The organism is Paenibacillus sp. FSL K6-2862 (genome assembly GCF_038005125.1).
Taxonomy (GTDB): Bacteria; Bacillota; Bacilli; order Paenibacillales; family Paenibacillaceae; genus Paenibacillus; species Paenibacillus illinoisensis_A.
Genome location: NZ_JBBOSN010000001.1, coordinates 6,515,652 through 6,573,322 on the forward strand (window position 1 = coordinate 6,515,652; position 57,671 = coordinate 6,573,322).

47 protein-coding genes (2 of these 47 cut by a window edge) are annotated in these 57,671 nt (G+C 47.0%); 5 read left to right on the forward strand and 42 right to left on the reverse strand.

Going from position 1 to position 57,671, the window contains the following annotated elements; genetic code table 11:
- The 11 genes from MHB82_RS29465 to MHB82_RS29515 form a co-directional block, all read right to left on the reverse strand.
- On the reverse strand, positions 1-674 hold the 5' portion of the coding sequence (locus MHB82_RS29465; RefSeq protein ID WP_341176530.1) for an ABC transporter ATP-binding protein. 127 nt of this gene lie to the left of the window's left edge; 674 of the gene's 801 nt are visible here — the first part of the coding sequence; it begins with the start codon at positions 672-674; its stop codon lies beyond the left edge, outside the window.
- Positions 671-1,528, reverse strand: a complete 858-nt coding sequence (gene nikC, locus MHB82_RS29470) for a nickel transporter permease (protein ID WP_341176531.1) — start codon at positions 1,526-1,528, stop codon at positions 671-673. The genes MHB82_RS29465 and nikC overlap by 4 nt, the downstream gene beginning before the upstream one ends.
- On the reverse strand, positions 1,525-2,472 hold the full coding sequence (gene nikB, locus MHB82_RS29475) for a nickel ABC transporter permease (protein WP_095290629.1): 948 nt from the start codon (positions 2,470-2,472) through the stop codon (positions 1,525-1,527). The genes nikC and nikB overlap by 4 nt, the downstream gene beginning before the upstream one ends.
- Positions 2,472-4,019: a nickel ABC transporter substrate-binding protein gene (gene nikA, locus MHB82_RS29480; protein WP_341176532.1), complete on the reverse strand. Its 1,548-nt coding sequence runs from the start codon at positions 4,017-4,019 to the stop codon at positions 2,472-2,474. The genes nikB and nikA overlap by 1 nt, the downstream gene beginning before the upstream one ends.
- Before the next feature lie 330 nt (positions 4,020-4,349).
- Entirely contained in the window at positions 4,350-4,859 is a 510-nt protein-coding gene (locus tag MHB82_RS29485) for a hypothetical protein (protein WP_341176533.1), read from the reverse strand.
- A gap of 12 nt (positions 4,860-4,871) precedes the next feature.
- Complete coding sequence (locus MHB82_RS29490) at positions 4,872-6,155, reverse strand: WXG100 family type VII secretion target (RefSeq protein ID WP_341176534.1); 1,284 nt, start codon at positions 6,153-6,155, stop codon at positions 4,872-4,874.
- A gap of 232 nt (positions 6,156-6,387) precedes the next feature.
- On the reverse strand, positions 6,388-8,085 hold the full coding sequence (locus MHB82_RS29495) for a histidine kinase N-terminal 7TM domain-containing diguanylate cyclase (RefSeq protein ID WP_341176535.1): 1,698 nt from the start codon (positions 8,083-8,085) through the stop codon (positions 6,388-6,390).
- 299 nt (positions 8,086-8,384) lie between these two features.
- On the reverse strand, positions 8,385-9,149 hold the full coding sequence (locus MHB82_RS29500; RefSeq protein WP_341176536.1) for an AAC(3) family N-acetyltransferase: 765 nt from the start codon (positions 9,147-9,149) through the stop codon (positions 8,385-8,387).
- A 208-nt stretch (positions 9,150-9,357) separates the two neighbouring features.
- Positions 9,358-10,782 (reverse strand): L-arabinose isomerase, encoded by a 1,425-nt coding sequence (gene araA, locus MHB82_RS29505; RefSeq protein WP_095360362.1) that lies wholly within the window; start codon positions 10,780-10,782, stop codon positions 9,358-9,360.
- Positions 10,783-11,090: 308 nt separating this feature from the next.
- Positions 11,091-11,786: an L-ribulose-5-phosphate 4-epimerase gene (locus MHB82_RS29510; protein WP_110758158.1), complete on the reverse strand. Its 696-nt coding sequence runs from the start codon at positions 11,784-11,786 to the stop codon at positions 11,091-11,093.
- Position 11,787: 1 nt separating this feature from the next.
- Complete coding sequence (locus MHB82_RS29515; RefSeq protein ID WP_341176537.1) at positions 11,788-13,404, reverse strand: xylulokinase; 1,617 nt, start codon at positions 13,402-13,404, stop codon at positions 11,788-11,790.
- Between the two features lie 463 nt (positions 13,405-13,867).
- On the opposite strand from MHB82_RS29515, the gene MHB82_RS29520 reads away from it, so the two are divergent.
- Entirely contained in the window at positions 13,868-14,959 is a 1,092-nt protein-coding gene (locus tag MHB82_RS29520; RefSeq protein WP_341176538.1) for a GntR family transcriptional regulator, read from the forward strand.
- Positions 14,960-15,131: 172 nt separating this feature from the next.
- Here MHB82_RS29520 and MHB82_RS29525 read toward each other — a convergent pair whose 3' ends face one another.
- The 3 genes from MHB82_RS29525 to MHB82_RS29535 form a co-directional block, all read right to left on the reverse strand.
- Complete coding sequence (locus tag MHB82_RS29525; protein ID WP_341176539.1) at positions 15,132-18,464, reverse strand: S-layer homology domain-containing protein; 3,333 nt, start codon at positions 18,462-18,464, stop codon at positions 15,132-15,134.
- Between the two features lie 489 nt (positions 18,465-18,953).
- Positions 18,954-20,171, reverse strand: a complete 1,218-nt coding sequence (locus tag MHB82_RS29530; RefSeq protein ID WP_341176540.1) for a HAMP domain-containing sensor histidine kinase — start codon at positions 20,169-20,171, stop codon at positions 18,954-18,956.
- 246 nt (positions 20,172-20,417) lie between these two features.
- Positions 20,418-20,951, reverse strand: a complete 534-nt coding sequence (locus MHB82_RS29535; protein ID WP_341176720.1) for a GNAT family N-acetyltransferase — start codon at positions 20,949-20,951, stop codon at positions 20,418-20,420.
- Positions 20,952-21,253: 302 nt separating this feature from the next.
- Here MHB82_RS29535 and MHB82_RS29540 point away from each other — a divergent pair, with 302 nt between their 5' ends.
- On the forward strand, positions 21,254-21,970 hold the full coding sequence (locus MHB82_RS29540; protein ID WP_141236998.1) for a YheC/YheD family protein: 717 nt from the start codon (positions 21,254-21,256) through the stop codon (positions 21,968-21,970).
- Positions 21,971-22,057: 87 nt separating this feature from the next.
- On the opposite strand, the gene MHB82_RS29545 is transcribed toward MHB82_RS29540, so the two are convergent.
- The 8 genes from MHB82_RS29545 to MHB82_RS29580 form a co-directional block, all read right to left on the reverse strand.
- Positions 22,058-22,390 carry a hypothetical protein gene (locus MHB82_RS29545; protein WP_341176541.1) on the reverse strand — a complete coding sequence of 111 codons (333 nt, stop codon included), beginning with the start codon at positions 22,388-22,390 and terminating at the stop codon, positions 22,058-22,060.
- Positions 22,391-22,662: 272 nt separating this feature from the next.
- Entirely contained in the window at positions 22,663-23,439 is a 777-nt protein-coding gene (locus MHB82_RS29550) for a class B sortase (RefSeq protein ID WP_341176542.1), read from the reverse strand.
- Between the two features lie 26 nt (positions 23,440-23,465).
- The gene (locus MHB82_RS29555; protein ID WP_341176543.1) at positions 23,466-25,166 is read right to left on the reverse strand and encodes a DUF7601 domain-containing protein; all 1,701 of its coding nucleotides are present in this window, start codon (positions 25,164-25,166) and stop codon (positions 23,466-23,468) included.
- On the reverse strand, positions 25,114-29,553 hold the full coding sequence (locus tag MHB82_RS29560; RefSeq protein WP_341176544.1) for a DUF7601 domain-containing protein: 4,440 nt from the start codon (positions 29,551-29,553) through the stop codon (positions 25,114-25,116). Before MHB82_RS29560 ends, MHB82_RS29555 begins: the two co-directional genes overlap by 53 nt.
- A gap of 542 nt (positions 29,554-30,095) precedes the next feature.
- A complete protein-coding gene (locus MHB82_RS29565) occupies positions 30,096-32,219 on the reverse strand; it encodes a bifunctional metallophosphatase/5'-nucleotidase (protein WP_341176545.1) in 2,124 nt (707 codons plus the stop codon).
- 130 nt (positions 32,220-32,349) lie between these two features.
- Positions 32,350-33,627 carry a polysaccharide deacetylase family protein gene (locus MHB82_RS29570; protein ID WP_341176546.1) on the reverse strand — a complete coding sequence of 426 codons (1,278 nt, stop codon included), beginning with the start codon at positions 33,625-33,627 and terminating at the stop codon, positions 32,350-32,352.
- Between the two features lie 32 nt (positions 33,628-33,659).
- On the reverse strand, positions 33,660-34,307 hold the full coding sequence (locus MHB82_RS29575; RefSeq protein WP_341176547.1) for a hypothetical protein: 648 nt from the start codon (positions 34,305-34,307) through the stop codon (positions 33,660-33,662).
- Positions 34,308-34,560: 253 nt separating this feature from the next.
- Positions 34,561-34,683, reverse strand: a complete 123-nt coding sequence (locus tag MHB82_RS29580) for a hypothetical protein (protein WP_258377557.1) — start codon at positions 34,681-34,683, stop codon at positions 34,561-34,563.
- Between the two features lie 232 nt (positions 34,684-34,915).
- On the opposite strand from MHB82_RS29580, the gene MHB82_RS29585 reads away from it, so the two are divergent.
- Positions 34,916-35,890: a YndJ family transporter gene (locus tag MHB82_RS29585; RefSeq protein ID WP_341176548.1), complete on the forward strand. Its 975-nt coding sequence runs from the start codon at positions 34,916-34,918 to the stop codon at positions 35,888-35,890.
- A gap of 91 nt (positions 35,891-35,981) precedes the next feature.
- Positions 35,982-36,434 carry a HEAT repeat domain-containing protein gene (locus tag MHB82_RS29590; protein ID WP_110756553.1) on the forward strand — a complete coding sequence of 151 codons (453 nt, stop codon included), beginning with the start codon at positions 35,982-35,984 and terminating at the stop codon, positions 36,432-36,434.
- A gap of 208 nt (positions 36,435-36,642) precedes the next feature.
- Here the strand turns inward: MHB82_RS29590 and MHB82_RS29595 are convergent, their stop codons facing one another.
- The 5 genes from MHB82_RS29595 to MHB82_RS29615 all read right to left on the reverse strand — a co-directional run bounded on the left by MHB82_RS29595 (position 36,643) and on the right by MHB82_RS29615 (position 40,341).
- Complete coding sequence (locus tag MHB82_RS29595; RefSeq protein WP_341176549.1) at positions 36,643-36,786, reverse strand: hypothetical protein; 144 nt, start codon at positions 36,784-36,786, stop codon at positions 36,643-36,645.
- 68 nt (positions 36,787-36,854) lie between these two features.
- Positions 36,855-37,334, reverse strand: a complete 480-nt coding sequence (gene rlmH, locus MHB82_RS29600; protein ID WP_095362209.1) for a 23S rRNA (pseudouridine(1915)-N(3))-methyltransferase RlmH — start codon at positions 37,332-37,334, stop codon at positions 36,855-36,857.
- Between the two features lie 488 nt (positions 37,335-37,822).
- Positions 37,823-37,990: a CxxH/CxxC protein gene (locus MHB82_RS29605; protein WP_068964251.1), complete on the reverse strand. Its 168-nt coding sequence runs from the start codon at positions 37,988-37,990 to the stop codon at positions 37,823-37,825.
- Positions 37,991-38,271: 281 nt separating this feature from the next.
- Complete coding sequence (locus MHB82_RS29610; protein WP_255248113.1) at positions 38,272-38,793, reverse strand: hypothetical protein; 522 nt, start codon at positions 38,791-38,793, stop codon at positions 38,272-38,274.
- Between the two features lie 276 nt (positions 38,794-39,069).
- The gene (locus tag MHB82_RS29615) at positions 39,070-40,341 is read right to left on the reverse strand and encodes a S1C family serine protease (protein WP_095362208.1); all 1,272 of its coding nucleotides are present in this window, start codon (positions 40,339-40,341) and stop codon (positions 39,070-39,072) included.
- Positions 40,342-41,010: 669 nt separating this feature from the next.
- On the opposite strand from MHB82_RS29615, the gene MHB82_RS29620 reads away from it, so the two are divergent.
- Positions 41,011-41,223 carry a hypothetical protein gene (locus tag MHB82_RS29620; protein WP_095290595.1) on the forward strand — a complete coding sequence of 71 codons (213 nt, stop codon included), beginning with the start codon at positions 41,011-41,013 and terminating at the stop codon, positions 41,221-41,223.
- Here MHB82_RS29620 and MHB82_RS29625 read toward each other — a convergent pair.
- The 15 genes from MHB82_RS29625 to MHB82_RS29695 all read right to left on the reverse strand — a co-directional run.
- Positions 41,192-41,998, reverse strand: coding sequence for an MBL fold metallo-hydrolase (locus tag MHB82_RS29625; protein ID WP_341176550.1), 807 nt, complete (start codon positions 41,996-41,998; stop codon positions 41,192-41,194). The genes MHB82_RS29620 and MHB82_RS29625 overlap by 32 nt on opposite strands.
- Before the next feature lie 6 nt (positions 41,999-42,004).
- Positions 42,005-42,748 carry a two-component system regulatory protein YycI gene (gene yycI, locus MHB82_RS29630; protein ID WP_183523782.1) on the reverse strand — a complete coding sequence of 248 codons (744 nt, stop codon included), beginning with the start codon at positions 42,746-42,748 and terminating at the stop codon, positions 42,005-42,007.
- A 273-nt stretch (positions 42,749-43,021) separates the two neighbouring features.
- Entirely contained in the window at positions 43,022-44,302 is a 1,281-nt protein-coding gene (locus MHB82_RS29635; protein WP_341176551.1) for a YycH family regulatory protein, read from the reverse strand.
- The gene (gene walK / locus MHB82_RS29640; protein ID WP_341176552.1) at positions 44,286-46,136 is read right to left on the reverse strand and encodes a cell wall metabolism sensor histidine kinase WalK; all 1,851 of its coding nucleotides are present in this window, start codon (positions 46,134-46,136) and stop codon (positions 44,286-44,288) included. The genes MHB82_RS29635 and walK overlap by 17 nt, the downstream gene beginning before the upstream one ends.
- Positions 46,136-46,858, reverse strand: coding sequence for a response regulator YycF (yycF, locus tag MHB82_RS29645; protein ID WP_095362204.1), 723 nt, complete (start codon positions 46,856-46,858; stop codon positions 46,136-46,138). Before yycF ends, walK begins: the two co-directional genes overlap by 1 nt.
- 248 nt (positions 46,859-47,106) lie before the next feature.
- Positions 47,107-48,639 carry a peptidoglycan DD-metalloendopeptidase family protein gene (locus MHB82_RS29650; RefSeq protein ID WP_095362203.1) on the reverse strand — a complete coding sequence of 511 codons (1,533 nt, stop codon included), beginning with the start codon at positions 48,637-48,639 and terminating at the stop codon, positions 47,107-47,109.
- 465 nt (positions 48,640-49,104) lie between these two features.
- The gene (locus MHB82_RS29655) at positions 49,105-49,869 is read right to left on the reverse strand and encodes a hypothetical protein (protein WP_341176553.1); all 765 of its coding nucleotides are present in this window, start codon (positions 49,867-49,869) and stop codon (positions 49,105-49,107) included.
- A 174-nt stretch (positions 49,870-50,043) separates the two neighbouring features.
- Entirely contained in the window at positions 50,044-51,330 is a 1,287-nt protein-coding gene (locus MHB82_RS29660) for an adenylosuccinate synthase (RefSeq protein ID WP_095362201.1), read from the reverse strand.
- 441 nt (positions 51,331-51,771) lie between these two features.
- Positions 51,772-53,133: a replicative DNA helicase gene (gene dnaB / locus MHB82_RS29665; RefSeq protein ID WP_095362200.1), complete on the reverse strand. Its 1,362-nt coding sequence runs from the start codon at positions 53,131-53,133 to the stop codon at positions 51,772-51,774.
- A gap of 1 nt (position 53,134) precedes the next feature.
- Positions 53,135-53,578: a 50S ribosomal protein L9 gene (gene rplI, locus MHB82_RS29670; RefSeq protein ID WP_095290578.1), complete on the reverse strand. Its 444-nt coding sequence runs from the start codon at positions 53,576-53,578 to the stop codon at positions 53,135-53,137.
- Positions 53,575-55,563, reverse strand: a complete 1,989-nt coding sequence (locus MHB82_RS29675) for a DHH family phosphoesterase (RefSeq protein ID WP_341176554.1) — start codon at positions 55,561-55,563, stop codon at positions 53,575-53,577. Before MHB82_RS29675 ends, rplI begins: the two co-directional genes overlap by 4 nt.
- Positions 55,564-55,574: 11 nt before the next feature.
- Positions 55,575-56,486 (reverse strand): DUF2232 domain-containing protein, encoded by a 912-nt coding sequence (locus MHB82_RS29680; RefSeq protein ID WP_095362225.1) that lies wholly within the window; start codon positions 56,484-56,486, stop codon positions 55,575-55,577.
- Between the two features lie 5 nt (positions 56,487-56,491).
- Positions 56,492-56,794: a MazG-like family protein gene (locus tag MHB82_RS29685; RefSeq protein ID WP_095290575.1), complete on the reverse strand. Its 303-nt coding sequence runs from the start codon at positions 56,792-56,794 to the stop codon at positions 56,492-56,494.
- A 183-nt stretch (positions 56,795-56,977) separates the two neighbouring features.
- On the reverse strand, positions 56,978-57,403 hold the full coding sequence (locus MHB82_RS29690) for a CBS domain-containing protein (protein ID WP_095362198.1): 426 nt from the start codon (positions 57,401-57,403) through the stop codon (positions 56,978-56,980).
- A 175-nt stretch (positions 57,404-57,578) separates the two neighbouring features.
- Positions 57,579-57,671 carry the end of an LCP family protein gene (locus MHB82_RS29695; protein WP_095362197.1) on the reverse strand. Its footprint extends 942 nt past the window's final position, so 93 of the gene's 1,035 nt are visible here — the last part of the coding sequence; its start codon lies beyond the right edge, outside the window; its stop codon occupies positions 57,579-57,581.

Genomic DNA, 57,671 nt, shown 5'->3' on the forward strand with positions numbered 1-57,671 from the left:
ACGATCCGTCCTTCCTTCATAACAGCTAGCCGATTGGCGTAGCGGCGCACATGACGCCAGTCATGTGTAATGAAAAGAATGGCGCAACCAGTCTCAGCCTGCTTACGCGCCAGCAGCTCCAGTACGCGGTGTCCCGAGACGCTGTCGAGTGCCGTAGTTGCCTCGTCGGCAATCAGCAGCCTTGGCGATAGCATGAGCGATGTCGCGATGGAAGCACGCTGAAGCTGACCACCGCTCAACTGGAACGGATAGCGCCGAAGCAGCTCTGCGCCAAGTCCAACGGACTCCAACGCCTCGATGGATCGTTTGTGCCGGACAGCAGAAGACTTTTCTCCATGGATTTTCTGGTATTCATCGAAATGTCCGCCAATACTTCGAAACGGCGTAAACGCCCCTTGATAATCCTGAAAAATATATGAGATGCGGCTTCCCCGCAGGGCGCGCATCTCCTTCGGTTTACGTTCGAGCAGGTTGCTGCCTTCAAACATGATTTGCCCCGCTGCGTGCAGATTGGACGGAAGCAGTTGACCAACCGACTGTGAGAGAAGACTTTTGCCACTGCCGCTCTGCCCGACCAGCGCCATGAATTCGCCTTCCCGAACGGCGAGAGAGACGCTGTCGACAATGGTACGCTCACGGCTGAAGATGCTCAGTTCCTCAATGGAAAGAATCACGGCTGCACCTCCTTTTTCACGTCAAAGCGGTCTCTCAGATAGTCGCCGAGCATATTCGCAAGCAGTACCACCACTACGATCGCTAGACCCGGATAGATCATAAGCTCTGGCCGTGACTGGAAGTATGGTCTGGAGTCATTCAGCATCGCACCCCATTCAGGAGTTGGTGGCTGAGCCCCAAGTCCGATGTAGGATAGCGAGGAAATGAGCAGGATGATCTTCCCCAGATCGAGACTTGCCAGTACGAGCACATGCCCGGCAATATGCGGAAGCAGGTGCTTGGTCATAATGCGTGCATCTGAGAGTCCGTTGGTCCGTGCGATACGAATGTAGTCCTTTTGCGACTCGGACAGGACGGTACTGCGGACAAGGCGTGCATAGCTGACCCACTTGACGATCACAATCGCCAGCACCAAATTACCGATACCCGCCCCAAGCAGCCCACTCAGCACGATAGCAACAATCGTGTCAGGAAAGGCAAGGAAGCCATCAGCGATCCGCATAAAGAGCTTATCAATCCAACCACGCTTGTACCCCGCAATCAGGCCAAACGGAATTCCAATAAGCAGTGCAGCTCCAAGCGCCAGCAGGCTATAACCGAGCGTCTGGCCGCCTCCAAGCAGCAATCTTGTCAGTACGTCTCGACCCAGATGGTCGGTACCAAATGGATGGAGAGCACTTGCACCCTGCAGCCTTCCGCGAAGGTCGGTTAGTGTAGGGTCATGCTTAAGATAAACAAAGGCATATATGGAAGCCCCGATGATCAGCAGCACAAATAGCAAGGCGATAATCGCCTGTATACTGTGTTTTTTCGATTTTTTAGCGGCCAGTGGGCGCAGAAGCATCGTTTTCATCGGTGGGCCTCCCTTTCCTTGAGTTTCATTTCCGGATTCAAATATCGATAGGATAGATCAACTGCTGTATTCACGAAAAATACAACGACCGCCATGATCAGAATATAACCCTGAATCAATGGATAATCGCGCTGGCGGATGGCATCAACGACGAGCTTGCCAATGCCGGGATACGCAAATAACACCTCAATGACGACAACCCCACCAATGAGGCTGCCTAGGCTGACACCAAACACAGTGATGACTGGTGGCAGACTGTGACGGAAGGCATGCAAGAAGAAGATGCGCCCTTCAGATAACCCCCTCGCCCGAGCAGACCGAACGAACTCCTGACTCAGTGAATCCAGCAGGCTGGAACGCAGAAGACGCACATAAACGCTGGAGATGGCAAGTCCCAGCGTCAGAGATGGCAAAATAAGTGATGCGAATCCGTCCCGCCCCATGGTCGGCAGACTGCCGAAGCGCACGCCGAACAGGTCGATCAAAATCAGTCCGAGCCAGAAGCTTGGCACCGCCGCGCCGACAATGGACAACAATCGGCTGCCCCGGTCGATCCAGCTGCCACGATGCAATGCTGACAGTGATCCTAGTGGGATGGCCACAGCTAGCATGACCAGCAGAGCGCCGATCGTAAGTTCCGCTGTAGCCGGAAGCGCCCGCATGAGCGTCTGCATAACCGGCTGTCCTGTCGAGTACGATACGCCGAAATCCAGGCGGATGAAGTCAAGCAGCCAATTGCCAAATTGAACAGGCAGGGAATCATTGAAGCCCATTTCTTCACGCATAGCCTCAACCTGTTCCTGACTGACAGATAGTTCGTCCACGTTTAGAATCGTGAGCACTGGATCCCCCGGAGCCAGACGGATGAAGAGGAAGCTCACGAACATAATGAATAGTAGAAAAATAAAAACTTCAAGAAACTTGCGAAGCAAAATGCGAAACATTACATCACATCCAGCTTATTGGTGATCATGTAATACTCACTGCGTGTGGTAACCCAGTTCTTGATCTTCTTACCGTTATAGGCAACGATCGTACCCGGATGCAGGACAAATGAATTCAGCACGTTGTCGTGCACATAATTGGCGGCCTTTTCCGCAAGCTCTGCGCGCTTCTCTGGATCGACTGTTAGATTCAGCTCATCAATGATCGCCGTCAGCTCCAGATCCTCTGATCCACTGAAGTTGAGTGCACCCTTTGGATGATACGTTGCATTCAGATAGTAACCCGCGTCACCTCGCGGTGCGGTCAGATTACTATAGGTTGCGATATCCCAATCACGATTGGACGCCATATAATCCTCCGGCGTGTCGATCTGACGAATTTGCACATCGATGCCAATCTTCTTGGCGTCAGACTGGAAAACTTGGGCAATGAGCGGCAGGTCTGCGCGAGCCGAGTATGTAAGCAGCGTCAGTTGCAGTGGTTTGCCATCTTTGGTCATAACGCCGTTTTGCAGCGTGTAGCCGGCTTCCTTCAGGTAATTAACCGCAGCTTCTTCACCTGATTGTGATCCTGCCTCGTCATAGGTAGGTGCGAACGGCAGAGACGGCAGGAACGGCCCGATAGCCGACTCACCGTAGCCAAGAAGGATAGTATCAACGATCCCCTGGCGGTCAATTAATGCATCCAGTGCACGGCGCACGTTCAGGTCCTTGATGCTATCACGCTGCATGTTCATCGTCATCTGGTGAACGCGGAACGTGGAGGTGGACTCCACAGTCATGCCATCGATTGCTTTAAGGGATTCCAAACTTTCTACTTCCGGACGGTATACGACATCGACTTGTCCAGATTGAAGTGCGAGTGTACGAGCATTGGCATCCTCGTTAAAAGAGAACGTTACTGAGTCGAGAGGTGAAGCTCCATCCCAATATTCATCGTAGCGATCCAGTTCAAGCTTGCTGCCCGGGGTAAATGAAGTCAGCTTGAACGGCCCGGTGCCGATCGGCTTGTTTACGATGTCCGGCTCGCTCACGTCAATAATGGCCGTATTCGGGTTAACCAGTTCGGATGCAAATTCCGGGAAAGGCTGTGTTGTTGTAATCTCAAGTTTGTCTCCCTCGGCTTCAATTGTATCGATCTTAAGTGCATTCTGAATGGCGGCACTTTCGGTCAATGCACGCTCAAGCGATGCCTTAACGGATTCACCGGTCATCGGCTTGCCGTTCTGGAATGTTACATCATTTCGCAGATCAATCGTCCAATGCTGTCCGTCTTTGCTTTCCCAGCTCTCAGCAAGCCATGGTGCAACGGTCAGATTCTCTTCATCGAGACGAACCAGCGTTTCCGTGATGCCCGCACGTAGCGGAACATAGCTGGAGTCGACATGTGGGTCAAGCGAGTTTGTGGAAAAGTTATATAGGAAGTGAACGTTTTTGTCAGTGGAAGGCTGCGCAGCGGGACTCGTTTCGGACGATCCACAGGCGCTCAGCAGTCCGGCGCTCAGAACCAGGGAGGTCAGCACCAGCAGCGGCGTCTTTTTATTCAAGGTAATGCCCCTCTCTATCAATTGTTGTCTTAATCGTAATTATTATTATTTAAACAATGAGTATTATCTTATCGTAATGATTACGTTTTGACAAGAGATATATTATGTTGAAACGCAAAAGAAACCCGACTCTCGGATGAGAGCGGGTTTCTAGTAGATTGCTTATAGTGTTTCATCTTAAATTCGTTTAAGTATAATATCTGTCTAAAGCAGACAGAATACCCTATGCTCTATCGTTGTAAATCTAGGCACTTAAATTAACCCAGTAATTGGGATCTAAAGAAAAAGACTGATATGATCCATGATGATCAGAGCAGTCCATGCGAGTAATTATCCATTATCCCTCGTATCTACACGCTCTAAAGCAATATTGCTGATATCCTGTATAGGAATGTCTAAATCTCTCCAATACGTTAGTGGATAGGCAGAACTACCTACTAGCAACTCACCTTGTCTTATTGTGAAGCTACCGCCCCTTTCCAAGAACTTTATTATCGGCTCGTAGAGATCAACATACTTTATTGCGCTACTTACTCCCCGATCTGCTAATTCGGAAATTTCTAAATAGCAGTAACAAATTGCCTTCATGTACGGATTTTGAATAAAATCAACTTTAGGACAAGCTTTATACACTTCTTCGTTTACTGATTCCCCGAGAGCTTTAGCGAAACTGAATATGGGATATCGATCTATAGAAACACCCATCTCGTTTAAAAATTGATTGGTTCGTCTAAAATACTCTCTTAGTAAAACATGAGATGACTCTCGTGATTCACTCCCCATATCCTCGAATGGAATGGACGATAAACGTTCAACAGCTTTATTCAATAATGGTCCCATATAATCCCCCGTTTATTTAAACATTTTATTAAAGAAGTATTCTTCGTAGCCCGGAAACGCAGTATTAGGTTGTTTCGGAGCATTCTCATGAGCACCCGGTGGAAAGCCATCATATGTGCCCTTTTCGTGATTCCAAGATTCTAATGTCCTATACTTTTGTCCCTGAGACATAAATTTCCGTTCAGCCAGTTCATGTTCAGCCAATTGTTTGAACCATGCTTTTTGCTCGATGGTTAACTCACCCTTTTGTGCAGTTTTCCATGCATAAGCGATTTCGTCATCAGCAATGAAACGTTCCATTTTATATTCTGTACCTCCAGGCTGAGGTACTTGATGTTTACCAAAAAATAGATGCTTTTTCATTGTTCTAATCTCATCAGTACTCAATCCTGTGTTGGCTGCAACATCTTCTACATCTTTCATTTTCAATTGTCTTATTGATTCGTACTCTGCTTCTGCTGCCTTGTCGTAATCCCTCATTCCTGATCCTGTGAAACCCTGACTGTTCTTTGTTCCTTCTATGCTATCTCCATGGTTGTTTCCAGAATTATCTCTAACAGCCCCAATATTATTCTTAACCTTCGCCACAGCTGGGTTCGATGATGGCAACCGGAATGGACTTTTGCTACCCGGCATACTCCCTTTAACCATCGAAACGGCCATAAAAATCTGACTAAGCTTAAGCGACGTAACCATTGTTTGAGCATATTTATCTGAAACAGGCTCGCCTGTAAACGGATGTATCCCATTCTCAAATGCCTTGATCTGGAGCGCGAAGATATCCTCCCCTGGCGGGTCCATGTTCATAGGGCCTTGCATGCCTTTTACATCCAAATTCCCTTTATCCTTCTCATAAGCCTGGAGAGCCGCCTGATCCGTAACGCCTTTCTCATTCACAGGAAGCCATACTCCAAATGCTGAGTTATACGCCATCCGATAACCCTTATCTTCCGGGTTTCCATTACCGGTCAATCTTGTCGTCATCGCCATCGCACCAACAGCTCCAGTTGCACCTGCCAAACTTACCCGCTCCGCATCTGCTTCTTGAAAACGGGTAGCGATATCCTTCAGATCCTTGGACGTGTTGACCATACTCTCTAGTGCTTTCTCCAGTATAGGCTTGGATCGCTCAAACTCATAGTAAAAACGTTCCTGCGTTGCACCCATCCACATCGCTTGGATGAACATAATCTGCCTGGTCAGATCACTCCGGATGCCCTCCAATTGTTGTCTGGCCTGATCTACCTGATTGGATACGTGATGTAGTTGCTCAGGGGTAACTTTTATTGTACTCATATGTATCTCCGCTCATTGAAATAGGATTAACCTATGTTAGCAGAAGTTCCAAACGCAATACATCCGGCTAAAATCCTGATTTTACCTAATTAATAGCATTAAAGCCTGTTCTCATCAGTCCTATGGTCCTATATGCATATACCCAAGTTAAAGGTAAAAAAAACAAATGACACCAATTTGGCTTGGTGCCATTTGTAAGACATATTATATAAGTTTTGTTATTCTCACCTCATCAAGAAACGCCCCGCTCTAGCTCCGCAAACTCAACCCGATTCCGCCCATTCTGCTTCGCCTGATATAGTGCCTTGTCTACAGCGGCAAACAGTTGAGTCAGATATCCTTCCGGATTATCCGGTGCATCATCACATTCAAAATCCTCAATCGATAGAATCCCAATGCTGATCGTAATGGACACCTGCCCAACCTCATGATCTACCGCCATAAGGTTGGACTCCACGGACAGCCTCACGCGTTCCGCAATTTTTTGAGCTAACTGGCGTTCCGTGTGCGGAAGGTAGATCATGAACTCTTCCCCGCCATAGCGCGTTAGAATATCGGTCTCCCGGATGGACTGTTTCACAGCCTGAGCTGTACGGTACAGCACTTCATCCCCGATGACATGTCCATAGCGATCATTGATTGCCTTGAAGAAGTCAATATCCAGGAGAAGAAGTGAAAACGGTGTCTTATAGTGAACATTCGTAATGACCTCATGCGTCAGCTGCTGGGTCAGATAACGACGATTGTAGCAGTGAGTCAGACTATCCGTAAGCGCCAGCTCCTCCAGTTTGAGATTAGCCTCGGATAACTCCTGCCGAATGCGATCCAGGGCATAATTGCGTTCCTGAAGCATCTCATTCTGCCGATTCATTTCTTTTACATAGTAGCGCTCTTGCGACACATCCTGAAACGTTAGGAGATGACCAAGAGGCATCTGATAATGATCAATGATTGGAGAGGTTTGGAGGATAAAGTGACGCTCCATGTCGCGCTCCTCCACAATAACCTCAATCTGAGACAGCGTATTTTCCCTTTGCCGATACTGATCCAGAAACAGCCCGCTGTCGCCCTCTACACGAACCGATCCCAGAAATGCCTCCATATCAAAACAATCCCCAACATGCAGATCCATGAAGGACCTGGATGCCTTGTTTGCTTCAATAATGGTCTCATTCTCATCCAAAACCAGGATACCATAGGGAATCGTATTAATCACATCCTCATGGGCGATGGAAACCAGATCGAAGACGTTGTACCGCTTGATGACATAGACAAAAAATAAATCCGACAGAAAAATCCCCAGCGACGTCAGTCCGGGAATGATGAACGGTATCCATGCTCGCAAAACCACATTCAGAAGGGCATCAATTGCTGCAAAAACAGCTAAGACGAATATGCCCCACAGCGTAATTTTCACCTGTTTTTTAATCGTTGGTGATTTATCGGAGGCGCGAAGTGCCCCGAACAAAATAAAGAGGGAAGCTACAAAGTAGCTCACCAATACAATCATGACAACCCAGAACCATGGGCCATAGGCCCGTTCGACATAACCACCCTCCAGCGGGGTTACAAACCAATGAGCCGGGTTGATAACCACACCTATGGCTGCAATAACAGCTGGTACGAACAGCAGTATAACTTTTTTTGTCCCTAATCGATCCGAATAACCGGTAATGAAGATGGTCAACAGCAGCCAACCACTTCCAAGCAGTGAAACGGCGACGAAAGACAGGGTCACATAAAATAATTGCCAGCCCGGGTTATCCGACAACACGATCGCAAACTGACAGAAGGGCCAGAGCATCATCAACCCATGAAATAGAAAGTAAACCTTATGTAAGTTCGTGATTCTAGCGGTAGCAAAAATATAAACGTATACACCAAACAACAGGACGAATAAAAAGAGATCATACCATACCAATGGGCTCACAAATCTTCTCCTTCTTGGTTGCGACTACTACGATATCATTGAGCTAGGCTGTTTTCGTAAACCTAAGTGATACTACATTAGAACTATACTTTCTAGTGCTATACAAAAAATTATGGTTAAATTAACCATATCTTATCACACACCCCTATGGGAGAGTAGCCTATACACTGGAAATACAGCCAAGCACTGTTTTATTTATGCATCTATTTTGCTGATTTGTAAGTGTTTTGAACGTTTAACTATTGAAAAAAAGAACCCTCTCCCGCCCGTTGCCGAGCGGTCCTCTGGTATGTCTACTCCTACTCCTTCGCCAGCGGCAGGTTATCCGAGAATAGATCCGGATTCGCCCTCAGCATCTCTGTGATAACTGCCTCCACCATGGCCGCATCACATACTCGTACAATAGCACCCCCAAGCCTTCCTATGCGCATCGCGCCTTTGCGCTGTAACACCTCATCCACTTTCCAGAAATGCTCCGACCACGACAACCCGCAATGCCTGCGGGAGGGTACTGAAATCTCTGTTCCATCTGGCAATACAGTGTAGAGCTGCTCATGCTCATCTGTTAAACGCCCCGGAATGTCCACCCATTCCTCTACGCCATGGATGAACGTGTTTCGTTTCAGGTCCACGCCAACAAGGAGAATGGTCGCTTTCCGATCCAGCAGCTTGCCCCAAGCCGAGCCCCTTGCGCAAGGTGTGTCATATAGGTGATCGTCCTTCGTGAATGCCACTGCATCCTTACCGATTGCTGCAACCGAGTGAGTCGGGTGCCAAGAACGTACTACGCCTGGCCGTTTTCGAAATAGCTCAGGTAGAATCCCGACGCAGCATGGTGATGATTCCACGTGGAACATTGGATTACTTGCATTAATGGTGGACCAGGTATGGGTTGGCAGCACCAGCAGTCCATCCTTCATATAGTCTGTAAAGACATCCAGTACGGTATCCGCCCCACCTTCGACCTCACCCATACTTTTCATGGAAGAGTGAACAAGCAGCGTACTTCGTCCGTCAATACCAAGCTGGTGGAGCTGCTCAAACAAGCTTTGTTGTGTATGCATAATGAATCGATAACCTCCTTTGGGCTATTATAGCAAAATGAAAGAAACTCTATGGTGCGCAAGGGTACGCACTTCATTAGACTGCATTACAGTTTGTGACTGTGACTGCTCAGCCAACCGCATTACAGCATGACAAAGGGCCGAGGGAATCCCTCGGCCGCCAGGCAATCATGGATATGAGTCCAATCACGATAAAAATATCTAATGTTTATTTAATAACGACATACTCCAGGTTAACCAGCTTCGCATACGTTACGATCTGATCTGTTGTCAGGTTCAAGGAAACCACGGTGTGGTGACCGCCGCCATTTTCAATCCAAGCTTTGACCCCATCCTGGAAGTTTGGCTTCACGTTCCATAATACACGTGCCACTGGCAGATTCGGTGCTGGTACAGTTGGCTCAAAAGCAGACACTTCATTGATCAGCAGTTTGTAATGTGTGCCGAAGTCAGCCATGGATACAACAACACCTTCGCCTGCTTTGCCATCGAATACCAGACGTGCTGGATCTTCGCGATCGCCAATACCCAGTGGAGACACAATGATTCTCGGTTTGGTGCTGGCGAGTGTAGGATCTACTTCAAGCATGTGAGATTGAAGGATAGCTTCCTGTCCAGCAGCCATTTCATAGGTGTAATCTTCCATGAAGCCCGTATTCTCGTTGTGGCTCATAACTTTCAGCAAACGATCAAGTGCAGCTGTTTTCCAGTCACCTTCACCAGCAAATCCATATCCTTGGGCCATCAGGCGCTGTACAGCCAAACCTGGAAGCTGCTTCATGCCATGCAGATCTTCGAAGTTGGTGGTGAATGCAGTGTATCCGCCCTCGTCGAGGAAGCGTTTGATTGCAATTTCATAACTGGCTTGCACACGTACACTGGCTTCCCAAGCTTCCTTGCTGTTTGTACCATAATCGAATTCATACAGCTCTGCGTATTGGCCGATCAGGTCATCGATTTCCTGCTCTGTCACTGCATTCACAACCTGTACAAGGTCACCGATGCCGAAGTAGTCGACCGTCCAACCGAATTGGATTTGTGCCTCCACTTTATCCCCTTCAGTTACACCTACGTTGCGCATGTTGTCGCCAAAACGGGCCACTTTGATGTTGAAGCTTTCGTTATAGGCAACCGCCACGTCCATCCAATCGGCAACCTGCTGCTGCACTTCCGGGCGCTCCCAGTATCCAACGACAATTTTGTTTTGTTTTCTCAGACGCGCATTGATGAAACCATACTCACGATCACCGTGTGCTGCCTGGTTCAGGTTCATGAAGTCCATATCGATGGTGGCCCAAGGAATGCTCTCATTATATTGCGTAGCCAGATGAAGCAGCGGTTTCTGCAGCAATTTTGTACCACGAATCCACATTTTCGCTGGAGAGAAGGTATGCATCCAAGTAATAACACCGGCTACTTCATCGCGGTAGTTGACTTCCTTCATGATGCTCGTGATTTTATCCGCGCTTACCGCCAGATCCTGCAATACGAGTGGGTATGGCAGAACGCCGCTTGCATTCAGGGCATCCGTAATCTTCTGTGCATTGGCTTTGACCTCGCCCAGTGCTTCTTCACCATAGAGATGCTGCGAACCAACGACAAACCAAAATTCTTTTGCTGCTGTTGCTGACATGTAATCATCCTCATTTCATTTTTATAGTTGAACAAATGGGTTGCACTTACCACTCCGATTGCAGTACCATCTTCCGATCGCTGGTTATCCCCGGATTTTTTTATTCCCTTTTTTAAGGGAAAATCCTGTGATAAACGCGAGGTATATCCTTCCGAAGTAGCTTTCTTGCAGAAAGCTTTTAGCTTCGCTTCTTCAGATTGGTTCTGCACTCTCCGTTATCGTGTAAAAGTTTGATACAACTTCTTTGGTAGTAGTAACAAACAACTTATTCGCTTGAATTATGATCAACCGATCGCTACATAACCACATTACTTCTGTCCGTAATACGCGTCTTTCCCGTGTTTCCGCAGATAGTGTTTATCCAAAATGCCTTGCGGCAGTTCTTTGGCGAAGTTGTTTAGTTGCCGCGCATACAGGTTCATTTTGCATACTTCCTCCAGCACAACACTGTTCACCACAGCCGCCTTGGCATCTTTCCCCCAGGTAAACGGTGCATGACCATGAAGCAGCACGGCCGGAACTGCCATAACATCAATCCCGCGCTCTTCAAACGTTTCAATAATGACGCGTCCTGTCTCCGCTTCGTACCCACGATCAACCTCGTTCTGGTTCAGGAAACGCGCACAAGGTACCGCACCATAGAACGTATCTGCATGCGTTGTTCCCATAACAGGTACATCCAGTCCAGCTTGGGCCCAGATGGTCGCCCATGTGGAGTGCGTATGCACAATCCCGCCAATTTCGGAGTAATGCTTATATAAAACAGCATGGGTTGCTGTATCCGAGGATGGTCTCATCTCGCCCTCGACCACGTTGCCATCCAGATCGACAACGACCATGTCGCTTGGCTTCATGGCATCGTAGCTGACGCCGCTCGGTTTGATTACGAACAATCCGCTATCCCGATCAATGGCGCTGACGTTGCCCCAAGTGAACTTCACAAGTCCATGCTTCGGCAGCTCCAGGTTCGCCTCATAAACCTCTTGTTTCAGTTGCTCTAACATCTTAGTCCCTCCCGTTCTCTACCAGATGATCAACAGCCGCCTGCTCAATGGCCAGACCCTTCCGGTAGCGTTCGATAAATGATTCAAACCCTTTAACATCCGATGGGTCCGGTGCTACTTCCTCTCCAGCGACATCGCTGAATACCTTCTGCTCCAGGAACACATCCAGACTCTCCTGCTCACCCTTATTGATCATGTACGAAGCGAGAAGCGCCATACCCCATGCCCCGCCTTCCCCCGCCGTGGACATAACGGATACAGGCACATTCATCGCGGCTGCAACGATCCGCTGTCCAACGACTGGCGTTTTGAACAATCCACCATGAGCCAAGATGCTGTCGATAGCTACGTGTTCTTTTTCCGTCAAAATATCCATCCCGATCTTCAGTGCACCAAAGGCTGTGAACAGATGGGTACGCATGAAGTTGGCCAGATTAAACCGGCTTTCAGGTGAACGAACGAACAACGGACGGCCCTTGTCGATCCCCGTAATATTTTCGCCGGAATAGTATCCGTAGCTCAGCAGGCCGCCACCATCCGGGTCTGCTTCAAGTGCCTTGTTAAACAAGACGCTGAAGAGCTTGCCGCTATCGACCTCGTATCCCATGGCCTCAGAAAATTCACGGAACAATCCGATCCATGCATTGATGTCGCTGGAACAGTTATTAGCATGTACCATACCCACCGGGCTGCCGTCCGGCGTTGTGACCATATCGATCTCTGGGTACACTTTGGACAGTTCATTTTCCAGGACGATCATGGCAAAGACAGATGTGCCGACAGAGATATTGCCCGTACGTTTTCTTACGCTGTTCGTCGCGACCATGCCTGTTCCGGCATCACCTTCCGGTGGACATAGCGGAATGCCTGCTTGCAAGTCTCCTGCAGGGTCAAGCAGCTTGGCTCCGGCGTCCGTTAACGTACCTGCATCCTCGCCCGCGAGATATACCTTGGGAAGAAGCTCTTCCAATGTCCAAGGATAACCTTGGCCTGCGATCAGTTCATCGAACTGCTTGATCATGGTTGGATGATAATTATGTGTGGACTCATCGATTGGGAAAATGCCTGAAGCATCACCAATTCCAATCGCTTTATTGCCGGTTAACAACCAGTGGATGTATCCAGCCAGTGTGGTCAGGTTATCGATACGAGGCAGATGCTCCTCCTCATTCAATATGGCCTGGTACAAGTGTGCGATGCTCCAGCGTTCCGGGATGTTGAACTGAAGGAGATTTGTTAACTCCTTCGCTGCCACTCCGGTCGTCGCATTACGCCACGTCCGGAACGGTACCAGCAGTTCACCCGTACGATCCAGTGCAACATATCCGTGCATCATGGCGGAGAACCCAATGGAGCCGATGGTTTGCAGCGTGATGCCGTACTTCTGTTCCACATCCTGCTTCATCTCGCGATACGCGGTTTGCATGCCTGCAATAATATCCTCTTGGTTGTACGTCCAATATCCGTCTTTCAAGAGATTCTCCCACTCATAACTTCCCGATGCGATGGTGTCGAAACGTTCGTTAATCAATACGGCCTTGATCCGCGTCGATCCGAATTCGATGCCGAGTGAAGTGGCTCCCTTCGCAATCGCCTCTCTCGTCTCCTCATGACTCATAACCATGGTTGTCCCCTCTCTAGATCGCCGTTTTACATCCCAAGGCTGGTAATTACGTTAAAGAGCCAAAGCTGCAACGGCATAAGATGAATTTATGAATTCGTATAAAATGTCTACTACTGTTGCGATCACTTCTGGTGAATGAACAGCAGCAAACCTTATTTAAGAAGGCGCTTTCCTTTTCTGACAGCCTTAGTATAATTTTTGTACGTACATCTGTCAATAATATATAATATTTATACTTACAAAGATCATAAAATTAGTGTTTAGCATGTCTTTTCCTGCTTGCTTAAGGATATGCTGTAGTGTACAGTTTCATGTAATTAAACCAGAATTGTACGGTTTATTTCGAGAAATATGCCGTTTTATTTTCATTAGACTAGAATCATGTTAAAATATGTACGTACAACTATTTGAACCATAACGTTTCTATAGATGAGTAATGATGAAAGAAGTGGATTGCGTGAAGCCAAAATATCAAGTCATTATTGATGATATAAAGAGCCATATCCTTTCGGGGACATATAACGTGGGCGAACAGATCCCGACAGAGTCTGCTCTGCAGGAGAGCTACAATGTGAGCCGCCAGACGGTACGGAAGGCCATTTTGGAGCTGTCGAACGAAGGTTTTTTGAGAAGCGAGAAGGGATCTGGCACCTATGTCAGCAACCAATACCGCTCCAGATCCGGCGGAACAACGATGAAGAAAACGATTGGTGTCATCACGACGTACATCTCTGATTACATCTTCCCCTCGATCATTCGCGGCATTGAAAGCCGACTGAATGAGGATAATTATTCACTGCTCTTAGCCAGCACCAATAATGATGTCGCCCAAGAGAAAAAAGCGCTGGAGATGATGCTCTCCTACGGGGTCGATGGCCTGATTGTGGAGCCGACCAAGAGCAATCTGTACAATCCCAACATTGCGTACTACCTGTCATTTAAGGAGCAGGATGTACCGTTTACGATGATCAATGCCTTTTACGAAGAGCTGGAGGTTCCCTTCTTCTGTCTGGATGACGTACAGTCCAGCTATCTGGCCACCCGGGAATTGATCGCCAATGGGCATACCCAAATTGGGCTTATTGCGAAAATGGATGATTTGCAAGGAAAGTACCGGATGAAGGGGTATATCAAAGCATTGGGCGAAGCCAAGTTACGGTTCCATCCCGAGCAGGTGCTTTCGTTCGATACAGCCTCGAAACCGGATTTGTCCGCTAATCTGGAAACGTTTCTGAACGATAACAGAGAAGCTCTGACCGCCATCGTATGTTACAACGATGAGGTGGGGCTGGAAGTGGTGCATGCCTGCCGAAGACTGGACATATCCATTCCGGATGAGTTATCCATTATTGGACAGGACAACTCCTATATTGCCAAGAACGCCAACATTAAACTCACCACACTAACCCATCCCCAAGAGCAAATGGGCCGTGACGCTGCCGATTGGGTCATTAAGAAACTGCAAGGCAAGAAGGATCTTCCCACCGACACCTATTACCAGCCTGTCCTGGTTGAGGGTGAGACGGTGAAGGAGATCGAGGTGGAGTAAGGGACGATTTGGTGTAAACCCTATCGTTCACTCATAGATATTCTTCCCTCAACCACTGGATATAGGTGGCACTCAAGGATTTTCCAAATGCACAAAAAGGCCGTCGAATTCATCGACAGCCTTTTTTGCTTATAAGTTCTCGCTTTATTACTACTATATCTTGTTTAAATTCTTAATTATCAAAGAACTGCTCTTTATCGTTTCCGGTAATAGTTATATCGGTATTAGAACTGTTGGATACAAGTTTAAATTGACTCTCATTTACTTGCTCAGCTGTGACAGAAACTGATTTAGACTGCAATTGATTATTTAGATAGGTTACCAGATTACTCATGTCGGTAAATTTTTGACTTAAAACAATCGTCACCTGATTCACACCATCACTAACAATAAATGTACGGTTCTGAGTTCCATCTGTTCCAGTCCAATGATTATTTTGAAAGAAAAATGACCAGTCGTTCCCACCTAGTGTAATAGAAGCATCGGATCCAGTCTTAAATGTAGATATAAAGAATGTGTCTTCAAATCCGGATCCATAAACTGTCCGATCCCCTAAATTAATTCCATGTGCATTGCAGTAGTCCTGAATGAAACTATCGATTGCCGATCCAACTACCTGTCCAGTGGAGAAACCACTTAATGGAATATCCCAGGTGAGGTCAACAGGTATTGTAATATTCCCATCACTGATCGTGAAGTGTTTAGGGTTAGTTTTGAAATTTGTTGAGGTAATTTTGTTACTTTCTTCCCTAGCTGAAGTCGCATAGACATTGGTAAAATCGAAATTTGCAATTTCTTTACTGAGGATAGACTTAGGTTCAGCAACCTCAGCTTGAACAGTAATTACAAACTCCTTATTAGTCGACTTAGATCCTGAGATAATGGTGGCTACGAGCACAATGTTCGTATCAGCTGTTAAACCGGCACGGATAATGTCACCATTTAAAACATCAATAATAGATGACTGCGTTGGATCTTTTAATGACCAAGTAACATTAGCTCCATCCTGATCGTTTGGCAATAAGACTGAAACATCAACACCGTTATACGTCACTCGCAAATTCTCTACAGCTAGTGCAATTACTTGCCAATCAACAATTGCTGCTTCCGCTTCCGTCAATCGCGTGATATCTCCTACCAACGTCTTTTGAGTCGTAGTTAACGCTTCATAAGCCGAGCGTGCTTCAACCACGACCGTTTTATTGGCTAGTGTTATCTCACTTTTTTCAGGTAAATCTGCAATTTTAGCTTTCACCCGGTTGGCGGCTTCCAGATCTGCTGCCGCTTGAGCTTCCAGTCCAGCAATTGCTGCTTCCGCTTCTGTCAATCGTGTGATATCCCCTACCAGTGCTTTTTGAGTTGCAGTGAGTGACTCATACTTTGTGCGCACTTCTTCCACCGCTGCTTTGTCAGCAAGCTCTACGTCCTCTTTTACAGGCAAGCCTTCAATAGCTTCTTTCACTAGGTTGGCGGCTTCCAGATCCGCTGCGGCTTGAGCTTCCAGTTCAGCAATTGCTGCTTCCGCTTCTGTCAATCGCGTGATATCTCCTACCAGTGCTTTTTGAGTTGCAGTGAGTGCCTCATACTTTGTGCGCACTTCTTCCACCGCTGCTTTGTCAGCAAGCTCTACGTCCTCTTTTACAGGCAAGCCTTCAATTGTTTCTTTCACTAGGTTGGCGGCTTCCAGATCCGCTGCGGCTTGAGCTTCCAGTTCCACAATCACTGCTTCCGCTTCTGTCAATCGCGTGATATCTCCTACCAGTGCTTTTTGAGTTGCAGTGAGTGCCTCATACTTTGTGCGCACTTCTTCCACCGCTGCTTTGTCAGCAAGCTCTACGTCCTCTTTTACAGGCAAGCCTTCAATTGTTTCTTTCACTAGGTTGGCGGCTTCCAGATCCGCTGCGGCTTGAGCTTCCAGTTCCACAATCACTGCTTCCGCTTCTGTCAATCGCGTGATATCTCCTACCAGTGCTTTTTGAGTTGCAGTGAGTGCCTCATACTTTGTGCGCACTTCTTCCACCGCTGCTTTGTCAGCAAGCTCTACGTCCTCTTTTACAGGCAAGCCTTCAATTGTTTCTTTCACTAGGTTGGCGGCTTCCAGATCCGCTGCGGCTTGAGCTTCCAGTTCAGCAATCGCTGCTTCCGCTTCTGTCAATCGCGTGATATCTCCTACCAGTGCTTTTTGAGTTGCAGTGAGTGACTCATACTTTGTGCGCACTTCTTCCACCGCTGCTTTGTCAGCAAGCTCTACGTCCTCTTTTACAGGCAAGCCTTCAATTGCTTCTTTCACTAGGTTGGCGGCTTCCAGATCCGCTGCGGCTTGAGCTTCCAATTCCACAATCGCTGCTTCCGCTTCTATCAATCGCGTGATATCTCCTACCAGCGCTTTTTGAGTCGCAGTGAGTGCCTCATACTTTGTGCGCACTTCTTCCACCGCTGCTTTGTCAGCAAGCTCTACGTCCTCTTTTACAGGCAAGCCTTCAATTGCTTCTTTCACTAGGTTGGCGGCTTCCAGATCCGCTGCGGCTTGAGCTTCCAATTCCACAATCGCTGCTTCCGCTTCTATCAATCGCGTGATATCTCCTACCAGCGCTTTTTGAGTCGCAGTGAGTGCCTCATACTTTGTGCGCACTTCTTCCACCGCTGCTTTGTCGGTCAGCATCACATCACCTTTAGCTGGCAAGGCTGCGATTGCCGCTTTTACCAGATTGGCGATTTCCAAATCTCCATTACTTGAGGAATCCCCTCCTGTACCTGTCGAAGGTGTACCACCACCAGTAGAAGGTGTTGGACTCGGTATTGGGACTGGTATTGGAGTTGGTGTTTGCGGTATTGGAGTAGGCGGGGGTGTCACAGACGGCTTTTGTTCATCAATCTTAGTCTTTTCGTTTAGAAACTTATATGCGACCAGAGCTACTTCCTGACGACTTGCTTGATTAGAAGGTTTAAACGTACCATCCGGATTCCCCTTCATTAGTTCCAATTCGACAGCAGCACCAACTGCATCTTTAGCCCAGTCAGAAATTGAATTAACATCCGAAAACGCTAGGTTTTGACCCTTTCCTGCACTATTAACTCCTAGTGCATTCACAAAGATGACAGCCATTTGCTCACGGGTAAGATTTTGATTGATACCAAAAACTCCATTACCCATACCTTTAATTAGACCAGCTTTGACAGCGGCCTCTACAGCAGAGAATGCATAGTTGTTTTGAGGAACATCTTTAAAAGAAGGTGATTGTGGAGGGTTGTCGGTATCCAGATTCAATGCTCTTACCAGTACGATTGCGAAGTCCTGTCGCTTTATATTACTCATTGGATTAAATTTTCCATCACCAGTGCCATAAATAATCCCTTTTTGGACAAGTTCATTAATCTCTTCCTTGGCGTAGCTGCTTGAAATATCGCTCAAAGTTACCGAAGCGGAGGCATGTGGTACCATGGTGCTAAGGATAGCGACTGTAGATAGGATTGATAAGGACTTTGCTTTAAAATTCTTTTTCATCTGTTCCCCTTAAATGATTTAGTTTTTAAATAATTAATCCTTTTTCTGCTGATGTATACATCTCTCAATTTACTTTATGTATTAGTTACAATCCTCCTCAGTACTGCCAGCACTATCATCCACAAATACATCTGACATATACTCCTATCAAGTACACTACCTAAGCTTGTCTGATTCACAATTGGTCACGCCGCAGACAACTATAATGCCGATTTCACATTCAAGAATCACATTTCATCCTTGATTTGTGTTTTTATTCTACTCACTCGAGATATGTTAGTCAATCAAGAAAAATCTATAAAATTACTATGATCTCAAGAAGACCTAGAGAGGAAAAAAGGGGCGCAATACGATGTTAATAAAAGCAGGTGCTGTCCCCTCTGTTACAAGACATCGCCTACATCCACCAAACCTTTTTACGCCAGATTTGTCATTAATTTTTCCCATTATCGAGAACCTGCTATTTAGCGAAAATACGCTTCTACACTTTCAGTTGTCATTTACAGCTAAGAAGCGAACAGTAACCGTGGTTCCATGTCCTTTCAAACTATGATAATGAATTTCTCCGCCATATTTTTTGACAATATTAAAGCAAATCATTAATCCGAGCCCTGTCCCATTACTTTTTAACGAATAAAAAGGAGTGCCTAGTGACTTCACCTCATCTTCTGACATTCCGCTTCCTTGATCGATAATTCTTATCTCCATATAATGACGACTTCTCCTTGCCGTGACAGAGACAGACATGCCAGCCTCCGATGCTTCCACTGCATTTTTGATTAAATTCATTAGCAGCTGCTTGAACTCAATCGTATTAATGAGAATCGTACATTCTTCCTCAACATCTATATCAATATGATTATCCGATAGCATGGCATATGAACTTAGCAGACTTGTAACACTATGAAGGACATCCTTCACATTGACTCTCTCCGGTTTCAGATCTCCGTTGGGCTTGGAGAGGGTTAGGAATTGAGAAGTGATGTGTTCAACCGTATTCAGTTCATCGATCATTAATTTAAACTTGTTCTTGTCCCAAACGTCAAAAGCGGGATCTTGCTGATATAACTGCAAAAAACCTCGAACAACAGTAACCGGATTCCTAATTTCATGCGCCACAGCAGCGGTCAAATTAGCGATCATCTTCAAACGCTCTGCTTGTTGTACCTGCTCATAATAGAGTTGCTGCTTTTTCATCCGACTAAAGGATAAATGAAATATGAGAAACAGCATCACTTGGCTGGCTATGATATTGATTAAATTGCCTACAAGATCGTAATGTAAGTATGTATACACCTGTCCCTGGTCAATTAGAGTAATGTAAACGAAAGTCATCAGGATCAGTATTCCATTTAAAACCATGGAGAAGTAAAACAATTTCATATCAAAAAACAAAATGGCAAGGGAAGGAATGAGGCATATCAGAATATAGGTGGTCCAGGTATCCGGGTACAAAAAGAAAAGAGTATAGAAATAAACGAAGCCCATCATAATGATGATCTTTCTGAAAACATAGGTCTCATACTTCGGATAGATCAGCAAACACACCGATATAATTGCTACACACGTAAAATGAATACCATATCCTATCGTAATGCCCTTTAACTCGGACGTCGATAGGATAAGTCCCCACACCATAAGCACAATGATCGTTAACATGGAGATATAATATGTTCTTCGGTTTACCTGACTGTATAATTCTTTCATGAACCCACCATTTCAATTCAAATTTAATATCTTCGAATATCTTCAACACGATATAACCTTGTGCGCGGGTAAACCTAAAGGCACCCGCCTGGATGCCCTAATCTACATCTCATTGTATCTTATTTGACTAACGACTTAATATAAAATTCTGTTGTTTTACGTAAAATGCAAAATAGCCGTACGGTCTACGAACCCGTACAGCTATACTCAGTGTATTCTACTTCGTAATGCTGATAGATTAGTTTATTATGATGTTGATGTTGATTTTGAGTATAAATACAGATCACTCGCTGCTTCTTCTGCGCCTTTATCTTGACTAAGGATTCCTTCATACGTGAAACCAAGCTTTTGCAAGAGCTTTATGGAATTCAGGTTTTCAGGTTCTACCTTTGCTTCGATTCGTTTCAGCTTCCATGATGAAAAAGCATACTCGACCAAACTCGAAACCGCCTCTGAAGCATAACCTTTTCCCCAGTACGATTTGGCTAGGTCATAACCAATTTCCGCTGTTCCATTTGCAAAGTTGAAGGCATTATACCCACATGATCCTATAACTTCGCTCGATTCTTTGTGTATGATGGAGAAACGAATGGCCTTATTGTCCTGTGATAGATCATCCAGAAGCTGAATCATTTCTATTGCTTGATTTTCAGCCGTGAAACAACGAACATTCATAAATCGAGTAACCTCCGGATCAGACCAGATTTTAAATAAACCCGGTGAATCTGATACCTGCATTTTCCTCAGTTGCAAACGCTCTGTCTGTAATTCTGTAATCAATACTTTCACCTCCATTGTTTTTGGATAGGGTAGGTTCAAGATATTGAGTTCTGCGCATAGTTCAGTCCCTTCCATGGTGAATTCATTCTATTATATCAAATGTATAAAAAATCCATATACCCACCATTCTACCATGCAAATTGGACAAAATAGAAACGATCGGAGTCCCACGCCGAACCTCGTTGAATACGTGAGTTGAACGAGCATTATCATAAATATAGACAAATGGCCGCTTATGCTAACCGTTACTTTACCTTAGAATGGCTGTAAACGAATGAAAAAAGGCTGTGATTCCGATTGTAATGAAAAGAGATAAATGGACTCAGTACCGCATCCTCCGTAAGGGCCCTTCTCTTGCCAAACGTCTGCCTAAAACGCGTCTGTTTCAAAAGAACAATTTTACGAAGATGCTGAACCAATATCAGAGCGTCGTTGTGAAGCCTCGCGACGGGCGTTATGGAAGAGATATCCTGTTCATACATCGAAACGGTGCGAAATCTATACGTATTCAACATGAGGACCATGTGACTGCCATGAAAGACACGAATCAGTTACTTCAATTGTTCCATAACAAAAACAAAGTTCATGGATATATCGTCCAAAGACGTTTGCAGCTTGCCCAGGTTCAAGATCGACCCTTCGATATCCGCATTATGGTTCAACGCCAGAAAAATCCTTCATCCCCCTGGAACGTGACAGGCTCATACGCAAAAGTTGCAGAGCAAGGATACTATGTCACGAATGTGACCAGCCGCACCATCCCCGTGCTAAAAGCATTAAAATTAGCTCATATTGGAGGCCGAAGCTTACTTGTTAAGGCGGAACGAATTGCCCTACTGGCTGCCAAACGGCTGGGAGAGCATTATCCCAAGCTAAGACAGGTGGGGTTCGATATAGGCATCGACAGGAAGCGTCGGATTTGGATCATTGAAGGCAATTATAAACCAGACCTGCGCCCTTTCCGGCATGTACAAGATTCCTCGATGTATCGCAGAATATTATGGTATAAGGAGCATTGAAGCAAAAAGAAAGGTGACCCACCTTGTAGCTTTGGCAGGTCGCCTCTTTATATTTTGGTGCTATCCCCGAATCATAATCGGTTTCCTTCATTTCTTACGGCGTTTAGTAGCACTTATTACGCGTGTCACTTGGAATCTATTTACCCCGACTTGTATAATAGCGAACTGGCTGTATGAAGTACCCGAAGAAGTATACGGTTCGGCTTCAACATTTCCACTCGGCGTTCTAACCGTTGCCGTTATTCTAGTCAACAGGCAGGCCCCTCGGCCAGATGCTCTCCAAGTCTCATCACGCTGAACACTATAATTGTCGTCAGCACAAAAGATGGATGCATACTCTACTCTCCCAACTGCATTATACGGAGTGGAGTTAAATATCTGAACAAGGTCATAGCCAGCTCCAGGTCTTCTATTTCCCATTCTCAAAACCTCCTTTTATTATTGATAGTTTTATTAAATGCAATAGGATTGCTTTTAGTGAGGTATAGAAGTGGACAAGAAACAAAAAGTACGTTTGTCCGATTATCGTTCTATTGAATAAGAGGTGAAAAGCTACTATAAGGTATAAGTAGACTCAACGTTTTGCGACAAAAAAACGCGTCCTCCTAAGGGAGAACGCGATATGAAGCAGAATCATTTCCTGTTTTAATTCTTGTATAATTTCCTGTATCGTTTCTTGTAACAGCATCACCTCAACGCTTTCGCGCGACCACGGCCAGCCTTCCATTTTCAGTCGAGTACTCGCACGTAGACAGCACAACAAGCTTATCGCCATACTGGGCTGTTACACCTGTATCATAGAGAGCAAGCTTCTTCATATTCTGTACATAGGAATCGAACTCGGCGGGCGTATTGATATCCCCAATCTGATAGTATTTAAAAACGTCATCCGATTTACGATAGACCTCTGACAGAATAACGGCAACAATCTCATACTCTTCTCTCTCGTAAAGTGTGCTGAATTGGAACGTGGCATGCTCCTTATAAAAGCTCTCGTTCTTATATTTCATCAAGTCTTTGAACATCCAGCCGCTTTTCATGTGGTGTCCATGAATCAGCAAAATGTTCGAAGTGTCAGCCTGACTATCCTTATCCAAAAAAGGAAGCCCGCCTGCATTTTCCCTTTTATCATAATCATGATTGAGATAATACTCCGCATCCTTTGGATTCTGCATGACCGGATACTCAATCCGGGTACCTTCCATTTTCAGCCAGCCCACAATGTCCGAGTTCCTCTGGTAAAGATTCCGGAATTCGGGAAGCATGGCCTGCTTATTCGCCTTATTGGACAAAAAGGAGGGGATTGCATCCCCTCCTTTTTGGTTTGATCCTTCCTCCCAAACCTCTGTCAGCTCTTCAATTTTCTGTTGCTCCGTAAAATCACGCAAAAAAATTCTTGTCATACTGACGAGAGAAAACACCAACAAAAGGGAGGAAACGGCGATAAGCATTTTTTTTGTTTTGCTCATTGCTTTCTTACCGCCTTTCCAATCTACTACATGTGCGTCTTCTTCTTATTACCGAGTAGACAGAGTCCGATTGTCACCAAAGACATCAGCGCCAGAACCATATACCACATTGGCGAAACACTGTTGTCTCCGGTTTTTGGAGCCTCGTCCAGCTCGTCACCAACATTGCTGCTTTCGTTGCTGCTGTTGTCGGTTCCGATGTTGCCGTTATCGGTTTCGTTGCTACCGTTATCGGTTTCACTGCCACCGTTGTCGGTCTCGTTGCTACCGTTGTCGGTCTCGCTGCTACCGTTGTCGGTCTCGCTGCTACCGTTGTCGGTCTCGTTGCTACCGTTGTCGGTTTCACTGCCACCGTTGTCGGTCTCGTTGCTACCGTTGTCGGTTTCACTGCCACCGTTGTCGGTCTCGCTGCCACCGTTGTCGGTCTCGCTGCTACCGTTGTCGGTCTCGCTGTTACCGTTGTCGGTTTCACCGCTACCATTATTGTTGTTTTCGTTACTGCCATTGTCTGTACCGCTGTTACCGCTGTTGCCCGTTCCACTGTCCCCATTCCCAGCGTTACCACCAGTGCCGCCACCGGAACGGATCGGTTTCATTGGGACATCGTATTTTACAATGTCAAAATCAACAGAAATGGTGCCGCTTCTGTGCGTTTCATATCCATCCTTGGTTACGATCAGGTAATAATCTGCTTCAGGGAACACCATATACGCGTAGAAGCCGTTGGCATCACTCAACTGCTCTGGGCTCGCGTTGTCATGAGGCGGAAAATTAGGAACCGGAGGAAGTGTAACTTTCGTACCCGGAATGCGGCCGTTATCTCGATTACGCTGCGTATCGGCATAGTAGAGTGTAACTTTGGCTCCTTCAATTTTCTTACCTGTGCTCGCATCTCCTGTCGTTTCGTCATAAACCGTACCGTAAGGATCGACCAATGCCTCGGATATATTCAGCTCCCCGTTCGCTTTCACGTTCAGCTGTGTCACTTTAAAGAGCAGTTCCTCCCCCGTCTCAGCCTTATAGCGAACTTCCATAGTATACTTCTGCTCGCTCAGCCCCTCCACAGAGAAGGTACCGTTCGAAGCCATAGGAAACGCCTTGGGATGACCGTTCTCCTCAACATACTTGCCGTCCATATCCTTCAAATAAATGTACATCTGACTGGTTAATGACTCACTGAATAGCTCTGTTGTTCCATCCAGCTGCTTAAACAGAATGATCCCTACAGCTGTAATGTCAGCCGGAATGGTCTCGTCCGTCACGCTGCCGTCTACATTCGCTTTTTGCGTGAACTCGACAGGAACATCTTTTCCGCCTACCTGATACCACTTGGTATAAGTGATTGTGTAGTCCGTATCCGCTGTGGCCGGGATCGCATATTCACCCTTGTCATTCGTTTCCGTTTGAATCTCCTTGCCGGTCTTCAGGTCCGTTATCGTAATAGGTGCATTTGGAATAACTTCTCCTGTGTTATTGTTACGCAGAACGCCTTCCAGATATGGGCGAGTATTGATAAAATGCGCTTCGGCCAGTTTTTTCTCTGGAATAGTGCCTGTGTGGTCGAAACTTTCAGGATTCGTTACATAACCATCTTCCGTGTAATTTTCCTGAGTCACCTTATACTCGAGATACGTTGGAAGTCCTTGCACAATAAGTGTCTGACCGTCTGTAAGCTCAAAGGTCTCCCCCGTTCTTGATTGTGCCGCTGCTTCCATCTGATTTTTCATAGGTGTAAGCTTCGTTCTCGCCCTCTCCTGTGAAGTTAAGGGTGTACTTGAACAGTTTCTTTTTGTCATCGTCATTGCCTTTAACTGTATTACTGATGAGCAGGCCGCCCTTCAGCGCCCGAATGTTGGTGAACGGAGCTAGTTCATCTTGGCCATCCATGATTCCGGTATGTTCCCGTTCCTCAGGATTGGTCGTGTAGTCATCGGCTGTGTATTCCTTCTGGGTAACTGTGTACTTCAGACCCTTTGGAAGATCGGAAATATCCAGTGTCTCTCCATGCTTAAGCTTGAAGATATCCAGGGACTTGATCGTACCTGTACTGCCGTCCGACTTCACGTAGGAGTAGCTTCCATCCTTACCCGTACCCTCAAAAATGACTGTGTACTCGAAGTCCTTCGTCTTGTCGCCACCGTTCCCCATGACGGTATTGCTGACTGTCAGCTTGTTAACGGTTCGTTCATTGACGAAGTCTGCCTTGTGATCACCTTTGTTCACAATTGTACCAGTCAGCTCTCTCGTTTCCGGGTTAGTCGTGTATCCGTCAACGGTTGTATAATCGGCCTCGGTTACAGTGTATACCAGACCTGCAGGCAATGCCGAGAGCGTTACAGATTCTCCATGCTTCAGGATAATCTTGTCACCGTTCTTGATCGTGCCAATCGTACTATCAGGCTTCTTATAGGTATACTCTCCGTCCTTACCTTCACCCTCGAAAGTTACGGTATATTCAAAATCCTTGGCAGGATCGCTGCCGTTCCCTTCCACCTTATTGGTGATGGTCAGCTTTCCTTGCGCTGGTGTAGGAACAACCAGCGGATTATCCGAGGTTACTTTCACGCCATCTACCCAGATGGGCTTTCCAGGCGTATTGCCTACATATACCTGATAAATTTTTGTAGTCGGCAACCACGTTGTTGTGTCGATATACGTTTCCTTCAGCTCATAGTATCCTGGATCCGGGAATAACAGATTCAGTTTTCCGCTGCTATCGGTTGTTCCTTTGGCAACTTGGGTTCCGCCGTCTTTTTTATACAGTGTAAACTCTACACCTTGTAGCGGATTGTTGTCGGGATCCACCTTTCTCAGAGGCAGAAGCGCATTGGAGCTTGAACTTCCAGCAACGTCTGAGTTGTCCAGCGTACTTTCACTTCTGGCACTGACTGTTTTCAGCTTATCATCACCCACCAGCTTTACTTCGTTGCCCATTTTATCGCCAGCTTTTGCTTTGGAAGGGTCAACCTCTGTTTGGTAGACAAACTGGTAGAACTGATTAGGGTCATCCATATTAAATGTTAGCACCGTTGTGCCGTCGGCACCTGGGACAGCTTCTACCTGAACTTCACTATTCGGGTCGCTAAGATCCAGTGCTTCTCCCTCTCGTTCCAGAGCTCCGCTGGCAGACAGCTTAGCCTGATACACAGCCATACTAGGTGCTGTTAGCACAAGCTGTCCATTTTCTTCATAGCGCAGATCCATACCTGCACCTATGGTATCCTGCAAATATACACCCTGTGCCATATTGAATGGAGGGGTATAGTTTACTGTCCATTCGAGTACACCTGGAACTGGCTTTGTTACTGACTTGCCCAGGGTCTGAACCGGTACAATCACTTTGCGCTGTTCAGTGAGAACCTTCTCCACACCACCCCATGTCATATGGAGGTCGGCTTGGTTATACATTACCTGCTTATCGATGCCGCTGGTGGTATACTCGTCCAAATACTTCTGCAGAGCGGTATTGGAAGGTCTTGCTTTTACCAGAATGACATATGGACTCTCCAACTTGGAGAAAGTGAACGTCCCCTCGTTTCCTTGATGTGAGAAACTGACGACATGAGCACTTGTTCCTGGTTCGATACGTGTTCTGGCATCATTGCGGACACCATATTCTGTACCTGATCCATTGTCGGAAAATCCTTTCCACAGCTCAAACTCCTCATCTTCAGAAAACGGAACGAACTCCCATCCCTCGGGCAGTGTGTCCACCAGCTTGATGTTGCTAATGACCCGATTGCCGCCAGCCTTAGCCATTTCTTCTGTGTTATATCCTGGCATGTTGACCCCTAAACGGAATGTGACCGTCTTGGTTGTCCTGTCATAGCCGGAAATGGTCCATGCTTCATTGTTATCGTTTCGAATATAGCTGCCAATGTTATTCGGGCTTACATTTTCAAGTGTGCCATCTGTCTTCAATGGCTTCGATGCAAAGAGCATATCTTTGTTCAGCATGCGCAGATGAAGATTAGCAGCATTTTCTGCCATTTTCACGGTATCTCCATCAAACAGCAGTGCCCGATTCCGAATCATTTTTCCGGATTCAATATTCTGTCTGAAGAGGATATCCGGGTTAGTCTCCAGTGAACGGAAGCTGAAGGATGCAGCCATATCCGTATATCCGGTTACCTTAATCAAATCTGCCACCACTTTACCGTCTATGGTTAGAGGAATGACCTTTGTCGTAAGTCCGGCTGCAGTCGTTTTTAAGGATCCCTCATGATACTGCTTCCACAGCTGGTACGAGTTAACGTTGGCTTTGATTTTGGCAATGGTTTCTGTGCTCACTTCGCCAGTTATATCCACTGCATTGTCCAGAACGTTCAAATCACCGCCATGTACCAGCACATCGTATACTACTGCATCTGGCAGGTTATACTGTGGCGCCAGATTGACCGTCCAGGTAACGCCACCCAGGCTATAATCCTCGGTTGAAACGTTGCCTGTTTTGGTAAACGTATGTGCACCGATGTTGACTATTGCCTCATCTGTCACTGCATTCGGTCTTGTACCAGCTATGACATCGTTGTTCTGTATGCCGCTCGGTGTATCCAGATTCCAGTTGGCACGTGGGTCAATTCTGAAGCTGGAACCGCTTGTGACCTTGCTCTTAATCACTAGTTCTACTTTGCCGTTGATCTCCCCAAAGGAATACATGCTGTTTGCATCCGGTGTGATGGGTTGTGCCCCAGATGCTGTATTATCCACCCACGTCTGCCATTCAGCTGATATAAAGTCCAGCCCGGCAGGCAATACATTTGTAATCGTAAAGTCCTTTAACCCTTTTTTGTTATATTGGTTAACCGTGACCTTCCATGTAATAGTTTCACTCGCATGGTCATAGGAAGCACTGGCTTGAATCCAGTCAGGGGCAAAAGAAATCTCCTGACTTGCCTGCACCAGCATGGTGCTGTCCTGTCTCAGTTCTACTTTGCCATGCATATCCCGGTGGCTGCGACCAAGATTACTTGGTGCATTGCGATACTCGTAATAATAAGCTTCCTTGGGTATCCATGTTTTAAATTCAACCTTTGGATCCAGACCTGTTCCCTCCGGAAATAGGTAAGTTAGCGATCCGTCGGCCCCAATGACTGGAGTTACATCCTGGCCATTGACTTTAAACGAACCTTCCATATAGATACCGGGCACGTTACCAAAGCCCGTATTATATGCGGCGGGATTCGTATAAAATATCTTCCCGTCCAACGGTAATTGGACTGTTTTATCAAACTGATCAAATGCGGATACCGTTGACTCCCAGGTAATTGCACCCTCTACCAATTGGGCTGGTTGAATTCCCCGGTAACTATACTGGTCCCATCTAACCATTCCAGGCGAGCCTAAAGTGATGCTGTACGCTGCCGTCACATCCGGGTTAACTAACTCATACGCTCCCCCGAAAATCGTGATAGGCTTCGTATCACCGTAATTCATGCCTGTGATATCCGAATTGGCAGTGGTTTCGAAGCCGAAGGTAACCCCTCGTCCTACACCGTTAAAAAACCAATCATCACCATCAAACACAATTTTGATGCTATCCGGGGTGAAATACGCAGTACCGAGCTGCTTCACACCCATATCGGTTGTTGCCATTAACGGCTTAGTAGCTGTCGGCAGTACTACTTCGTTGAAGTAGGTATCCCGTCTTAACTCGATGGAATCACCCTGCTGAATGTACTTGGTTGTATCATTCTCATCCGGTGTATTTGCATAATCCCCTTTAACCGGAACCTTGAGGCCCTCTGATTTAAGGGTAAATGCCTGCCGGCCCTGGATCGTACCACCGGGGCTAACAACCGTTCCCTGCGTTACCTGCAGTGGGAAGGTTACATTTGCATCCATGAATACCACCGTTTTGTCGGTCGGAGCTGCCGTCACCGCTAAGGAAGCGTTCGGCAGATCGTACACTGCCTCGGTTACTGAAGACGGTTCGTCAGTACCTGGTGACTCATCTGTGCTCGGCGAATCGGTTTCGCTAATAACCGCGGCCCCAGAATCGCTTGGTTCGCTATCCGCATAGGCCGTGACAGAAAATGCCACCGTCTGCAATACAAGCATCATTGCCAAGAAGCAAGAGAGTATTGCTTTTCCCATGTTGCGCTGTCGTTTCAAGATCCCTTTCTCCTCCATTCGCTAAATTGCCAAAATCCATCAACAACGGAGGATCCAGCCTGATCACATTTATCCTAATGAATCTCTTCTATATGTATGATTCTAGTAGACCTTGCCTCAATGAGATCTTGCGGAGATTCCTCCTCTTCACCCTCATAGATCGATGGTTCGTGAAGATGCACTTTGGTCCGAGTTTCCACTCTTTCTTGTTTAGTTTAAAAAACGAGTCTCTACAAAATCTCAACAAGTACAACTTGAACAAGAACATCTGCATATTTGAGGATCTACTTGAATAGAAAGGTGATTCATTTAAGTTGAATTTAGGGGATTTATGGCTTGAGGGAGTGCATTTCTGAAGTGATCTTACCTCTTGGACTACCTAACGGTTCATATAAGCAAAATAAAAAACACATCCTCATTGGGGTTATAGTACTCTCCTGGATAAACCCTTTCGAAGATTCGAGGTTTATCATTAGAGAAGAGCTATTTTCCAAAAAGGATGTGTCTTCCTGTCTTAAAATATGGTTTGATTACGTTCTATATTATGAAGCTTTTGCTGCAACTGCTTTTTGAATGAGAGCTTTGGCATCGTTATTGGAGAGACCTTGTTTCGGCTCGAGTGAATTGTTCTCTGCCGCTTCAAGAATACCTTGCTCAATCAATTGTGCCAAGGATTTAACTGCATAGTTAGATACGGATTTACCATCTTTGAAACCAGCAATAATCGCTGCAGCATCTTTATCCGAAGCTGGATTTTTCAACAACTTAGCAAGAATAGTCGCTGCTTCTTCACGAGTGATATTACGGTCAGGGTTGAAGTTGCCACCAAAGCCTTGAATGAATCCAGCGTGAGCAGCTTCAGCAATGGCATCTGCATATGCCGCGTCAGCAGCCACATCCTTGAATGCAGGTGCTGTAGCAACTTCGTTTAGTTTCAACATGTCTACTAGCGCACTTACAAATTCAGCACGGGAAATGAACTCTGTTGTTACCGGTGTTTCTGGCTGCTCTGCAGGTGCAGCAATGTTCGTAATGCGTCCTTCTGTTTTAGCCTGAATTGTGCCGCCTTTATATGCATCTACAATGTATTGATAGAATACATCCAGATCGATAGGGCCGGCCAGGGATGATTTAGCATCCACCAGTACTTTATAGTTATCTCCACCTGCTGCCATAAAGTTGTTCACTACAGCTGTATATGTTTTGGCAGGATCAATAGCCGTACCATCTTCAAGGCTAAGACTAGTCACACGTTCTGCAACTGGCTTATTGAAATCTGCAGTGTATTTCAAACCGGAGATTTGTAGTGTTTTGGTGTTTGGCGTACCATCCGCATTGGTTCCCCATTGTTGTTCCAACAAGGTTTGAATTTGCTCACCTGTCAGCTCCAGTTTTACTAGCGTATTGCCAAACGGTTGGATTTTAGCAAGATCAGCAAATGTCACATCGCCTTCTGGCAGATCTGCACGAATACCACCTGGGTTCATAAATGCAAAGTCAGCTTCGCTTGCGTTATCCCCGAAATCCGCTTGACGCATTGCATCTGCAATGAGATTTCCTAGAGGTGCTTCGTTATTGTAGGCATCTGTGCGAGTAACAGAACCATCTGTTGTACCTACTGGCTTGGTTAGCTCAGGATGCTTGTCCAATGATTTCTTTATAATTGCCAAAGATTCAGGGTCTTCTTTTACACCCTCTTGGAAAGTTGTTGTCACTGTTGCAGATTTTTTAGTTACATCCCCAGTCGTAGGGTCAATCAACAACTTAATATCTTCAAATGCCGTACCATAAGAGTAAGCTTGAACAATCAATTTTCCATTCACTTCACCGTTAGCCAAAGCGTGATTGTCACCTGCAACGATTACGTCAACAGGAGAGTCTGCTGGCAGAGCTTTTGCCAAATCAGCGGCTTCTCCAGTAGTTACACCTTCTTTGGTTGTTGCTGGATCATGAGCCAGAACGATGATCGTTTCAACACCTTGATCTTGCAATTCTTTTGAATATTTATTAACCGCTTCCACTTCTTCCTCAGCACTTAGGAAACGCACGCCTGCTGTACCCGATGGTGAAACTTTAGCCGGTGTAGATTTCGTCACCAATCCGATAAATCCGATTTTGACGCCGCCCACTTCTTTGATCACATATGGCTTAATTAATGTTTTGCCCGTGGCAGTCTCGATGACATTTGCATTTACATAATCAAATTTTGCTCCAGCATGAGTCACTTTGCCTTCTTTAGGATCTAATCCACCAAAGATCTGTGCTTTCAATGCAGCAATGCCTTGGTCGAATTCATGGTTGCCAAGAGAACCTACATCGAAGCCCATCATGTTCATCCATTCCATCGTAGGCTCATCCCGATCCAAAGAAGAAACTGGCGCCGATGCACCAACAGAGTCTCCATTATGGAAGAGGAGGGAGTGTTCATATTTGGCTTGAGCTTCTTTCAGATATGTAGCTAGAATTGGAGCTGTTCCTGCCTTTTTATCCCCAACCATTGATGTGGTATCGAGCTGACCATGCAGGTCATTAATTCCGATTAAGTGTACTTCTACATCCGTGCCTGCAGCAGAGACAGATCCTACCGCGCCGAATAGTTGAGAAAGTAATAGTGCAGTCGTTGCCACACGAATGGTGCTTTTCCCCAAAACTTTTTTCCATGACATGAGTTAAAAAACCCCTCTCCAATTTCTGATCCTGAGATATTTTAACATAAATCTAGTCATAAAAATCGCGAATTATATCAAATGGATGTAAAAATTTTGAAAGATTGATAGAGAAGGAAGCTGGCCTATTTTATTGGAAGATGACAAACTTCAAGTTCTTTTCTTTTAAATGTTCCAGAATAGCGGGCAGTGCTTCTAGTGTGTTCTTGTTCTCGTGCAGCACATATACGCCCCCAGCAGCTTCCACCTGGTGAAAGTATCGAATAATGTCCTCCGGTTTCTTCGCATTCCAGTCCTCTGGATCCCGATTCCATAGGAGAGTCTTCATATTCATCTTCTTGACTTCGGAGACAAGTTCGTTGTTAATTGCACCGTATGGTGGTCGGAACAACGTAACCGTATTATGCGTCAGTGATTCTATAACGCTGTTTGTTTTCGACAAGCTCTCGCTCTGATCCTGAGGTGTAGAATTCGGAAGCAAACTGTGATCCCAGGAATGATTTCCGATCGCCATTCCATGTTCACCCGCATAGATAACAGCATCTCGATTGCGTTCCACCTTCTGCCCTACGAATAGGAAAGTTGCCGCTACCTTCTGTTCTGTCAGAATGTCCACAAACTGCTTCGTAAGCGCGGAAGGTCCATCATCAAAGGTTAAAGCCACATATCCCTTGGGTAAACCAAAGAAGGACTCCTTTTCATCAATATCGATGACTTCAATGGAGGCTTGGTTGGTACTATACCGATCCGATACTTTAGATACGACCAATTGCTCCGTTCTCGCAGCTGCATCGGTGATTTTGGACGTGTATGTATTGCTTATAGATACAGGATCCACCGCTGATTTTGGAGCATCTGTCTTTTCCTCTGCCTGCGCCACTCCGACGGGACTGCTAAATGTATCTGCAGAGTTGTCATTCCCTTTCGAAGTGATAGATAGAACAATCAGCAAGCCGGCAGTGAACAGAAACAGAACGAGTATTTTAGGCATGTGTACAGCGAATTGCCGCAGGAGGTGCGTCCGCTGCGGAGCGGGTTCCTCTACGCTGTCTTCCTGCCCTCGATCTTCCATCACTACGGGTGGAAGGTTCCTGATCCGCTTTATTTCATCTATGTATGCTTCACTGCACGCAAAATACTGCATATCCCGGGAAACATCTGTGGATCTGATTATGGAACTATACAAGGTATTTCGGTAAGGATCCCACTTGGCATAAGGAGAGAGTCTGATTCTGTCTCCGTTGATTGGCTGTAACACTTCAAGTCCAAGATATGTAAACTCATCAATAACCAATTCGTATGTAGCTTGCCTATCCTCTTGGGTCACGACGACCGTGAGTTGATATACACCATCCGAGGTCTTCCCAAGCGATAACAGCTCTATTACCTGCGTAATGTATGACTCCATACCACTCGTCCTCTCTTCCGATCAGACATGACTTAATCGTTTGGAGATTCTTCTGTTTTTCCAGCGTTCGATGCAAACGGAGATGTCAGTCTGTTCGTAAAGTCATTTACCACATTAAGCAGATGTGTTTTCTCCTGGCGAAGAGTATCGAATTTCTGCTTCATTTGAGTGAGCTCGGATTCAGATCGAACATTCTTCTCCTCAAGCTCGCTGATTCTCTTATTCTTATCGGTAATCATCTCATTGTGTTTCTGAAGCAGGCCGGCATAATTCTGGCGTTCGAGTTCAATGACCCCTTTTAGCTCCTCATTCTGACCAGACATATTGGATTGGAGCTCCCGATAGTCTTCCAGCATCTGATCAACCTTCAGGTTCTTATCGGCCAATTTCCGCTCCAGCTCCAAAATACTCTTCTCCCGTTCCTCAATGACCTTGCCCAAGTTCTTTAGATCTCTATTCAAGCGATCATTTTGTCCATTCGCATGGTTTAGTCGATCCTGTACATCGTTATGGCTCATTTCGACATGCTGTTTTTCCTTAATCATCTGCTCTACGGCGAATAATAGATCAAGTGAGCTTTTGTCCATATGGGCCTTATTGTTTAAAACAGAATCTGAAGACTCTTCCTTCGCTTCGGAAGTAGTTGAATCTAACGATACTTCCTTTTGTGGTTCTTCCAAGTCCCTCCTCACGTGAAGGTCCTCTCTCGATAGCTGTTCAAGTCTACTCTTCTTCTTTTGGAACGGTGAAAACATATATTAAATCACCTTTTCTAAGAAAATGTTGATATATGTCGATTCATGACATATAACTGCATATTAATTATCGGAAATTCTCTTGTATTTCTTAATATGTTCAATAATATTTACAAGTTCTGAGCGCAGAAAAAAGAGACGTGGACATCCTTCATCGTCTCTGATCTTTTATCCTAGATTACTTTTTTTCTTCTTGTGCGGTGGCTTCTCCGCCTATGAAACAGAGGATCTCAATATCATCAGTGTCTATCTTTTCTATGAAGTCTCCATTCGTATAATTCAAGGTTAACATTGCGGTCATCTCCATTCTCCTTTTATCAATATAGTAAAGTACCTCCATTGGAGCTCTCGTCGAGAAAGACTCTAGAGACTATTTTCACACGATCCTTCTCGCAGTAAGATGCTTATTTTCATATATTGACAATTATATGTGTTAGACTACAAAAAGAAGAATTGCCGATCTATAATAAAGAACGCTACACAACTGGGTGCAGGCGGTTATTACGATAAACGTAGGTTAGAAAGGAAACACCATGAATAGTTCCTTGAAGCAACTAATGAAATCATTATTAGCACCCGCGTTTCCCGGTGCAATTATAAGCATTCTGATATTTTATCTTGATTACTTTCAATTCGAACTTGTTGAAAAATTTCTACTTTTTGCCGCTTTCGTCATTGTTCCTCTTGTGATTTTACTCTTGAACCCTGACGCAAGGAATAAACATCAACGAAGGATTTATGCTGCTATTAAATGGCTTCAATTTCCCGCTGCGCTTCTTACCTTGGCCTCGGTAATGAGCAGTAAGATGTGGGGATTAGAAAGCACCGCAATACCAGGGATTCTCTCCCTTGGGTGGCTACTGTTTACACTACTGCTTGGCATCTATGGCTTGATCACTATTGTGATTTCTAAAGGAAGAGCAGCGGAAGTAGCGATTGGAGCGGGGCTCGTTTATTTTTTTATCGGGGGCATATGGCTTACCTTATATCAATATCAGTTGGACTTCTTCCAGGCTAATCCGGCAACGCACGCGTTAAGCTCGGTCCATTTTCATTTTTCATCTGCAATCGTTCCGATTTTTATTGGCGCACTGGGACGGATCATGACGAAAAAAAGCTGGTATCCCTGGGTTGTTGCCATCGATATCATCGGACCCATATTGATTGCTTTCGGTATGATTTTCTCCAAGCCGATTGAGTACATTGGTGTCACTTTGTTCGCATGTAATATTGTGGTTTATACCGCTTATCTCTTTGCTTACTTGAGGAAAAATGCTTTGGATATTAAGGCAGCCTTCTTCTTAGGCCTTTCTTGCCTAGCCTTTTACACGGTTGTTGTCATTTCCATCTTCTATCCGTTACTGAAAAATATGTATTCCTTAACCATACTCGACTTCATTCCCATTTACGGATCTCTGCATGCGTTTGGTTTTGTCTTATGTGGACTAATTGGTTGGGTGTGTATGGTGAACATCATTAAGGAAAAGGCTAGCCAATCGGCTTCATAGGAGTAGTTTAGTCAGGTTCGTGCTATAATAGTGATCACATAAATAACATTCATCATCCTGCAGAGATGGCGATGATTAAGGAGATTGAATTTTGACGAACAACCATGATATTGGAGCAGTGAACGAACTACCGGAGAACTTTGAAGAGCTCAAACGAGCGGCTAACCGGTCGTCAAGCTGGAGAGACAGACTGAATGCGGTGAACGAATTGGGAAACTGGGATACAGCCCCTACCATTAAGTTGCTCCAGCATGTTTTGAAAAATGATCAAGTGTTCCAGGTGCGTGAAGCCGCATATTTTAAGCTGAAGCAGTTGGATGAAGATGTACAAATGCCTGCCAAAAACAAAGGTGAGCTGTTCAAAGGTCTTAACAAAATTTTGCTACGGATTAAAAAAAGCCTTCCTGAAGGGCACACATTCGAGCAATTTAAGGAAAAACTGCAAAAGACACGTCTGGATATCTATGATACTTACGAGGGCGAAAAAGATGCTGAGTTCGACTCCTGGCTCCATGGAATTTGGGAGACACTAGGTAGAAAATAGCCGCCGTTCACCGTATAATAGCTGAGACCAAGCCACTCCAAAAAAATGGAGTGGCTTCTTTATTTCTTCAGGGTCACCTCCATCAGATAAGGGTTATTTTTCTCTCTAAAAAGTTGCTACTGTCAAACTTATCTGACAAAAAAACGCCTTGTCTACTGACTCTTAAAGATCAGTAAACAAAGCGCAAGGTTAGAGCCTACATTCAATCTCACATGTACATTCGCTGTACGATGTTAACGCCCACATCCGCATCACCATGAACGACATTGATTACACCAGCCGGGAACTCACTCGCATTATTCTCTCCAACCTTCGCTGCAGCCAGTGGCGCAAACGGACTCGATTTAAGCACAATCGTGTTCCTATCTTCAATAGGCTGTAAATACAGGCTACTGCGAGTTTTCCGCAAAAAACTTGCCCCTACTTATGGTACGGTTCATTCCGATTGATCTTCACCGCGCGATAAATCTGCTCCACCAGCACCAGCCGCATCAACTGGTGCGGCAGGGTCATGCGCCCGAAGCTCAGTCGCTGCTTCGCGCGGCGCAGTACCTCATCGGAGAGCCCGTGGCTTCCTCCGATGACAAACACGACATGGCTCGTCCCATACGTGCCGAGCTTGTCGATCTCTGCAGCCAGCTCCTCTGAACTCCAGAGCTGGCCGTCCAATGCGAGCGCAACGACATGCGCCTCGCTCTTCACATGCGCGAGGATGCGTTCACCCTCGCGCTCCTTCACCGCCCGCACCTCAGCTTCGCTCAGGGTGTCGGGCGCTTTCTCGTCTGCGACCTCGATCATCTGAAACTTGATGTACGGGGCAAGACGCTTGGCATATTCCTGAATGCCAAGCGTCAGATATTTTTCCTTCAATTTGCCTACGCCAATAATTTGAATGAACATAAAACCATTTCCTCCTCATGATCCAATCCCGTATGTATCTATTTATGAATAGTGCTTCGCCACACCTATGATCTCACTTATCAAACGCAGATCCTCTTGCGAACCTCACGCACCTTATACAGCCTCAATTACACATTAATGCGCGGCTAGCGAACCTCACACACCTTAATACGAGAAAATAAGGCTCTTTACAGTTCATTTCCGGCAAATAATGTGTCTACGGTTCGTTAACCCACATATCGGCCCAAATCAACCCATTTAAAACGTCTTAGGTTCCTTACATTACACTTCAAAAAATGACTCTCCCTACCCCACTTCACCCACAGACAGCAGACAGCACATACCGCCATCTCCCCATTCTCCCACAAACACAAAAAGAGCGCTCCGACACGCTCTCCCTGCTTCTTGCCTTTGATGTTCATACCGGATGGCAGGCGAGCGAGGGCGTCCATAAGGGACGGCTCTGCTGCGGATGCCTACACAGTACGCTAGACGACGAGAAACTCAGCCTTTTGTTCGCACTCGGCGCACTTCGCAGGCGGGTCCCAATCGGCAAATTCCGTCTCCTTCAGATCAACAATATCCGGAGCGTCCTCATACTCATCGACAAACATGTCAATGGCAATGTCCACGTGTTCTTTGCATACAACGTACATCCGTTCAAGCATCCTTTCTGTAACCAGCTATGCTCCCGATTCACAACCGCTTATCCATATAGGATAGCCACTTCTCTGTTCTATCACACCTGGGGTGGAAAAGAAACCCCTATCCCTCATTTATCGTGTTTAACCCCCAATAATCTTCCCCATCCAGCAAAAATCAAACCAAAAAAGCGCTCCTTTTTCGACACTATTCCGTGTCCCTAGAGAACGCTCCAATGATTTCATAAAACAATACTTATCTATGCTTCAATGCATTCAATCTCCAGTCCAACCTCTTAATTCAATCCCGACTGTGCCTTGGTCAGCAGCTTGCCACCCTGGAACGCCAGAATTGCATTGGCCCCCGTATCACCAGCACCCTTATAACTGTAGACAACCGTATTCTCCGCTTCACTCAGGGCTTCGCCTTCCCCGCCAATAATCTCCTTCACTTCATCATACGTCATGCCCACTTCAAGCTTCTCATATTGAGCAAAGGTAATCCGTATGCCATCCCCCTTGCCGGCAGATCCGTTATTACCTGAGGTAGCAGAACCATTCCCACCCACTTCATTTGCTGCTGTTACCGTGCTGTTCAGCTCTTCCAGCTTCTTCTCCAGCGCAGCAATTTTCTCATCCTGCTTTATACTCTTCTCACCTTGTGAGGCAAGCTGCTTCTCCAGACTTGCAATTCGTCCCTCCAAACCACTGTTATCCGCAGATCCAGAGGAAGATACCTCAGATCCACATGCAGAGAGTACGGATAATGATAGTAGTAAAGCCGCTCCTCCGAGCGATGGTTTCATCAAATGTTTCATCGAATAAGCTCCTCTTCTTGCCAATTGATCTTTCAACCCAACCACGACAAATGCATGTTACTCGCACAATCGTGCACCTTGGCACATTTTAAAATAGTCTATCATAGCCTACCCCTTCTGTAACTGAGACTTTGGCTCTGGTTCAATCCGCTTATTCGGAAAAGAAAATAAAAAAGTCCCCGATTCGTGTCAGAAGGTTCAACCATCCCAAAAAAATGATGTGTTGCCTCTTTCACGAGCAGGGGACTTCTCGCCCAAATTCAACTCCGATTACCTTTACTCCGGTTTATCGGTCAACTTCACAGAAACCTTCTCGGCATTGCCGTCCCGATAAAAGGTGACTTCAATGGTATCGCCAATCTTCTTCTTATCGTACAGATACTTCCGAAGATCCAGCGTAGAGGTAATTTTTTGCCCATCAAATTCCGTAATGACATCATTGAGCTTCAAACCCGCTTCGGATGCCGGACCGGACGCTTCAAGCACGACAACACCGCTGTCGACGTGAGATGGCAGCTTCAGATCCTTGCGCTGCTCATCATCCAGTGGTGCATATGGATTGCTGAGATCAACGGTGTACACGCCCAGGTATGGACGGGACACTTTGCCGCTCAGCAGCAGTGAATCGACGGTTTTCATCACTTCGTTCATTGGAATTGCAAATCCCAGACCCTCAACGCCTGTATCCGAGATTTTCATTGTATTGATGCCGACCACTTTGCCGTTCAGATCAACGAGTGCGCCACCGCTGTTCCCTTCGTTGATGGCTGCATCGGTCTGGATTACGTTCTGCTCCCAGTCGTATACACCATCCTGGTTAATGGACACGGGCAGGATCCGATCCGTATAACTGACAATACCGGATGTCAGCGTACCGCCCAAGCCAAGCGGATTTCCGATGGCGAGTACCGTCTGACCACGCTGAAGCTTGCTGGAATCGCCAATCTCCGCTATGGGCCCAATGCCTTTGTCATCCTCAACAGACATGACTGCGATGTCGCTTACGCGGTCCTTGCCGACCAGTTTCGCCTTGTGTGTCTCGCCCTCGACAGTCACGATCTCCAGATCACTTGCCCCTTCGACGACATGATGATTGGTCATGATATAGGCCTTGCCATCTTCCTTCTTGAAAATGACACCTGATCCAAGCGCCGAATCTTCCATGGATAGACTGCTACCCGTCTTATGGTTCACGATGCTCACGACCGAAGGACGCACCTTGGCTGCTGCCTGGATAATCCGGTCATATGGATCAGCCGCCTGCGCGGCCTGCAGGTTACCTCCGTTCCCGCCATTGCCTGTAGCGTTGGCCAGAGGAACAGATGCGGGCTGCATGATGAAGCTAAACAGCGTAACGGTCACGATGGAACTGATTACCGAACTAATGACTGCCACCTTCACGGTGGAGCTGATGCCCGAGCGAGATCGGCGCGGATTTTGCCAGCGATCCCGTCCACCGGGGCGGATAATCTGAAGTTTGCCTTTCTGTACAGGCTCGGCGCGTCTTGATACTTTGGTTGAATAAAAATCGTCTCCGAACAATCCCATCGTGATCCTCTCCCCTTCGTTGTCACGCATCCAGATCCTGACTGCCGCCTGATCATTATGGCATGGCCAACGATGGTGTTCTCACATAGCCCACTCCGCCGACAGATGAACCTTTCGATCGCTTCTCCAAGTTCATTCTGTCGTCTCCGTTACGTGAAGACCCCAAACGGTTTTCCATGCTTTCTAGCATTTTTTCAAGGTTGTTTTGCATATCGCTGCATCTCCGCTATCCCGAAATGAAGCGTCTATGTACAGCAGAACGGACACTCCCATCCTGTCTATGACTCTACCAGCAACGTTCTCGCATTCTACGACATGCCAACTTCCCGAACAAACAAGCCTCTCTTTCAAGGCTCCATATATACTAAACACGTCAAATTCAAAAAAGTTGCATAATTACGAAGATTGACGCAAATTTCTGCTAAAGCAGGTTTACCAATAACGGACCTATAATAAAACGTCCATATTAACTATCACCACAAAACCCGGTTCGCTAAGCGTACTTTTTCCAATTTCTCAAGAACTTTTTCGGCTCAGGAAGCCACAGACTTCAGCATACACGCCTCAGAACACAAATTATAGCGGCAAAAAGAGGAATGTTTTCCATCCAGCCTGACTACAATAATAGTAAAAGACCAATTCGAAGGTTCATAGAAGGAGGATTCACTTATGGAACGCACGCGTACTCTCACAGCTATGGATGAGGTTCATATGGCGGCCAAGCTGGCCGATCTCAAGGAAGAACATTATCGTAATACCCTAGCGTTAAGCACGATCATCGAGCTGCTGATCGATAAAGGCATTCTGACCCGTGAGGAAGTCGAGCGCAAAGCCGCCGAACTCGACAGCTTTATGGCTCACCCACCCTATCCCATGGCGTAGGACGGTCGTAATACGTATCACAGAGTTTGAACTCATGATCCCGATAGAAGCATCCACGGCTCTCCATCGCGTCGCGCACTGACATTTTCGCCAAGTCCATCATATTATGATCCCGGCTAAGATGTGCCAGATACGTGCGCTTGATGCGTCCGTTCATCAGTTCACTAAGCGCTGCCCCTGCTGCTTCGTTCGACAAATGCCCTATGTCGCTCAAAATCCGGCGCTTGGTGTTCCACGGATAACGCCCCATACGCAGCAATTCGACATCATGATTCGCCTCCAGCACCAGCACGTCAGAATCGGAGATCGCATCGCGAACCTTGTCGCTCATATAGCCAAGATCTGTTGCAACAGACAGCTTCTCACTGCCATCATCGAACGTATACCCTACTGGCTCAGCCGCATCATGCGAGATCCCGAAAGATTCCACGCGCAGTGACCCAAAATCATGCTTTTCACCCGTCTCAAACACTCTCCGGTTTTCCTCTGGAATGGCCCCAACCGACTTCTCCAGTGCCGCCCAAGTATTCGTATTTGCATAGATTGGTAAATTATATTTCCGAGACATCGCGCCTAGTCCTTTAATGTGATCGGAATGTTCATGTGTAACCAGAATCCCGTCCAGCTCTGTTCCTAAAATCTCCCGTTCCAGAAACAAGGCTTCCAGACGCTTCGCACTAAGGCCCGCATCAATCATGAGGGACGTGCCCCCATGCTGTATAACTGTGGCGTTCCCTGTCGAACCGCTGGATAACACGGTAAAATATATCCCCATAACGCATTACTCCCCTGGTTTGTCTGTCTTGGGACTGAATACATCCCCACTGATGCCCTGCACGTACAACACTTCGCCACTTTCCAGCACGAACCGCCATGCCGGCATCGCTACCTGTATATCGGAATTAAACAACTGGCCGTAATAGCCCAGCTGAATGTCTTTGACAATTGCATCGTTTGGCAAAAAGTTCTCGATCAGCGTTCCCAGCGCCTTGGGCGCCGGAAGCACCTGCTGATCGCTCTCCTCCGCGGTTGTAATCCGCACCGGAGTCTGACGGTAACCCGTAATTTTCTGATCGCTGTAGAACAGCTCCAGACTGACATTGAAGAGGGGCCATTTCCCATCGACTAGCGGATGAAGCACAAACGCCCCATCCTCCGTCATCAGCTGATCCAGCCGGTACGTGCCAATCTGCGGAATTTCGTCCGCCAGCATGTCTGCCAGCTCTCTTTGCGAGAAGATCAACTTACTGTCCACCGGCTTGTCCAGATCGATTTGAATCCCCGTCTTGTCCTCTTCTATAAACTCATAGGACAGCTTGGGCAGCTTCGGCGTTTCATTCGGGATTGGTGCCAGCACCTGTATGCCCTTCTCTTCCATCGCCTGCTGTGTATTATCAGCCAGCGAGGTGAAGTCCAGATTGGCTCCGGCCGTCTCCCGCGCATCCATCCAGATCTGGTAACCCAGCACCAGATTGAGCAGCAGGAAGGCATAGATTAACACATTTTTTGCCCGTCCCCAATCCAAACCATTCACCTCCGTTATTTGATATAAGACAACTAATCTCACACTGGACCACTACGCGGTCAGAACAACCTTCCGATCGCTGTTACCCCCGGATTTCATGAATTCCTCTTCTCAAGGGGAAATCCGGTGGTAGCGTATGCTTCCGAAGTAGCTTTCTTTCAGAAAGCTTTTAGCGAACGCTCCGCTTCTACAGGTTTATTTTGCTCTTTTTGTTATCGTGTGACCTTACACCTCGCTCCAAATCGAATGGCTCCGGCACCCTACAACAACCTATCAAGAAACAGTGGTTTCCTCTCCGTTGCTGAAGCGGATCACCCATACAGGGATCAGCTTCAGTCCACCTTCAATCGTGGACGGACGATACGCCGGATACACATCTACCACTTGGCGGCTCTCTCCAGCCACCTTCTCGATAAGTGCTTTCAGCTTGTCTCCGCCTGACAATTTCACCGATTTCTTCGTCTCGGCACCCTCGTTCAGATATTCCAGCGAGCGTTCATAGCTGGATACGGTCTCCTGCTGCATCTCCATACTGATGGTGCCAAAGCGGAACTGCACCGAATCCATAATCGGGAAACTGCCGTAATACTGTTGGAACTCCAGCTGTGTTTTGTTATCCACGGTATCCAGCATCATGCGTGAGCGGCCTTTCCAGCCGCCATGCTGGTTCACAAAATCCACCGCAGACAGCGCGTCCTTCGCCGCATCAATCTGCCCTGCAGGCGGTGCAGCCGGGTCCGTATAGCTAATCCAGCGCTGATCCTGCTTCACTTGCAGACTTCGTTTGCTGTCTGTATAGATCTCCGACCCATCCTTTTCCCGAATATTTCGGGTCATGCTGGGATCGAAGAACAGGCTGCGCTGCATCTGCTCCACCGTGAACTGCCCGGTTGGCACATCAGCCTCCACCACATCCAGTGGCTCTGCCGGAATATAATATCCGCCATCCGTCAGTGTGTATGGCGTCCAGTTGGTACCAAAGTCGACGTGCTGCTGTACGTCCTGGACCGTCAGGTCCGCCTGTGCAGCTTCATAGACTACATCACCCTTGGCACTGAAGAACAGGGCATGGGCTTTGGTTTCATTTTTCGCGGTATAGATTGCTATCCGGTTAATGGTTTCCCCCTGAAACAACGAATCCGTACCCAGCCGCATCACTCGCTGCAGCAGGGCAACCGGAATGCCTTCCTTGAACGACAGCTCAATGCCGGGGTTATCCTTGCGAATCTGATCCCAGTTCACAGACTGTACCGTCCGCCGCTGAAAATCATCAAATGTCCGTCCTTGCAGACGTGAATAGATCAGCTGGTAGAAGGTATTGCCTGGGTAAAACACGGTATGTTTGTCCTCTCCCAGGTGAATCATCATCTGATCGGGGAAGATCAGTTCCTCAATATCTCGCTCCTGACCCATATTCTCAGTCTTCACATAGTTCGTCTCAGACGTCACAATCGAATCCCCGCCTCCGGGCAAACGATAGATCAGAAAATAACTCTGCACCAGACTGGCAGCAACGAGAGAAGCGAGCACCAGGGATTTAATCCGTTCCTTCAAGGTGCTCACCTCCTTTTTCACGCATAGGCAGTGTGAACGTTACGGTGGTGCCGACATCCACTTCAGACTCCAAAAAAATGGTGCCGTCATGTGCCCTAACAATTTCCCGGGCAATGGATAGTCCGAGTCCTGTACCGCCCATACTGCGGGAACGAGCTTTGTCCACACGGTAGAACCGTTCAAAGATACGATCGAGGTCCCGCTGCGGAATACCCATCCCCGTATCTGACACGGAAATGGCAAGGGTATGCTCATCATTGCGTCTGGCTGCAATCGTAATCGTGCCGCCCTCCAGCGTATACTTCAGCGCATTGGATACGACATTATCCAGGACTTGATCAATCTGGTCCCGATCAAGGGGTACCTCAGGAATGCCATTCTCGACCGACAATACGGGCTGAATATCCTTCTGATGCATCTGGAATGAGAAACGATCCGTTACCTCCTCCAGCATATCCATAATATCCGTCGGCTGTTTGCGCAGCAGTGCTTCCTTGGAGTCGAGCCTGGAGAGATGCAGCAGATCCGTCACCAGCCGTATCATCCGCTCCGTCTCATTCTGAATAACGCCAACGAATCGTCCCGCCAGCTGCGGGTCTTCAAGCGCACCATCGTCCAGCGCTTCTGCGTAACTCTTGATCGTCGTCAGCGGTGTACGCAGCTCATGGGACACGTTGGCAACGAACTCGCGCCGGGATGCCTCCAGCTCTTCCTGCTCGGTAACATCCTGAAGCACGGCAATCGTTCCGGTAATGCCCAACTCGCGCCGATGAACCGGCGTAAATGTCATCCGAATCACCACGGGTTCCTCCTGCCCGGCAGGTGCAATCTGCAGCAGTGTCGAGCCTGTAAAGCCACTTGCTAGTGCTTCTGCATCTTCGGGATCAATGCCGAGCAATACGGCAAAATGCCTGCCTTCGATATCCGCAGGGCGCATGCCCAGGATGCTGCTGGCCCGGCGGTTGACCAGAATGACTTTGCCATACTCATCGGTTGCGACCACACCATCACTCATATTCGTTAAGATGGACGTCAGCTTCTCTTTCTCCTCTTCGTTCTGGGAGAGTGCGTCCCGCAGGCGACTGGTCATGTAGTTGAACGCCCGGCTGAGCTGCCCAATCTCATCTGTACCAAATACAGGTGTCTGCTGATCAAAGTTCCCTTCGGCAACCGCTGTTGCCCTGCGGGTAACTTCCTTGATGGGCTGCGTAATGGTATGCGACAGAATGACGCCGAGCACCGCGGTCAGTACCAAGGCAATCAGTATGCCGGAAATAAAAATTTTGTTAATTCCCTCCATGGTGGAGTACAGCTCGTTCATGGAGGCGGCGATGTAGACCGCGCCGATGATCTTGCCGCCGGACATGACCGGCTTGGCCACGACCTTTTTACGGACATTGTCTTCGTCCACAATGTATTCCTCGTTATCCCGGATGCCTTGCAGTGCCCGGCTGACAACGGTCTGGGTATTTTTGCGACCCACGTAATCGGAATGTGAACTCAAGGAAGTTGTCAGCACTTTACCACTGGCATCCAGCACCTGAATCTCGGCACCGTTAATGTTGAACAGATTGTTCACCAGTACACGCAGGTTTTCCGTTTTGTCCTCGCCAGGCTCTGCTTCTCCGCCAGCCATGGTCTCGCCCACAAGAACCGACAGCATCTCCGCCCGTGCCTGCAGATCCTCGGTAAAGTTGCTCGTTAGAGAGTTCTTCATCGCACTCACGAAATAAACACCGATCAATTGCATCGCAATCAAAATCAGCAGTACATAGATAATAATCAGTTTCGCCTGAATCGTTCGGAAGAACGAAAATCGCGAGAAACGCCCCATTATATCCCCACGCTTTTGGGACTACGCACGAGATAACCCAGCCCGCGGCGAGTCAGAATCGTTTCCGGTTTGCTCGGATTCTCCTCAATCTTCTCTCGTAGACGACGAATCGTAACATCCACGGTACGTACATCCCCAAAATATTCATATCCCCATACTGCCTGCAGCAGATGTTCCCGTGTCATAACCTTGCCGGAATTCTTCGCCATATAATAGAGAAGCTCATATTCACGGTGCGTCAGATCAAGCGGTTCACCGCTTTTATAGGCTGTATACATGTCCATATCAAAGGCAAGATCAAACAAACGCATGACCTGCTTTTCGTCGTCCTCCGGAGCCTCGGCTACCATCGCAGGCTTCTGTCGTCTGCGCATCTGTGCCTTCACCCGGGCGAGCAGCTCTCTCGTACTGAAAGGCTTCGTTACATAATCGTCCGCACCCAGCTCCAGGCCGAGCACTTTATCAATCTCGCCGTCCTTTGCCGTGAGCATAATAATCGGCAGCTCCAGATGGGCGCGTACCTCGCGGCACACATCCATGCCATCCTTGCCAGGAAGCATCAAGTCCAGCAGCATCAGATCCGGTTTCTCGGATAACGCCAGTTCAACTGCACGAATGCCATCAAAAGCGCAGATGACCTCGTACCCCTCTTTTTCCAAATTAAACTTCAGAATGTCCGCAATGGGCTGTTCATCGTCCACCACCAAAATCTTCCCCTGCATCGGCTGTATTCACCCCTATATCCTGCTTGATCCGCTCTAGCGGTCTTTATCTCTTTTGGATCTTATCTTCTATGACAAACGTAATTCTAAGGTTTGATCTATAAAGGTATCTTTACTGTATAGTTTAACATACCTGAAGGACAGTCACATCCTGATCCAACGATCCAAATGCTACAAATTGAAAATATTTTACAGCATGAAAAAACAAGGCCGGCATTTAAGCCAACCTTGCTTCTGATTTCTTTCCCCTAGTTAAGATACGTCATCGGATTTTCTGGCGTTCCGTTCTTGATAATCTCGAAATGCAAATGCGTTCCGGTCGAACGACCCGTGTTGCCCATAATGCCGATGCTCTCCCCTTTTTCAATCACTTGTCCAACCTTTACGCCAATGCTGTCCAGGTGGCCATACAGTGTTTCATATCCGTTACGATGGTTAATGATAATGACATTGCCATACCCGCTCTTCTGTCCTGCAAAAGTAACCACGCCCTCATCGGCGGATTTCACATCCCGGTTACCTACCAGATCGACACCTTTATGTTGACGACCCCAGCGTTGTCCGAAGCTGCTGCTCATCGTTGCGTTTGATACAGGCCAAGCGAATTCACCTGTACCCTCACCGACCACTTTCGTTCCGCTCAGCACCACCTCAGTAACCGCTGCCTTGATGACTTCCTGGCCCAGCCATTCTTCCTTGATGACTTCACCATTTTCCTTGGTTACACGGTATTGCATGCTTTTTAGTCCGCTTTGTCCAGGACGTACCACTTTGGTTGTGCCTGCTTTTAGCTCATCACTTTTTCGCACTTCAACTTGTGGTTTGATCTCAATTTGCTCCACGACCTGCTCAACCGACTTCACCGTAACTGCCGGTTTAGGCACCGTCAGCGTAAGCTCATCCCCGATCTGCAGTGACGTTTCCTTGATGCCCGGATTGTTCTTGCGAATTTCGCTTTGCGTAATCTCATATTTCGCTGCGATGGAAGAGATCGTATCTCCTTCACGCACCACGTAGGTTACAGGCGCATCTTTACCAACGGTTAATGCTTTAACCGCCTCGGACACATCCCATATTTTGTTCGGATCTGCCTTCACTGACTCTGTCGCCACATCTTCCTTGATGTCTACGGACTTCAGCGTTGTACTTGGCCCTTCCGCTTTGCTTGACGAGTTAGCCGATACCGACTTCGTCTTGAGCGAACTGCGCACAGCCGATGCCGATATGTATTTGCTCTGCACTTGTTCCAGAATGGCATCTGCTGTTGCCTGATCCTTCACAATGCCGATTACTTCGCCATCCACTTTGAGTTCCACACCTTTGGCATAGGCTGTCAGCATATCATCCAGCTTGTCCAGCGTTTCTTCGCTGTTCACTTCAGGTTTATACGCTTTTACCGTTTCGGTCGTGATGCCATCGGTGTTCAGCACCATTTCCGCGTCAGGATATTTATTTTGGTATTCCTCGGTTTTGTCTGCAAAAAGTTTCTGTAATTGCGCTTCATCCGTGATGCTGCCAATCTCATTCCCTTTTACCATGACCTTGTAGTATGGAACGGTGTTTGCAGCAACGTACTGCTTGCCTGCGAATCCAACCGATGCAGCGATGAACACTCCGCATGCTGCTGTAATGATCCATTTACGCGAGGCCAGGACGCGCTTTTTATTTACACTGAAGTTGGACATGCTCATGTTGTTTTTGTCTTCGGCCGTCCGGTGTTCTCCGGATTGTTCGTGTACCCGGTTTTTGCCCGGTTGGCGTATGCCTCTGAAACCTTTCATGATTCTCTCCTTTTCAGCACTTCTCAGTTCGCATTTCTGTCAAGACACACCCATCGTGTCTGTCTCAAGTCTGTCGATATTTGGTTCTGGGTGTCCGCAAATCAGGACTTTAGCTGCGCTCATAAAAGTGTCAAAATTTTAACCTTTTATCACACCCGTATACTTTAACACAGGTTTTACACTCATTTCAACTCTAGGCGTCACAGCCTAAAGCCGCGCCCCGCTTGGTTTTCCTGTATTATCCATAACATGGCAGGCGCATATTCTTACCCATTATGCCTCATGTTCAGGTATACTATGTAGTTTCAGTCTAGTTTTAGGACTAGGTTCTAAGACCCACACCAATGCGTAATTGTTTTCATAAAAACACAATCAAAAAATCCCTCGCCAGATGATCTCAGACAAGGGATGGTTGTATGATTTGAATATGCTATACACACATCATGCGTATTTGTAAACTATTACTTATTCAGCCTGAAGCACTTCCATAAGATTATCGTATTCCTCACTCGTCAGATATTTCGATATCACCTGTTCAATATTACGTAATTCCTGTTCGGTCAGGCCATCTTCCATTGCGCCCGAGATTTGCTGCATTTCATTTTGAGGAAGCTTTGCCATCAGCAGACTGAAGATCTTCTCTTTTTCCTCCAGAGGCAGCTTGTCCTTTGTTCCGGTAATATCATCTGGTGATACCACAATAGCATCATTACCTGAACCAGCAGAATGACCAGAGGTTCCAGCCGTACCATTGCCAGCCGCTGTCCCGTTTCCACTTCCCGCAGCACCTTCTGTAGCCTTATTGGGGTCTGTGTCTATGCTGCTGCCTGGGTCAACGTTGCTGCTCTCGCCTCCACCGGTTGAAGCCGTCTGGTCGGTTTGATCTGAGTCATTCCCTGTATTTCCTGAACCATTGTCAGCGCTTGTCACAGATTGGTCTTTTTCATTCCCCATGACCGATATAGCATCCTCTGGAACTTGTTCCTCTTCAGCACCAGTCGGCTGATCCGTTGTTCCTGCCCCCGGTTTGTTCTCCTCGCTCGCCTTACCACCAAGTGCACCCTGGAACATGGATGTTAACCCCAGCGGTTGACCTTCCCACTCAATATTAAAACTCGCCAGCAGCGATTTCACATACGATTGTACAATTAATCCGGTTGTCAGTAGGGTCAATGAACTAACCAGCATGACGGTAAGTACGATCTTGGCAAACCATTGAAGCAACTTCATCCCTGTTCTCCTCCTCCGATTATCCAACCTGTCTGTGGCAGTAAGCACATCAGGTCTGTAATTTCTACTGTTATTCAGTATTGACGGAAATCTCGGGATTATATCAGGAGATATGCGAAAAACCCCAGTCATCGCCTATGAGGCGATAACTGGGGGTCTATGATTCAACATAAATTATACGTAGATTGGAAGAACTTGATTCGTTTGCTCACGGTTACGACCTACGGAGAAGATCGCGATTGGAATACCTGTCAGCTCAGAAACACGTTTCACATAGTTCTGTGTGTTCACAGGCAGATCTTCAAGTTTTTTCGCTCCGGTGATATCCTCGCTCCAGCCTGGAAGCTCTTCGTATACCGCTTCACATTCAGCCAGCATTTTCAGACTAGCTGGGTAGTGTGTGATGATCTCTCCACGATATTTGTATCCTGTGCAGATTTTCACCGTTTCAAGACCTGTCATCACATCCAAAGAGTTCAGGGACAGTCCTGTAATGCCGCTGACACGACGAGCGTGACGCACGACAACACTGTCGAACCAGCCCACACGACGTGGACGTCCAGTTACGGTACCATACTCATGTCCAGTCTCACGGATCTGATCACCAACTGCATCGTGCAGCTCTGTAGGGAATGGGCCATCTCCCACACGTGTGGTGTAGGCTTTAGCTACTCCGATGACCTGTTGAATGCGAGCAGGACCAACGCCGGAACCGATACATACACCGCCTGCAGAAGGGTTGGATGAAGTTACATAAGGATACGTTCCTTGGTCAAGGTCCAACATCACACCTTGTGCACCTTCAAACAATACTTTTTTGTTCTCATCAATGGAATCGTTGAGTACGACGGATGTATCACGCACGTATGGACGCAGGATTTCTGCATATCCCAGATAATCTTTCAGAATTTCTTCTACATCTACTGGCTCACCGCCATAGACTTGCTCGATCACACGGTTCTTCTCTTTTACCAGATGACGCAATTTCAGTTCGAACTCTTCCGCATCAAGCAGGTCAACCATCCGAATACCGATACGAGCTGATTTATCCATGTAAGCTGGACCAATCCCTTTACCGGTTGTACCAATCTTGTTAGGACCTTTGCTCTCTTCTTCCAGTGCATCCAGAACCATGTGGTATGGAAGGATGATATGTGCGCGTTCACTGATGAACAGGTTTTTGGTTGTAAAATCATTATCATGAATATAGTTAATTTCTTCAATAAGTGCCTTCGGGTTGATAACCATGCCGTTACCAATGACACAAGCTTTATCCGTGTAGAAAATGCCCGATGGAATCATCGTCAGTTTATATTTTTTGTTGTCGATCAGAATCGTGTGTCCTGCGTTGTTACCACCTTGGTAACGAGCGACCACGTCTGCGCTTTCAGCCAAATAATCCGTAATCTTACCTTTACCTTCGTCTCCCCATTGCGTTCCCACTACAACTACCGTTGACATCGTACATACCTCCGTGGGTGCCTTGCGCACCTTTGTATTGGTCTGTCCGTCCTCTATCTCGGCAGGAATTCGAAGTGAAAATACCAGCGGAGAAGCGTGCTAACGGACAGTGAAAATCCCCCTCGTGTTACATATCAAGGAAGGTTTTCGCTGCTTTAACGCAGCAATTCTAGTGTACCAGTCCCCTATTTCAAAGTCAAATGAAATGGCGAACAATTGGTAATCGCACTACTTTAATGTTCGGAATTAACCCCATATTTTCACGCAAAAAACCGGGGCAGCCTGTCAAAACTAGCTTGACGGCTAACCCCGGTTTAATTGCACGATAGAATTAAGGCCCTACATATCGTAATTTGAATCTATTTATAAGTCCATATTAACTAGTAGTTGATGAGCACAGGATCTTCTCTATTAACTAGCAAAAAATAAAGTAACTATCATCTACATGGCAAAGGCATCATTATGTGCCCGCTCATAGTTAACGAACTTATTGAAGTTTTTGAGGAACACCAGCTCAACCGTACCTACCGGACCATTACGCTGCTTGGCGATAATAATCTCGATAATATTTTTCTTCTCGGTCTCCTGGTTATAATAGTCATCCCGGTACAGGAACGCTACGATATCCGCATCTTGCTCAATCGAACCCGATTCCCGCAAGTCACTCATCATCGGACGTTTATCCTGACGCTGCTCTACACCCCGGCTCAGCTGGGATAAGGCAATAACCGGAACCTCAAGTTCCCGGCCAATCTGCTTCAGTGTACGCGAAATCTCTGATACTTCCTGCTGACGGTTCTCGCCCGCTTTACCGCGGCCGCTGATCAGCTGGAGGTAGTCGATCAGAATCATGCCAAGACCTTTTTCTTTTTTGAGTCGACGACATTTGGCACGAATATCGGCTACGGTAATCCCTGGCGTATCATCGATATAGATATCTGCTTCGTTTAATGCAGCGATCCCCATCGTCAGCTTCTGCCAGTCCTCGTCCCCTTTGAATTCACCAGTACGAAGAACCCCTGCGTCTAGATTGGCTTCCGCACAGATCATACGCTGTACCAGCTGTGCGGCTGACATCTCCAGACTGAAGATGGCCACCGTCTCTTGTGCCCGAATGCCAACATTCTGAGCGATATTCAAGGCAAAGGCTGTCTTACCTACCGAAGGACGCGCAGCTACAATAATCAAGTCACTACGCTGGAATCCGGCAGTCATCTTGTCGAGATCGATAAATCCAGACGGAATTCCCGTTGTGGTTCCCCGGTTCTGATGCAGCGTCTCGACTTTGTCGAACACTTCCATCAGTACATCCTGAATAGCGATAAAACCGCTGCTGGAACGACGGTTGGAAATCTCCAAAATGCGCCGCTCTGCTTCACCGAGCATTGCAGCAACGTCTTCACCGCCCGTATAGCCTTCGCTAACAATCTGCGTAGCTGTACGGATCAAGCGCCGCAGCATCGATTTCTCTTCGATAATCTGTGCGTAGTAATCCACGTTGGCAGCCGTAGGCACACCATGAGCCAGCTTCGCTAGATAGCTAACGCCGCCAATGTCCTCCAGCTCGCCTTTATCCTTCAGACGCGAAGTCAGCGTGACAAGGTCAATCGGTTGATTTTCCTCTCCAAGCTGAATCATCGCTTCAAATATCAATTGATGGGGCTTATCATAGAAATCCTCGGTTTGCACCCGTTCCATCGCTGTAATCAGGGCTTCGCCCTGCAACAGGATTGCACCCAGCACAGCCTGTTCGGCTTCCAGGTTCTGTGGGGGAATCCGGTCGAATAACATTTCGCCGCCCATCTTACTCCTCCGTTACCTGTACCTTCAAGGTAGCCTTCACTTCAGGGTGAACCTTGACGGTTACTTGCGTTACGCCGAGTGTGCGAATAGGCTCGTCCAGCTCAATTTTGCGTTTATCGACTTTCAGACCTTTTGCAGCCAGAGCTTCAGCGATCTGTTTGCTTGTAATTGCACCGAACAATCGGCCGCCTTCGCCGGATTTTGCTTTCAGCTCAGTGACTTCTGCTTCCAGCTTTTTGCCGAGTACTTCCGCTTCAGCTTTCTCTTCCTGCTTGCGTCTTTCCTCCGCTGCATTCTGGTTATCCAGCGTTTTCATGTTACCGTCTGTAGCCAAGCGTGCCATTCCCCGTGGCAGAAGGAAATTCTGTGCGTATCCCTCGGATACTTCCTTCACTTGTCCTTTTTTCCCTTGACCTTTTACATCTTTTATAAAAATGACTTTCATTCGAACAGCCCCTCTTCCTTTTCGATTTCAGCCAGTACGTTCATCAGCCGTTTTTCTGCCTCTCCAAGCGTTCCTTCCAATTGCACGGCAGCATTCGTCAAATGTCCGCCACCGCCAAGCCTTTCCATGACGACCTGAACATTCATGCGGCCCAGTGACCTTGCACTGATGCCGATCAGTCCATCCGGACGCTCACTAATAACAAATGAAGCGACCACATCCGTCATATTCAGCAATGTGTCTGCCACCTGGGCAATCATCATCTGTGAAATCTTGCTGCCGGGATCCGTGACCGCCAGCGCAATATTCCCGTATACCATTTTAGCATGCTTTATGATTTCTGCCTTAGCAATATATTCTGACAAATCCTCTTTCATGAGACGCTGGATCATAATGGTGTCTGCACCACTGCGGCGCAGGAAACCTGCGGCTTCGAATGTCCTCGAGCCAGTATGCAGTGCAAAATGCTTCGTATCCAGCGTAATCCCGGCTAGCAGAGCCGTTGCCTCAAGCGGAGTGAATTGTACCTTGTCATGAATATATTGCAGGAGCTCAGTCACCAGCTCCGCAGCCGAAGAAGCATATGGCTCCAGATAGATTAATACCGCATCGTTAATAAATTCCTCTCCGCGGCGGTGGTGATCTACCACCACGACGCGATTGGCCGATTGCACAAGCTTCGGTTCCATCGTCATCGATGCCTTATGGGTATCCACCACTACGAGCAACGTATGCTCCGTCATCATTTGTGTCGCTTGCTCAGGTGAGATGAAGGCTTTGGACAATTTCTCATCCTTATTCACCTGCTCCATTAATCGTTCGATGGATGGGTTGATTCCATCCAGGACAATTCTTGCTTCTACATTGTATAAACTTGCTGCCTTCCACACGCCAATTGAAGCTCCGATTGCATCCATGTCGGGCATCTTGTGACCCATGATCAGCACTCGATCGCTCTCCTGCATCAAATCACGCAAAGCATGGGCAATTACCCGTGCTCTGACCCGTGTACGTTTCTCCACAGCATTGGATTTTCCGCCGTAGAAGGACAAGCGTTGTCCGGACTTCACAGCAGCCTGATCCCCGCCGCGTCCAAGCGCCATATCCAAACTGGACTGTGCCAGTTCACCCATCTCACTGATCGTATCCGAACCAAATGCAAGTCCAATACTGAGTGTCATCGGAACTTTAAGATCTGCCGTCATCTCTCGCACTTCATCCAGAATGACGAAACGGCTCTGTTCGAGCTCCTGCAGCGACTTATGGTTCAGCATCATCAGATAGCGGTCAGAAGAGAGACGGCGTAAGTAAACTTCATATCTCTTCGCCCAGGATGTAATCTCGCTTGTTACCCGCGCGATAAGCGCAGTTCGCTGCTGATCGTCCATCCCTTGTGAAGCCTCATCCAGATTATCCAATACCAGAATACCCAGTGCAATGCGTTCATTCTCATATTTATCGCGCAGTATGGCAAGCTCCGTGATCTCGTAAACATATACATACCGCTCCTGCGGGTTATGAATAACGCCATAGAACCGGTCATCCAACTGGAACTCATCATGAAGTTCCTTGGCCGGTTCTTTGGTTCCATCCTTTTTTTCTTTCGGCTGAGGCAGCTTCGGGAAAAGGTTAAGCAGTGGATTGCCCACCATCGTCTTTTCCTGAAACATCTCCCCAACAAAGCGGTTGTGCCACTCTACCGTACGATCCTCGCTGTACAGCACGATCCCGAATGGGAGCATGCTGATTGCTTCGCCCTCCATTCGTTTGATGCGAATGGACAGGCCGTTAATGTAGTCGTTAAGCTCGCGGCGGAACGCCATCTCCGCCTTAATCATGACGATTCCCAGCGCTGAAGCCAGTATCAGACTAATCAAACCAAGCGCCCAGTTATAGATGGTCACGAACATAACAAGCAGAAGCAGCAGTATGAACGCCCATACGGTATAGTAGCCGTGCCAGCGTTTCTTCAGAAATTTAGGCATGACTCATCACCCTAACGTTTTGGTCTCGATATTGCCTCGCGAAGCGGGAACGCCAGATCGATAATCCCGATAATCCGAAGCGGCCCAATGAAGAAGACCGCAACCGCCAGCAAATACGGTATAACCGGGTTCCACTTCTTCGCATGTGCCAGGAAGAAGAAGAAACCGATGGCTTGAATCATGAAGCCCAGATTAATCAAAGGCGACAAGTTCATCGCAATCATCGTCCAGTATGTCCCATCGCTCTGTCTGGAGATGACCTCGAAGAGCAGTGCCAGGAAATAATACCAGATCAGAGCACGAGGCATACGCCATTCGCGCGCTGGTGGCAGCTTCGATACGGATACACCCATCACATTCAAAATAGGACGAGCAATCACGTGTGTGATGAGCGACATCACCATGGATGTCACAACCAAAGCGAACGGAATCATAAGTTGTGTCTGCCTTGCGACATCCTGAGTCATTTCAGGTGTCCACGCAAAGCCATTTACCATTTGATTAGACGTATTCGTCAGTGGCTCAATTGTAAGTCTCACTACATCATCAATATAACTCGACAGATCGAATTGGAAGATAACACTTCCAATCAGCAAGAGCAGCAGGTATTCTGCCAGCATGGCTCCGGTTCCCGACAATAATGCGAACAAGGCCGATTTCCTTTTCTTATAGGCATTACCCATAATGATCGCAGGCAGGGTGAACAGCAGCAGCAGTAATAGATAGATCGGATGAAACAGGACTAATATGACCGCTACCGGAACAAGGTGCCATATAAATGATTTCACAGATAAGGAAGCATACAAAATAACTCCAGGAACCATCATGAAAAATATGGCGAGAACCGATAAAGGAGTTAACAGCGAAAGCAGCAAGAGCAGGTATACTGCGCTCCAGACGGCTGACTTCAAGCTAAATTTCAACAAATTCACCTCTTACGCATATGATCTTCTAGCGCGGATATATCCTGGTACCAGTCTTCAAGCTGGTGACCTTCCGATTTGTGCTTTCTCAACTTCTCAATTAACAATGCATCCAGATCCTTGAAAGGAATACCGAGCCTTCGGCCCAATATGTAACTACTCATCATCAGACTGGCGAGACTGTCCCCGATGCGGGAGGTACTGCCTTCCCATAACGCTTTAAACAATCGGGATACCTGGTCAAGTACTTCGGTTTTCAGCCATTCAATCACTTTAGCGCGTTTGGCTACATCCAGTTCTTTAGGCATATTGGCGAAAGTCACTCTCCCCGAAAAAGCTTTATTCTCCATTATAGCATAAAAAGGGGGTCCACAAAATCATCCCCCATGGCAGGAAAATGCCCGCGCTTCTTATGCTTCCTAATGCTTAACATGATACTGAGAGGCTCTGATTATCCGCGTTCAATGAAGCTTAATTTCATTTATTATTTCTTACTTGGCTTTCATGGACTCTTTGGAGACAATGCCTTCACAGTATTCAATAATCTGACTGCGCCGTACAATACCAATAAAACGTTCCATATCATCGACTACAGGCACAAAGTTCTGTACCTTGGCGAGATTGATCAGGTCTTCCATATTGGCATCAATGGATACCGGCTTAATATCGAGGCGAAGAGGTACATCTTTGAGCAGAAATTTTGAAGCGTTTTCAAACGAAATCTTTCCCTCAGCGTTTTTCATATACCACAACAGATCACCTTCGGTGACCGTGCCTATATATTTGCCTTCCTTATTCAAAATGGGTACCGCCGTAAATCGATGATACTCCATTCGTTCCAACGTTTGCCGCAGAGTAGAATCCGACGTTACACAGGTAACCTCTTGCTTAGGCAGCAAAAAAAATGCGATGTTCATACCCTTACGTATCCTCCTTGTATTTCTACTTCAAGTTACGCCTCAACTTATATTATACGGATCAAAACGCAAGATGTTCCAAAAGGTTAAAATCGCCCTCCAATGAAAAAAATCAGCAGCCCGCTCATTAACGTACTGCTGATTGTTGTCATACACATGGTCTGTATGGAATTCATTAGTCGATCGCTTGCCGGTCTGGAACCATGACTTCACCGGCTGGGGTCGATTCATCCATCCAGTTGTTAATCAGCTCTTTGGCATATTGGAC

Excerpts from the sequence above, each read along its gene's own strand:
- nikC (WP_341176531.1), bottom strand. The coding sequence starts at position 1,528 with ATGAAAACGATGCTTCTGCGCCCACTGGCCGCTAAAAAATCGAAAAAA.
- nikB (WP_095290629.1), bottom strand. The coding sequence starts at position 2,472 with ATGTTTCGCATTTTGCTTCGCAAGTTTCTTGAAGTTTTTATTTTTCTA.
- MHB82_RS29485 (WP_341176533.1), bottom strand. The coding sequence starts at position 4,859 with ATGGGACCATTATTGAATAAAGCTGTTGAACGTTTATCGTCCATTCCA.
- MHB82_RS29490 (WP_341176534.1), bottom strand. The coding sequence starts at position 6,155 with ATGAGTACAATAAAAGTTACCCCTGAGCAACTACATCACGTATCCAAT.
- MHB82_RS29500 (WP_341176536.1), bottom strand. The coding sequence starts at position 9,149 with ATGCATACACAACAAAGCTTGTTTGAGCAGCTCCACCAGCTTGGTATT.
- araA (WP_095360362.1), bottom strand. The coding sequence starts at position 10,782 with ATGTCAGCAACAGCAGCAAAAGAATTTTGGTTTGTCGTTGGTTCGCAG.
- MHB82_RS29510 (WP_110758158.1), bottom strand. The coding sequence starts at position 11,786 with ATGTTAGAGCAACTGAAACAAGAGGTTTATGAGGCGAACCTGGAGCTG.
- MHB82_RS29515 (WP_341176537.1), bottom strand. The coding sequence starts at position 13,404 with ATGAGTCATGAGGAGACGAGAGAGGCGATTGCGAAGGGAGCCACTTCA.
- MHB82_RS29525 (WP_341176539.1), bottom strand. The coding sequence starts at position 18,464 with ATGAAAAAGAATTTTAAAGCAAAGTCCTTATCAATCCTATCTACAGTC.
- MHB82_RS29530 (WP_341176540.1), bottom strand. The coding sequence starts at position 20,171 with ATGAAAGAATTATACAGTCAGGTAAACCGAAGAACATATTATATCTCC.
- MHB82_RS29540 (WP_141236998.1), top strand. The coding sequence starts at position 21,254 with ATGAAAAGAGATAAATGGACTCAGTACCGCATCCTCCGTAAGGGCCCT.
- MHB82_RS29545 (WP_341176541.1), bottom strand. The coding sequence starts at position 22,390 with ATGGGAAATAGAAGACCTGGAGCTGGCTATGACCTTGTTCAGATATTT.
- MHB82_RS29550 (WP_341176542.1), bottom strand. The coding sequence starts at position 23,439 with ATGAGCAAAACAAAAAAAATGCTTATCGCCGTTTCCTCCCTTTTGTTG.
- MHB82_RS29555 (WP_341176543.1), bottom strand. The coding sequence starts at position 25,166 with ATGAAAAATCAGATGGAAGCAGCGGCACAATCAAGAACGGGGGAGACC.
- MHB82_RS29565 (WP_341176545.1), bottom strand. The coding sequence starts at position 32,219 with ATGTCATGGAAAAAAGTTTTGGGGAAAAGCACCATTCGTGTGGCAACG.
- MHB82_RS29570 (WP_341176546.1), bottom strand. The coding sequence starts at position 33,627 with ATGGAGTCATACATTACGCAGGTAATAGAGCTGTTATCGCTTGGGAAG.
- MHB82_RS29580 (WP_258377557.1), bottom strand. The coding sequence starts at position 34,683 with ATGACCGCAATGTTAACCTTGAATTATACGAATGGAGACTTCATAGAA.
- MHB82_RS29585 (WP_341176548.1), top strand. The coding sequence starts at position 34,916 with ATGAATAGTTCCTTGAAGCAACTAATGAAATCATTATTAGCACCCGCG.
- rlmH (WP_095362209.1), bottom strand. The coding sequence starts at position 37,334 with ATGTTCATTCAAATTATTGGCGTAGGCAAATTGAAGGAAAAATATCTG.
- MHB82_RS29605 (WP_068964251.1), bottom strand. The coding sequence starts at position 37,990 with ATGTACGTTGTATGCAAAGAACACGTGGACATTGCCATTGACATGTTT.
- MHB82_RS29610 (WP_255248113.1), bottom strand. The coding sequence starts at position 38,793 with ATGAAACATTTGATGAAACCATCGCTCGGAGGAGCGGCTTTACTACTA.
- MHB82_RS29615 (WP_095362208.1), bottom strand. The coding sequence starts at position 40,341 with ATGGGATTGTTCGGAGACGATTTTTATTCAACCAAAGTATCAAGACGC.
- MHB82_RS29620 (WP_095290595.1), top strand. The coding sequence starts at position 41,011 with ATGGAACGCACGCGTACTCTCACAGCTATGGATGAGGTTCATATGGCG.
- MHB82_RS29625 (WP_341176550.1), bottom strand. The coding sequence starts at position 41,998 with ATGGGGATATATTTTACCGTGTTATCCAGCGGTTCGACAGGGAACGCC.
- walK (WP_341176552.1), bottom strand. The coding sequence starts at position 46,136 with ATGGGGCGTTTCTCGCGATTTTCGTTCTTCCGAACGATTCAGGCGAAA.
- yycF (WP_095362204.1), bottom strand. The coding sequence starts at position 46,858 with ATGCAGGGGAAGATTTTGGTGGTGGACGATGAACAGCCCATTGCGGAC.
- MHB82_RS29650 (WP_095362203.1), bottom strand. The coding sequence starts at position 48,639 with ATGAAAGGTTTCAGAGGCATACGCCAACCGGGCAAAAACCGGGTACAC.
- MHB82_RS29655 (WP_341176553.1), bottom strand. The coding sequence starts at position 49,869 with ATGAAGTTGCTTCAATGGTTTGCCAAGATCGTACTTACCGTCATGCTG.
- MHB82_RS29660 (WP_095362201.1), bottom strand. The coding sequence starts at position 51,330 with ATGTCAACGGTAGTTGTAGTGGGAACGCAATGGGGAGACGAAGGTAAA.
- dnaB (WP_095362200.1), bottom strand. The coding sequence starts at position 53,133 with ATGGGCGGCGAAATGTTATTCGACCGGATTCCCCCACAGAACCTGGAA.
- rplI (WP_095290578.1), bottom strand. The coding sequence starts at position 53,578 with ATGAAAGTCATTTTTATAAAAGATGTAAAAGGTCAAGGGAAAAAAGGA.
- MHB82_RS29675 (WP_341176554.1), bottom strand. The coding sequence starts at position 55,563 with ATGCCTAAATTTCTGAAGAAACGCTGGCACGGCTACTATACCGTATGG.
- MHB82_RS29685 (WP_095290575.1), bottom strand. The coding sequence starts at position 56,794 with ATGCCTAAAGAACTGGATGTAGCCAAACGCGCTAAAGTGATTGAATGG.
- MHB82_RS29690 (WP_095362198.1), bottom strand. The coding sequence starts at position 57,403 with ATGAACATCGCATTTTTTTTGCTGCCTAAGCAAGAGGTTACCTGTGTA.